Raw genomic sequence first — 54221 nt, forward strand, 5'->3', positions numbered from 1 at the left:
TTATCCCGTGACCTACCAGATCGACCTTTCGGGCCGCGTGGCCCTCATCACCGGCGCTTCCGGCGGCCTGGGCGAACAGTTCGCCAAGACCCTCGCCAAGGCCGGTGCCGCCGTCGTGCTGGCCAGCCGCCGCACCGACCGCCTCATGGCCCTGCGCGCGCACATCGAGGCCGAGGGAGGCGATGCGCATGTGGTGGCGCTGGACGTGACCGACACCGCCTCGATCAGGGCGGCCGTGGCCCACGCCGAGACCGAGGTCGGCCCGATCGACATCCTGGTGAACAACTCGGGCGTGAGCACCACGCAGCGCCTGCAGGATGTGGCCGAAGAGGACTACGACTACGTCTTCAACACCAACACCAAGGGCGCCTTCTTCGTCGCCCAGGAAGTGGCCAAACGCATGCTGGCGCGCGCCAAGGGCGCGGCGCCCGGCACCTTCGTCGGTGGCCGCATCATCAACATCGCGTCGATGGCGGGGCTCAAGGTGCTGCCGCAGATCGGCGTGTACTGCATGAGCAAGGCCGCCGTGGTGCAGATGACCAAGGCCATGGCCGTGGAGTGGGGCAAGTTCGGCATCAACGTGAACGCCATCTGCCCGGGCTACATCGACACCGAGATCAACCACCACCACTGGCAGACCGAACAGGGCCAGAAGCTGATCGGCATGCTGCCGCGCAAGCGCGTGGGTCAGCCGGCCGATCTGGATGCGGTGCTGGTCATGCTGGCGTCTAACGAGAGCCACTTTGTGAACGGTGCAGTGATTGCGGCAGATGACGGCTTCGGTGTCTGATCGTGCGCCGGCGGGCCTGCCGCCCGGCATGGCGGCGGGCATCGCCGCCGGGCTGGGAGCAGGGGCGTTCTGGGGCACGACCTTTGTGGCGCCGCTGGTGGCGCCCGGGTTTTCTTCTGTGGACTACACGGCGGGACGCTTCATCGCCTGCGGCCTGTTCTCGCTGGCCTGGATGTTGTGGCAGACGCTGCGCATGCCATCAGGACAGCGCGCCGGGCAGTGGCCCGATGCGGCCCAGGCCGGCGCAGCGCTGTGGCTCAGCGTGCTGGGCTACACCGGCTACTACCTGCTGCTGGTCTACGGCATTGCCGACGCCGGCGCGGCGCTGCCGGCACTGATCATCGGCACGCTGCCGGTCTGGATGATGCTGCTGGGCAAACCCGCGCACCTGCGCTGGGCGGCGCTGCTGCCAGGGCTGCTGCTCACGGCGGCCGGCATGGTGCTGATGATGGACGCCACCTCGGAAGAAGTGAACGCCTCCGGCGCTGGCAACTTCTGGCGCGGCGTGCTGCTGGCCGCAGGCGCCATGCTCAGCTGGCTGGCCTTCGGCATGCTCAATGCCCGCTGGATCCGCCGCCACCCCGGGGTGAAGTCCACCGCCTGGGCCAACTGGCTGGGTCTGGCCGCCGGGCTCGGCGGGCTGTTGCTGTGGCTGGGCTGGGGCACCGGCTGGGCCGAAGTGACCGGCCGGCCTGGCTTCGGCCGGTTCGTGTTCGTGTGCGCCTTCACCGGCATCGGTTCGGCCTGGATCGCTTCGGTGATGTGGAACGTCGCCAGCCGCCGGCTGAGCACCAGCCTGGCCGGCCAGCTGGTGGTGAGCGAGACCGTGTTTGCGCTGATCTACGCCTTCGCCTGGAGCGGCGACTGGCCGGCCACCGCGCAGCTGCTGGCCTGCGTGCTGTTCGTGGCCGGCATCCTGGCCTCCATCCGCGCCCACCGCTGAACATGACAAGGACAACCCATGAAACTCGAACTGCCTGCCGAGAAACGCCTGGTGCATGAAATCGTGGTGCCTATCCGCTGGGGCGACATGGACGCCATGGGGCACGTCAACAACACGATCTATTTCCGCTACATGGAGATTGCGCGGCTGGACTGGTTCTTTGGCCTGGGCCTGCCGGCCGACCCGCAGGGCGAGGGGCCGGTGATCGTCAACGCCTTCTGCAACTTCATCCGGCAGTTCGAGTTCCCGGGCGACGTGCTGGTGCGCACCTATGTCGGCACGATGGGCAGAACCTCGTTCGACACTTTCCACGAGATGCTGCGCACCGACGACCCGGCCACGGTCTGCGCCAATGGCGGTGCGACGGTGGTGTGGGTGGACTTCCCCAGGCAGAAGTCGGTGCCCATGTCCGACCAAGCCCGCGCCCTGATCGAAGGCGCCGGCCACCCGCCGCTGCTGGGGCGCTGAAGACGGCGGTCCGGCGCCGGGCCGCCCCAAGCCGGATCAGCCCCCGTGGGGGGCAGCGACCCGCGCAGCGGCGGAGCGTGGGGGCACTATTTCTGCTTTGGCGTGCGCCCCATCAGATAGAACTCGGGGTTGGGCATCATGCCGCTGAAGCTGGCCATGCGGTTGGACAGGCCGAAGAAGGCGGTGATGGCGGCGATGTCCCAGGCGTCCTCATCACTGAAACCGTGGGCGGCCAGAGCCTTGAAATCAGCGTCGTCGATCTCGTGCGAGGCCAGGCAGACCTTCATCGCGAAGTCGAGCATGGCGCGCTGGCGCGGCGGAATGTCGGCCTTGCGATGGTTCACCGCCACCTGGTCGGCCACCAGGGGCTTTTTCTCGTAGATGCGTAGGATGGCGCCGTGCGCCACCACGCAGTACAGACAATGGTTGGCGGCGCTGGTGGCAGTGACGATCATCTCCCGGTCGCCCTTGGTGAGCCCGGAGCTGCGTCCCACCGACTCGGGCACCATCAGTGCGTCGTGGTAGGCGAAGAAGGCGCGCCACTCGGCCGGACGGCGGGCCAGGGCCAGGAACACGTTGGGCACGAAGCCTGCTTTCTCCTGCACCTCCAGTATCTTGGCTTTGAGGTCGTCGGGCAGGCTGTTCAGGTCGGGCAGGGGGTAGCGGTCGCTCATGTTTGTCTCCGGTCAGGTTCTGGGCAAAAGGCCAGCTTATCCTCGCGCCTTGAACCGACTCTGACACCTGGGGAACAAATCATGCAAGACGAGCAGTACCACCGAGGCCTCCAGACCCGCCGCGAGGTGATGGGCGACGACTTCGTCGACCGCGCGCTGGCGGGCGCCACGCCCTTCACCCAGCCGATCCAGGACCACATCTCGCGCGCCGCCTGGGGCGATGTCTGGCAGCGGCCCGGCCTAGACCGCAAGACCCGCAGCCTGATCACCGTGGCCATGCTGACCGCACTGGGCAAGCAGCACGAGCTCAAGGGCCATGTGCGCGGCGCGCTGAACAACGGGGCCACGCCGGCAGAGATCCAGGAGGTCCTGCTGCACGCCGCCGTCTACTGCGGCATTCCCACGGCGGTGGAGGCCTTCCGCACAGCGGCCGAGGTGGTCCCGGTGGACGGTCTGTGATGCCTGGCGGCTCAAAAAATCAAACAAATGTCAATTCTTTAAACGTTGTTCAATCAAAAGGAGTTTGTCATGACCTCAAGTCGCCGTTCATGGATGCTGCGCACGTTCGCTGCAATTGCCACTTCATCGGCCCTGCTGTCGCCGTTCACGGCACACGCACAGGCGCCAACCACCCGAATCCTGGTCGGTTTTCCGGCGGGTGGTGGCACCGACGCCATCGCCCGCATCCTGGCCGAGCGCCTGCAGGCCGAGCTGGGCAGCAGCGTGGTGGTGGACAACAAGGCCGGCGCGGGCGGCCAGCTGGCGGCGCAGGCGCTCAAGGCGGCCGCGCCCGATGGCCACACCCTGTTCCTGAGCCACGACCACAGCGTGTCCATCCTGCCGCTGACGATGAAGAATCCGGGCTTCGACCCGGCCAAGGACTTCGTGCCGGTGGCCGGTTTCGCCACCTTCGTCAACGCGGTGGCGCTGTCGGGCGGCACGCCGGCGCGCGACTTCAAGGCCTGGATCGACGGCGTGAAGGCGGCCGGTGGCAAGGCGACCATGGGCATCCCGGCGCCCGCGTCCACGCCGCAGTTCGCGGTGCAGGTGATTGGCAAGCAGTTCGGGCTGGACCTGGTGGCGGCACCCTACCGTGGCAGCGCGCCCATGATGGCCGACATGCTGGGCAACACCATCCCGGCCGGCGTGGGCTCGGTGCCCGACTTCATCGAGAACCACAAGGCCGGCAAGCTGCGCGTGGCCGCCGTCATGGGCACCCAGCGCCAGGCCGCGCTGCCCGAGGTGCCGACCTTCACCGAGCTGGGCATCAAAGGCTTCGAGGAAGTGCCGTACTACGGTCTGTTCGCGCCCGTTGGCACGCCCAAGGCCGAACTTGACAAGCTGGCTGCCGCGCTGCAGAAGGTGATCGCGCAGGCCGACGTGAAGGACCGGCTGACCGCCATGGGCCTGACCGTGGGCTACATGAGCGGTGCCGAGCTCGGCAAGCGCGAGACGGCCTACCGCGAGGTGTGGGCGAGGATCATCAAGGACTCGGGCTACCAGCCCCAGTGAACTGTTGCGGGCTTCAGCTTCCCGCGATCAGTCGATGGACAAGATCGGGCGTGCTGTGCGCCTGGTATTTGCGCATCAGCCGCGCGCGGTGGATTTCCACCGTGCGGTGGCTGATGCCCAGCTGCTTGCCGATTTCCTTGCTGGTCAGGCCGTCCATCAGGCAGGCGGCCACCTCGCGCTCGCGCGGGGTCAGCGCAGCGCCCACCGGCCGGCGCGCGCTCAGGTCTTCAAAGGTCCAGATGCCGGCGGCGTGCGGGTCGGCCGGGTTCAGCGCGCGGCCGGTCACGTGGCACCAGAAGGTCTCGCCCTTGAAGCGGCCGTCCACCCGCTGCATGATGCGTTCGTCCGCGTAGGTGCCGCCGCGGCCCAGGATGGGAACGATGCGCGCGCCGGTGCGCTCGTACTCGTCGGCGCTGGGGTAGAGGATGAGGAAGCTCTGCCCCACGAGCTGTTCGCGCGTGGCGCCGAACATCTCGCACAGGGCCTGGTTGCAGTCCACCATGGTGCGCTGGCGCGAGAGTGCCAGGCCCACCGGGGCCAGGTCGAAGGCGAGGCGGTAGTCGATCTGGTCCATGGGTGTGTGCGGGTTGGTCCTTAGGTCAAACTACGTATGTGGATACGTAGTATCGTTCCGCCACCCGATTTCTCGATCCCTGTTTGTTCAACCACTGGAGTCTTTTCACGTGAACAAGATCTATCCCAGCGCGGCCGAAGCCCTCAAGGGCGTGGTGGCCGACGGCCAGCTGATAGCAGTCGGCGGCTTCGGCCTCTGCGGCATTCCCGAGGCCCTCATCGACGCCCTGCGCGATTCGGGCGTGAAGAACCTGACGGCGATCTCCAACAACGCCGGCGTGGACGACTTCGGTCTGGGCAAGCTGCTGCAAACGCGCCAGATCAAGAAGATGATCTCGTCCTACGTGGGCGAGAACAAGGAGTTCGAGCGCCAGTACCTGGCCGGCGAACTCGAACTGGAATTCACGCCCCAGGGCACGCTGGCCGAGAAGCTGCGCGCCGGCGGTGCCGGCATCCCGGCTTTCTTCACCAAGACCGGCGTCGGCACCATCGTGGCCGAGGGCAAGGAGCTGCGCGAGTTCAACGGCGAGACCTACGTGATGGAACACGCGCTGTTCCCCGAGGTGGCGCTGGTCAAGGCCGACGTGGCCGACCGCTCGGGCAACCTGCGCTTCAACCTGACGGCGCGCAACTTCAACCCGGCCGCGGCCATGGCCGGCAAGGTCTGCATCGTCGAGGTCGAGCGCATCGTCGCCACCGGCGAGATCGCTCCGGACGACGTGCACCTGCCCGGCATCTACGTGCACCGCATCGTGCACAACCCGACGCCCGAGAAGCGCATCGAGAAGCGCACCACCCGCGACCGCAAGTAAGGAGCACGAACATGGCATGGACCCAAGACCAGATGGCCGCACGTGCGGCCCAGGAACTGCAGGACGGTTTCTATGTGAACCTCGGCATCGGCATCCCGACGCTGGTGGCCAACCACGTGCCCGACCACGTCGAGGTGTGGCTGCAGAGCGAGAACGGCATGCTGGGCATCGGCCCCTTCCCCTATGAGGACGAGGTGGACGCCGACCTGATCAACGCCGGCAAGCAGACGGTGACCACCATCAAGGGTTCGTCGATCTTCGGCAGCCACGAGAGCTTCGCCATGATCCGCGGCGGCAAGATCAACCTGTCCATCCTGGGCGCCATGCAGGTCACCGGCACGGGCGACCTGGCCAACTGGATGATCCCCGGCAAGATGGTCAAGGGCATGGGCGGGGCCATGGACCTGGTGGCTGGCGTGCCGCGCGTGATCGTGCTGATGGAGCACGTGGCCAAGAAGAAGGACGGCAGCACCGACCTGAAGATCCTTCCCGAGTGCACCCTGCCGCTGACCGGCAAGGGCGTGGTCGACCGCATCATCACCGACCTGGGCGTGATGGACGTGACGCCCGAGGGTCTGAAGCTGGTGGAGCTGGCCGACGGCGTGACGCGCGAGGAGATCCAGAGCAAGACCGGCGTGCCGCTGATCTGATCCCCTGCTCGGCCCACAAAGCCAAAGGCCCCGCTGCTTGCGCAGCGGGGCCTTTGTCATTCTGGAGCGGGTGAAGGGAATCGAACCCTCGTATGAAGCTTGGGAAGCTGCCGTTCTACCATTGAACTACACCCGCAATGGGTGGCGATTGTAGCGGGGCCAGCCCGGGCCTCGATGGCCGACCGGGCATTTTGCCCGCCGCCGCCCGGGCGGCGTGCCCTGTGTGCCTTCGGCCGCCCACAATCCCTGCGTTCCTTCCTAGCATCGCGCCACTCCCAAGCCCGGGAGCCCACGACACGAAGGAGCCCTCATGCGCAGGTTTGTGACCACCGCCCTGTTTCTCACCGCTCTCGCGGCACCTTCGGCCTGGGCCGCCGACGGCACCTCCGGTGAACAACTGCTGCCCATGCCGCCGGAGCGGGTCTGGCGGGCGGTGCAGCAGGCGCTGGCCGACCGCGGCGCGGACCACGCCGAGGTGCTGGTGCTGGACGGCGCGCGCTACGAAGCCCGCCTGCGGCCGGAAGCCCTGGACGGGTCCGACCTTCACCTGGATGTGGACTGGGACACCCGCACCGGCGGCACGCGCCTGCGCTGGTCCGCCACGGCCGCCGGGGCGCAGGTCCAGGCTGCGGCGTGGGTGCAGCGGCTGGCCGAACGCGCGGGTGGGCTGCGCGCCAGCAATCAGCTCTGCCGCGGCCCCCACCCGACGGCCGAGGAGATCGAGGCGGCGCAGATCGAGATCCCCGCCAGTTGCGAGTACAGCACCGGCCATTTCTCCACCGCGCTGTTCGAACTGGAGAAATGCGGCGATTTCGACACCGCGCTCCAGATCATGGCCGACTGCGTGAAGCGGCGCCATGCGGGCGGGCTGATCCGCCTCTCGCAGTACTTCGACCTCGGCTACGGCGTGCCCAAGCGCCCCGAACGGGTGGTGGAGTTCCTGCGCCTGGCCATGGACAGCGACAACGAGGGCTATGCCCGGCTGGCCCGGCTGCACTACGCGACGGCGCTGCATTTCGGCCTGGGTGTGGCACCCGACCGAACAGCCGCACGCCGCCTGTTTGAAGACCTGGCCCGGGAAGGGCAGGCCGATGCGCAGGAGTTCCTGCGCCTGGGTCACCACGGCGCCTGGCTGCGACCCGACGGCCAGCGCTTCCGGGACACGCCCGCAGCCTCGCCGGCCGCCGCGGTGTCGCGCGACGACTCCGGCAACGACATGAGCTACGGCGCGTTCGTGAACAGCGACAAGCGCATCAAGTGCCTCTACGGCTACGCCGCAGACAAGACTGGCGACCACGCGGCGGCGGTGCGCATCTTCGAGGACTGCATCAGCCGCTGGAACGACCCGTACTCGATCATCTGGCTGGCGCATCTGCTGGAGAACGGTCATGGTGTGCCCAGGGACCTGGCGCGCGCGGCGCAACTGCTGCGCCAGGGCGCCGAGCACCCCGACACCTCGGGCTACGCAACGCTGGCGCGCTACCACTACGGCATGGTGCTGGCGCAGGGTCAGGGCGTGCCGGCCGACCCGGCGCAGGCGCGCCACTGGCTGCAGCGCGCAGCGCAGGAGGGCCTGGACGAGGCGCGCGAGGCCCTCGCCCGGCTGGAGGCCGGGCCCGACAATCGGGCCCATGCCCGCTGAGCACGCTTCTGTCCTGTTCCCCGTCCCCGGCTACCGCCTGCAGCGCCGCCTGGGCGCCTGGCTGCTGGCGGGGGCGGCGCTGCTGCTGCTGGCCTCGGGTGGCTGGAGCCTGTGGCGTGTGGCCTCGGCGGTCGACCCGCAGCTGCAGCGCCTGGCGCGGACCATCGAACGCCTGCGGCTGAACGAACTGGGAGCCGAGCCCGGCGTGTTCCAGGCCACGCTCGCGGGCGAGGAGCTGCAGAACCTGGTCGGGCTGGGCGAGCTGGTGCCGTTCTGCCTGACCGTGCGCAACATCCACGGCCTGGCGGTGGACCAGCGCTGCCTGGGCACGGCGGGGGCGCATCCCGGTGGGGTGGAGTCGCTGCTGCGGGCCACGGCCGGAGAAGAGGTGGGCGCGCTGCTGCCGCTGGTGCGCTACCCCGGCACCCGCGTCGGCGAACTGGCCCTGGCGCCGCACTGGCCGGCGCAATCGGCCCTGCTGTGGCAGCACTGGTGGCAGACCCTGGTGAGCGCGGCGGGCGTGCTGGCGGTGGCGGCACTGGCCTATCTGGCGGCGCGGCGCGCGCTCAGGCCCACCAGGGCCATGCTGGCCACCTTGCAGCGTCTAGAGGCGGGCGACCTGTCGGCCCGCATGCCGCCCGCGGGCCCCCGCGAGCTGCAGCGCATTGGCGCCCAGTTCAACCGCATGGCCGACCGGCTGCAGGACACGGTGGGCGCGCAGCGGCAGCTGGCCGACCGGCTGCTGTCTGTGCGCGAGGAGGAGCGGCGCCACCTCGCGCGCGAGCTGCACGACGAGCTGGGCCAGTCGCTGACCTCGATGCGGGCCGAGGTCGCAATCGTGGACGAGGTGGCGCGCGAGTCGGTGCCTGCGCTGCTGCCCAGCGCCGATGCGCTCACGCGCACCTGCGAGGGCATGGTGACCGCGGTGCGCCACATCGTGCAGCAGCTGCGGCCGCCGGGGCTGGAGACCTTCGGGCTCAAGGCCAGCCTGCAGCAGCTGGTGGACAGCTGGCGTCGACGCGACACCGGGCGCTGCGGGTACAGCCTGCAGATCGACGGCGATGTCGATCGCTGGGACGACACGCTCTCGGTCAGCGTGTTCCGGCTGGTGCAGGAAGGCCTGACCAATGCCGTGCGCCACGGCCAGGCCACGCGCATCGCGGTGGTGTTGAGCGAACGCGCCGACGGCCTGCACCTGCAGGTGCAGGACAATGGCCCGCTGGCTCAGCCGCCTTCGCTGCCGGACAGCGGCGGCCAGGGTCTTCTGGGCATGCGCGAACGGGTGCAGGCGCTCGGCGGCACGCTGGCGCTGGAAGTGGCCGATCCGCACGGCCTGCGCTTGCGCATCCACCTGCCGGTTCATGAGGGACACCATGCTGCGCCTGCTGATCATTGACGACCACGCCATCGTGCGCGAGGGCTACCGCCGCCTGCTGGAGCGGCGCCAGGACCTGCGCATCGTGGCCGAGGCCGGCACGGCCGACGAGGGATACGAGCAGTTCAAGACCCACGAGCCCGAGGTGACCCTGCTGGACCTGAGCCTGGGATCGGGCAGTGGCCTGCGGCTGCTGTCCCAGATGCTGCGCCACAGCCCGGAGGCGGCGGTGCTGGTGTTTTCCATGCACGCCGAGCCGCTGTACGCGGTGCAGGCGCTCAAGGCCGGCGCGCGCGGCTACGTGACCAAGGGCAGTGCGCCACAGGTGCTGGTGGATGCGGTCTACCAGGTGGCGCGCGGCCAGCGCGCGCTCAGCCCCGACATCGCGGGTGAGGTGGCGGGCATGCTGCTGGACGGCGAGGGCGAACACGCCGGACTGACGCCGCGCGAGTTCGACATCCTGCGGCTGCTGATGCAGGGGCTGGACGTGGATGCCATCGGCCTGGCGCTGCACATCAGTCCCAAGACCGTGCGCAACGGCCACTACCAGCTCAAGGCCAAGCTGGGCGCGCGCAGCGACATCGAGCTCACGCGCAAGGCGCTGCAGTTCAAGCTGTTGGGCAGCAGCGACCCGGCCAGCGCCTGACCCGGGACGCTGTCCCGGACGGGGTCGGGCAAAACGCCCGCCGTGTCCGAAGCGGCCGTGGTGCTTCCTAGCATGGGTTCCAGCCCGCCGGCATCCGCTCCGGCGGGCAGCCACCCCTTCAGGAGACCACCGTGACCCTCTCGACAACCGTTCCCGCCGCGCCCCTCGACCACGGTCCACACGACCATTGCTGTGCCCACGACCATGTGGGTGGACACGCCACCCCAGCCATGCCCAGCGCCAGCCGGCGCCAGTGGGTCAAGGGGCTGGCCGCGGCGCCGCTGCTGGCGGGCCCCTGCGCCGTGGCCCATGCCGACAGCCCGAAGCCGGCGCCGGGGGCCATCCGCCCGGCGGCCGAGCTGGCGCAGGACTTCCGGCACCTGGCGCGGGGTGTCGACGCGGTGGTCCGCATCGAACCCTTCACCCTCATGCCGTCGAACCTGCCCTGGAGCCAGTCGCTCGGCGAGCTGCAGGCCGGGCAACAGGTCACGTTCTTCCTCAACGGGCTGTGGTGGTTCAGCAAGGAACACGGCCGCTGGCTGGAGCCGGGTTTCGTGTTTTTCGCCCGCGTCGCGGGCAGCGGCGGCAGCAGCGCCATCCACAACACCATGCAGAACACCGGCACGCTGACGGCCGACCGCACCGGCCGCCTGCAGATCGCGCGTTCGGCGGGCGAGTTCGCCAACCCGCAGGGCGATCTCGCGGTGCCGCTGGCGCAGTACCTGGCGGGGGAGGGCCGCGTCGAAGGCGTGGCCATCGTCTGGAAGGGCAGCGCCGAAGACGGGCTGCTGGCCCTGTCGGCCCGGGGCGATGTGCAGGGCCTGGTGCGCGCCGAGCTGCAGCGCCAGCGCCAGGCGCGGCTTATGCCGGCGGGCTGGCAGCACTTCTTCGCGTTCGGCGACGGCGGCATCTTCACCGAGGGGCCCGACCAGCGCATCGACTGTGAGACGCACAAGAACGTCGGCATCCTGCAGTACCCGCTGGCCGACCAGCCGCTGCGTCCGGGGCTCACGCTGGACTGGCAGTGGGTGGTGGACCGCCTGCCCTCGCACCTGCCCGAGGACCAGATCCTGACCCACGACTACCTGTCCATCGCGGTGGAGTTCGACGACGGCCAGGACATTACGTATATGTGGAGTTCCAGCCTGCCGGTGGGCCAGGTGTTCCGCTGTCCGCTGCCGGGCTGGGACGCGGTGGAGACCCATGTGGTGCAGCGCAGCGGGCTGGCCGACCTGGGCAAGGCCTTCGACGAGCGCCGCGACCTGCACGAGGACTACCGCCGCATCGTCGGCGGCCAGGCCAAGCGGGCGGTGCGGGTCTGGCTGATCGCCAACTCGCTGTTCCTGCGCCAGGTCGGGCGCTGCGCCTACCGGCGCATTGCCATCGGCCAGGCCGGCCAGCAGCAACGCATCCTGTAGGCGGGGGTCAGATCACTTGAGCACGTCGCCGATGCAGACGTACTTGATCTCGACGTAGTCGTCCATGCCGTAGTGCGAGCCCTCGCGGCCCAGGCCGGACTGCTTGACACCGCCGAAGGGCACGTGCTCGGTCGCCAGGATGCCGACGTTCACGCCCACCATGCCGTACTCCAGCGCTTCGCTCACGCGGGTGATGCGGCCGATGTCGCGGCTGTAGAAGTAGCTGGCCAGGCCGAACTCGGTGTTGTTCGCGGCGTCGATGGCTTCCTGCTCGGTCTTGAACTTGAACACCGGCGCGAAGGGGCCGAAGGTCTCTTCGCGGGCGCACAGCATGTCGGCCGTGGCATCGGCCACCACCGTGGGTTCGAAGAACTGGCCGTCCAGGCGCTTGCCACCCACCAGCACACGGCCGCCCTTGGCCTGTGCGTCGGCGACGTGGCGTTCCACCTTCTGCAGCGCGGCTTCCTCGATCAGCGGGCCCTGGTTCACGCCATCTTCAAAGCCATTGCCGACCTTGGCGGTTTTCACCTTGGCGGCGAACTTCTCGACGAACTGCTCGTACACACCTTCCTGCACGTACAGGCGGTTGGAGCAGACGCAGGTCTGGCCGGCGTTGCGGTACTTGCTGGCGAAGGCGCCTTCGACGGCGGAGTCGATATCGGCGTCGTCGAACACGATGAAGGGCGCGTTGCCGCCCAGTTCCAGCGACATCTTCTTGACCGTGGGCGCGCTCTGCGCCATCAGGATGCGGCCGACTTCGGTGGAGCCGGTGAAGCTGATGTGGCGCACCACGTCGGAGGCGCACAGCACCTTGCCCACGGCGATCGAGTTCTGGTCGTCGGCGGTGACGATGTTGAGCACACCGGCCGGGATGCCGGCGCGGATCGCCAGCTCGGCCGCGGCCAGGGCCGTCAGCGGGGTCAGTTCGGCGGGCTTGATGACCACCGGGCAGCCGGCGGCCAGTGCGGGCGCGACCTTGCGGGTGATCATGGCCAGCGGGAAGTTCCAGGGCGTGATGGCGGCGCAGACGCCGATGGGCTGCTTGAGCACCATCAGGCGGCGGTTGTTGTCGAACTGCGGCAGGGTCTCGCCGTTGACGCGCTTGGCCTCTTCGGCGAACCACTCGACGAAGCTGGCGCCATACGCCACTTCGCCCTTGGCTTCGGGCAGCGGCTTGCCCTGTTCGGCCGTCATCAGGCGGCCCAGGTCGTCCTGGTTGGCCATCAGCAGGTCGTACCACTTGCGCAGGATGATGCTGCGCTCCTTGGCGGTCTTGTTCTTCCAGCCGGCCCAGGCGGCGTTGGCGGCGGCGATGGCACGCTCGGCATCAGCCGGGCCGAGGTTGGCGACGTCGGCCAGCTTCAGACCCGTGGCCGGGTCGAGCACGTCGAAGCGGCTGGCGCCCTGGACCCATTCGCCGTTGATCAGGCCGTCGGTCTTGAGCAGGGTCGGGTCCTTGAGCAGGGCCAGGGGGGAGGTTTTCATGTCCATGCGGGTCTCCTTGAATGCAATGGGTGGAATGCTCTATTTCAGCGCGTCGGCGAACCGCTTTTCAAGCTGCGCGCCATTGCCCACCCAGAAGGTCGGGTTGAAGCCCAGCGAGCGGCGCAGGTTTCCGGGCGCCGATGGCAGGTCGCTGGGCGCCATCGACAGGTCGATGAGGTGGGCGTCGTCGATGACCCGTTTGCGGCCGTTGTCGTACTGCAAGATGGCGTTGTAGTGGGTCGGGCCGTAGGCGATTTCGCGCGAGAACGCGAGCTGGGCGGCGTCCGTGGTGGCGAAGTTCACGAAGGCGCGCGCCTGTTCGGCACGCGGCGAACCCTTGACGATGGCCCAGTAGTCGATGTCGTAGATGGCATCGGTCCACACCGTCGACAGAGTGGCGCCATCGGCCACGGCCGCCGAAATGCGGCCGTTGTAGGCGGTGCTCATCACCACCTCGTCGGCAGCCAGCAGCTTGGGTGGCTGCGAGCCGGATTCCCACCAGACGATGTGGGGCTTGAGCTGCTGCAGCTTGGCCAGGGCGCGCTGCAGCCCCGGCTCGGTGGCCAGCAGGCTGTACACGTCGCGGCGGTGCACACCGTCGGCCATCAGCGCGAACTCGAGGTTGTAGCGCGCGCCCTTGCGCATGGCGCGCTTGCCCGGGAATTTCTTCACGTCCCAGAAATCGGCCCAGCTGCGCGGCGCGGTCTTGAGCGTGGCGCCGTTGTAGGCGAGCACGGTGGACCACACGAAAGCGCCGACACCGCACTCCTGCACGCTGCCGGCCAGCAGCATGGAGGTGTGGGGCACCTTGCTCTTGTCGAAGGGCTCGAACAGGCCTTCCTTGCAGCCGGTGGTCAGCTCGGAGGATTCGACTTCCACCACGTCCCATTCGACCTTGCGGGTCTGGACCATCTTGCGCACAGGGCCGAGGTCGCCGTCGTACTCGACGCCCTTGGCCGGCACCTTGCTGGCCTGGGTGAAGGGCTTGAGGAAGGCCACTTCCTGCGCCTTGCCGTTGGCGCCGCCGAAGTTGGCAACCACGAGGGGCTGGGACTGGGCCGAGGCCAGCGCAGGAATTGTCAGGGCCAGCAGCAGGAAGGGTCTGGAAAGTGGCATGGGCGTGGCGTCAGCGCATTTCGATTTCCACGAACACGACCTCGTGTCCGGTGGGGTTGATGACGTTGTGCTCCACACCGACCTGGCGCGTGTACGACTGGCCCGGCACCAGCGGCGAGGTGCGGTTGCCCTCCGGGGTCTCCAGCAGCAGCTCCCCGCCGGTCATCGGGACGACGACATAGTCGTGCGCATGGCGGTGCCAGCCGGTTTCGGCGCCGGGCGGGAAGCGCCATTCGGTGACGATCACGCGGTCGTTGTCGATCTGAACGGTGGGGATGGCCTGGGGACGGCTCATGGACTTTCCTCGGTTTCAGCGGTAGTGAACGCCGGGCAGGACGCACAGCATTTCAAAGAGCAGGTTGGCACCCAGCAGCGCGGTGTTGCCGCTGGTGTCGTAGGCGGGCGAGACCTCGACCAGGTCGCAGCCCACCAGGTTCAGGCCGCGGCAGCCGCGCACGATCTCCAGCGCCTGCGGCACGTTCAGGCCGCCGATTTCGGGTGTGCCGGTGCCGCCCGCGTAGGCGGGGTCGATGCCGTCGATGTCGAAGCTGAGGTAGGTCGGGGTGTCGGGGCCGATCTTGGCGCGAATGTCGGCCATCAGCGGGGCGAGCGACTGCCACCAGACCTCGTGCGCCGGCACGATGGTGAAGCCCTGCTGGCGCGGCCAGTCGAAGTCCTCGGCCGAATAGCCGCTGCCGCGCAGGCCGATCTGCCAGACCTTGTCGCCGATCAGCAGGCCTTCCTCGACGGCGCGGCGGAACGGGGTGCCGTGCGCGATGCGCTCGCCGAACATGTCGGGGTTGACGTCGGCGTGCGCGTCCACGTGGATCAGGGCCACCGGACCGTGCCTGGCCTTCATGGCACGCAGGATCGGCAGGGCGATGGTGTGGTCGCCGCCCAGCGTGAGCGGGATGCAGCCGGCGTCGATGATCGGGCGGTAGTGGCCTTCGATGATGTCGACCGACTTGAGCAGGTTGTAGGTGTTGATGGGCACGTCGCCCAGGTCGGCCACCTGCAGCGCGTCGAACGGCGCGGCCCCTGTCGCCATGTTGTAGGGGCGGATCAGGCAGGACTCGGCGCGGATCTGGCGCGGGCCGAAACGGGCGCCCGGGCGGTGGCTGGTGCCGATGTCCAGCGGGACGCCGATGAAGCCGGCGTTCAGGCCGACGGCGGAGGTCGCGACGGGCAGCCGCATCATGCTGGCGAGGCCGCCGAAGCGCGGCATCTCATTGCCACCGAGGGGCTGGTTGAAGGTGGTGGGTTCGCTCATGTCTTCAGGTGCGGGGCTTGCTCAGCTGAAAGTCCAGGTGGGCCTTCACGCTCGGCCACTCGTGCGCCACGATGCTGTAGACGCAGGTGTCGCGCAGCGCGCCTTGTGCTTCCGGATGTCTGTTGATCTGGTGGCTGCGCAGCACACCGTCGAGCTTGGCACCCAGGCGCTCGATGCCGCGGCGGCTGGCGTGGTTGAACCAGTGGGTGCGGAACTCGACCGCGATGCAGCCCAGCGTCTCGAAAGCGTGGGTCAGCAGCAGGCGCTTGGCCTCGGTGTTGAGCGGCGTGCGCTGCACCGCCTGCCGGTACCAGGTGGAGCCGATCTCGACGCGGCGGTTGGCGGCGTCGATGTTCATGTAGGTGGTCATGCCCACCGCTTGGCCCTCCGGGTTGAGCACCGCGAAGGGCAGCATGCTGCCGGCCTTCTGCAGGCCCAGGCGGCGCTGGATCTCGGCCGCCATGCCCTCGGGCGTGGGGATGGCGGTGTACCAGAGCTTCCAGAGTTCTCCGTCGCGCACCGCCTCGACCAGGTCGTCGTGGTGCTTGGGTCGCAGCGGAACGAGGCGAACGTGGCGGCCGGCGAGGGTGGTGTCGGTGGTGAAGGGCATCCGTTATTTCCTGCGGCCGCGCAGCCACTCCAGCGTCAGCATCAAGGCGGTCGTGAACAGGATCAGCAGCGTGGCGACGGCGGCGATGGTGGGCGAGATGTTCTCGCGGATGCCGGTGAACATCTGGCGCGGCAGCGTGACCTGCTCGGGGCCGGCCAGGAACAGGGTCACCACGACTTCGTCGAACGAGGTGGCGAAGGCGAACAGCGCGCCCGAGATCACGCCCGGGGCGATGACGGGCAGCGTGACGCGGAAGAAGGTCTCCAGCGGGCTGGCGCCCAGGCTCAGGCTGGCCTTGACCAGGTTGTGGTTGAAGCTCTGCAGCGTCGCCAGCACGGTGGTCACGACAAACGGCGCGCCCAGCGCGGCGTGCACGATCACCAGACCGAGGTAGGAGTCGTTCAGGCCCCAGCGCGCGAAGTAGAGGTAGGCGCTGACGCCGACCACGACGATGGGCACGACCATGGGCGAGATCAGCAGGCCGGTGATGAAACCCTTGCCCAGGAACCTGGTGTTGGCCAGGCCCATGGCCGCCAGCGTGCCCAGCGTGGTCGCCAGCAGCGTGGCCAGCGGCGCGACGATGAAGCTGTTCTTGGTGGCGCGGATCCAGTCGTCCGAGTGGAACATCTCCTGGTACCAGCGCAGCGACCAGCCTTCGATGGGGTAGGCGAGGAAGGACGAATCGCTGAAGGACAGCGGGATGATGACGATCACCGGCATCAGCAGGAAGGCCAGCACGGCCAGTCCACCGGCGCGCAGGGCGAGCCAGCCGAGCTTGTCGAACAGGGTGTAGTAGGCGGGGAAGTCGGGCAGTTTGAACATCTTGGACTCCCGCTCAGCCGAGGCTCAGCTCGGCTTTCGAGACCTTGCGGTAGATCGAATACAGGATCAGCGTGGTGGTCAGCAGCACGCCGCCGAGCGCGCAGGCCATGCCCCAGTTGACTTCGACGTTGGTGTACTGCGCGACGTAGTAGCTCAGCATCTGGTCGCCCGCGCCGCCCAGCAGGGCCGGGGTCACGTAGTAGCCGATGCTGGTGATGAAGACCAGCAGGCCGCCGGCGGCGACGCCCGGGTAGGTCTGCGGCAGGTAGACGCGCACGAAGGCGGCAAACGGCGCGCTGCCCAGCGAGATGGCGGCGCGCAGGTAGTTGGGCGGCACCGACTTCATGACGCTGTAGAGCGGCAGGATGGCAAACGGCAGCAGGATGTGCACCATCGCGATGATCACACCCACGCGGTTGAACAGCAGCGGGATCGGCGCGTCGGTCAGGCCGATCCACATGAAGAAGCGGTTGACCAGGCCGTTGTTCTGCAGCAGCACGATCCAGGCCGCGATGCGCACCAGCACCGAGGTCCAGAACGGCAGCAGCACCAGGATCAGCAGGATGTTGGCCTTGCGCTCGGGCAGGGTGGAGAGCCAGTAGGCCAGCGGGTAGGCCAGCAGCAGGCAGAAGAAGGTGACGACCGCGCTCATCTGGAAGGTGCGGCCCAGGATGTCTGAGAAGGCGGCCTCGTCGTCGGACACGCGCACGATGTCGCCCAGCGGCGTGCGCTTGAGGTCGACCGCGGCCAGCAGGTAGTCGGGCGTCCAGCGCGAGCTGTTCTGGGCGATGGCCTGCCAGTAGGGCAGCTCTTCCCAGCGCGCGTCCTGCTCGATCAGTTTGGCTTTGGCCTGTTCGGAGGCGAGGTCCTTGAAGCCCGAGTCTTCGGATTGCACGGCACGGTAGGTGCCCATGACCAGCGAACGTGCACCAGGGACTTCGCTGTTGAGGCGCCGCGCCAGCACGCCGGCCTGCGCGGTGTCCTCGATCGCCGACAGGTCGGCGATCACCGCCGCGAAGGCGGCGGCGTCGGGCGGGCTGTGTCGATCCCAGCCGGCCAGCGCCTGCCCCGTGCGGGGCAGGGCGTCGGCGACCTCGGGGTTCTCCACCGCCCGCACCAGCAGCGATGCCAGCGGAACCAGGAAAAAAACGACCAGAAACGCCAGCAGCGGCAGCGTGAGCGCCACCGCGCGCTGTTTGCGGCGCCGCTCGGCGCGGCGCAGCTGCGTGGCCAGGTCCAGGGTTCCGCCGGCCATCATCATTGCGCTGCCCAGGCCGAGAAGCGCTTCTCCAGGGCTTCACCCTGGTCGGCCCAGAAGCCCACGTTGAACTGCAGCGCGTCCTTGGCATTGGCCGCAGACGTGGGCAGCTGGCTCAGCACCTTGGCGTCGAGTTTGCCCAGGGCCTTGGTGTTGGTCGGGCCGTAGCTGATGTTCTTGGCGTACTCGGCCTGTGTGTCGGCCGAGCTGGCCAGCGCGATGAACTTCAGTGCGGCGTCCTTGTTGGGCGTGCCCTTGGGCATGACCCAGTAGTCCAGGTCGTAGATGCCGCCGGTCCAGGTGATCTTGAGGTTCTTGCCTTCGCGCTGGGCGGCGTCGATGCGGCCGTTGTAGGCGGTGGTCATGGCCACGTCACCGGCGACCAGGAACTGGGGCGGCTGCGCGCCAGCTTCCCACCACTGGATGTTCGGCTTGAGCTCGGTCATCTTCTTGAAGGCGCGGTCGGCACCGTCCTTGGTGGCCAGCACCTTGTAGACGTCGGCGGGCTTGACGCCGTCGGCCATCAGGGCGAATTCGAGATTGTAGCGGGCGCCCTTGCGCATGCCGCGCTTGCCCGGGAATTTCTTGGTGTCCCAGAAATCGGCCCAGGTGACGGGAGCGTCCTTGAGCTTGTCGCCGTTGTAGGCCATCACGGTGGACCACACGAAGGTGCCCACGCCGCACTCGTGCACGGCGGCTTTCTGGAAGTCGGCCTTGTTGCCGATCTTGGCCCAGTCCAGCTTCTCGAACAGGCCTTCATCGCAGCCGCGGCTCAGGTCCGGGCTCTCGACTTCCACCACGTCCCAGGTGACCTTCTTGGCTTCGACCATGGCCTTGATCTTGGCCTGTTCGCCGTTGTATTCGACCATGGTGACCTTGGTGCCGGTCTTCTCGAACGGATCGATGTAGGCCTTCTTCTGCGCGGCGCCGTTGGCACCGCCAAAGTTGACGACCGTCAGGCTCTGGGCCATGGCGGGCAGGGCCACGAGGGCGGCCACGGCAATCAGTACAGGTTTGAGTTTCATCTGGAGGGTCTCCATGGGTTGAGGAACGGGGGAAAGGGCTCAGCGGTACACGCGCAGATGGGTGGGCGGCAGGTGCAGGTGCACCGTCTGCCCGGCCTGCATGTGGCCCAGGTGCTGCAGCGGCACCTTGACGCTCATCTCGGGCTGCTCGGGCACCTGGCAGCGCAGGCGCAGGTGGTCGCCGAAATAGATCACGTCGGAGATCGTCGCGGCCACGCGGTTGCCGGCGCTGTGGCCGGCGTCCACCACGGCGATGCGTTCGGGCCGCACGCTGCACTGCACCGTGTCGCCGACCTGGGCGTGGTTGACGTTGACACCGTGCAGGTGCGTGCCATCGGCCAGCTGCACCTCGCAGGTGTCACCGTTGTTGTGGATCACGCGCGCGTCGAGCACGGAGTTGTCGCCCACGAAGCCGGCGACGAAGCGGTTGGCGGGCGTTTCGTAGAGGCGGTCGACCTGGTCGATCTGCTGGATCACGCCCTCGTTGAACACGGCCACGCGGTCGGACATGGTCAGCGCTTCGCTCTGGTCGTGCGTGACATAGACGAAGGTCACGCCCAGGCTGCGGTGCAGGGCCTTCAGTTCGATCTGCATGTGCTCACGCAGCTGCTTGTCCAGCGCGCCCAGCGGCTCGTCCATCAGCACCAGCTGCGGGTCGAACACCAGGGCGCGCGCCAGGGCCACGCGCTGTTGCTGGCCGCCCGACATCTGCGACGGATAGCGCTGGCCCATGTGGCCCATCTGCACCATGTCCAGCGCGCGCTTGACCTTGGTGTCGATCTCGTTCTTGTCGAGCTTGCGCACCGTCAGCGGGTAGGCGATGTTGTCGGCCACTGTCATGTGCGGGAACAGTGCGTAGTTCTGGAACACCATGCCGAAGTTGCGCTTGTGCGGCGGGGTGCGCGTGATGGGCACGCCGTTGAGTGCGATCTCGCCCGAGGTCGGCGACTCGAAGCCGGCGAGCATCATCAGCGTGGTGGTCTTGCCCGAGCCCGACGGGCCCAGCAGCGAGAGGAACTCCCCCTTCTGGATCTCGAGGTTGAGGTCGCGCACCACCAGGGTGTTGCCGTCGTAGGTTTTCTGCACACCGGTGAAGGTGACGAGTGCGGAGCTGGTGGTCATGAACGCTTGGGTTGTGTGTGGGAGCGGGCCCGGTGGGCGGATCATCAGGAGGTATGCAACCACCGTGCCTGATGCGCGTCCAGTGCGGGCGGCGGCAGGTCGGCGACCGGGCGCTGGCCATCGAACAGCATGGGGTTGGCGACCATGGGTGGGGTCGACGCGTCGCGTGGTTGTAGCGCCATTCCGCGCGCCGCCACATGCGGATGTTCCATGACTTGAGCAATGTCAAGAATCGGTGCGCAGGGCACGCCCGCCTGGTCGAGCAGGGCGACCCATTCGGCCGTGTCTTTCGTCATCGTCCAGCCGGTGATCAGCGGCACCAGCGTGGCGCGGTGTTCGACGCGCGCCGGATTGGTCGAGAAGCGCGCGTCGCGCGAGACCGCGGGCTGCCCGGCGGCGTCGCAGAACTTGGCGAACTGGCCGTCGTTGCCCACCGCCAGCACCATGTGGCCGTCGCGCGTGGGGAACACCTGGTAGGGCACGATGTTCGGGTGCGCGTTGCCCATGCGCGTCGGGGTCTTGTTACCGATGAGCTGGTTGCTGGCCTGGTTGGCCAGCATGGCCACCTGCACGTCGAACAGTGCGGCGTCGATCACCCGGCCCTTGCCCGTGCGTGCGCGCTCGTGCAGCGCGGCGAGGATGGCGGTGGTGGCGTAGACGCCCGTCATCAGGTCCGTCACGGCGACGCCGACCTTCTGCGGCTCTTCGCCCTTGTTTCCGGTGATGCTCATCAGGCCGCCTTCGGCCTGTATGGCGAAGTCATAGCCGGCGCGGTGAGCGAGTGGCCCGGTCTGGCCGTAGCCGGTGATGGAGCAATAGATCAGGCGCGGGTTGATGGCCTGCAGGCTCACCGCGTCGAGGCCGTAGCGCGCCAGCTGGCCGACCTTGTAGTTTTCAATGAGCACGTCCGCCTCGCGCGCCAGCTCGCGCACGGTCTGGATGCCTTCGGGCGAGGCGATGTCGATCGCCACCGAGCGCTTGCCGCGGTTGGCGCAGACGAAGTACGCGGCCACGCGCGCCTCGCCTTCGCCCCACCACGGCGGGCCCCAGGTGCGGGTGTCGTCACCGGCGCCTGGGCGCTCGACCTTGAGCACCTCGGCGCCGTAGTCGGCCAGCATCTGGCCGGCCCAGGGACCGGCCAGCACGCGCGACAGATCGAGCACACGCACACCCTCGAGCGGCCGGGGCGGCTGGGCGCTCATGCGATCCGGCGCCGTCATGCCAGCGCAGCAGCGAGGGACGCAGCCATGATGTCCAGACCCTCGTCGAGCAGGGCGTCGCTGGCCACCAGCGGCACCAGCACGCGGATCACGTTGGCGTACACACCGCAGCTCAGCAGGATCAGGCCACGCTTCTGCGCCTCGGCCACCATGCGCTTGGTCAGTTCGGCGTCGGGCTGGTGCGGGTCGCCGTTCTTGCACAGCTCGATGGCCACCATGGCGCCCAGACCGCGCACCTCGGCGATGCAGTTGTGCTGCGCCTGCAGGGCCTTGAGGCGGCTGGTCAGGCGCTCACCCACGGCGCGGCTGCGCGCCAGCAGGTTTTCCTTTTCGAAGGTCTCGATCACCGCCAGCGCGGACGCGCAGGCCAGCGGGTTGCCGGCGTAGGTGCCGCCCAGGCCGCCCACGGCGGCGGCGTCCATGACCTCGGCCTTGCCGATCACGGCCGACAGCGGCATGCCACCGGCCAGCGACTTGGCCATGGTGATCACGTCGGGCGCCACGCCCCACTGCTCGCAGGCCAGCCAGGTGCCGGTGCGGCCGGCGCCGGTCTGCACTTCGTCGGCGATCAGCAGGATGCCGTGCTGGTCGCACAGGGCGCGCAGGCGCTGGGCGAAGGCGGGCGACGCGGCGTAGAAGCCACCTTCACCCTGCACCGGCTCCAGGATGATGGCGGCCACGCGAGAGGCCTCCACGTCGTACTTGAACAGCGCTTCCACCGAGGCGATGGCGTCGTCTTCGCTCACGCCGTGCAGCGGGTTGGGGAACTTGGCGTGGAAGACTTCAGCCGGGAAGGGGCCGAAACCCGCCTTGTAGGGCGCGACCTTGCCGGTGAGGGCCATGCCCATCAGGGTGCGGCCGTGGAAGCCGCCGCCGAAGGCGATGACGGCCGAGCGCTTGGTGTAGGCGCGGGCCACCTTGACCGCGTTTTCCACCGCTTCGGCGCCGGTGGTCAGGAAGAAGCTCTTCTTGGCGAAGTTGCCCGGCGCCATGGCGTTGAGCTTCTCAGCCAGTTCCACATAGGACTCATAGGCCAGCACCTGGAAGCAGGTGTGCGTGAAGCGCTCGAGCTGCTCGGCCACGGCCTTGACCAGCGCCGGGTGGCGGTGGCCGGTGTTCAGCACCGCGATGCCGCCCGCGAAGTCGATGTAGCGACGGCCTTCGACGTCCCAGACCTCGGCGCCTTCGGCGCGGTCGGCGAAGATTTCGAAGCCCTGGCCCAGCCCGTTGGGCAGAGCGGCGCGGCGGCGGGCCATCAGGGCGGCGTTGGTGAAGTGGGGTTCGCGTTGCATGCTGGGGCTCCGTTCGTGAACAAGTTTCAGACTGGGGCGCACTGTAGGCGCCAAAGCCGGCGGCTAACATATACAGACACTGGCTGTACAGCGATGCACTGTATAGCTCTGTTGTCCTGTACAGACAAACCCCAATTCCCCTCGTCCATGTTTTCCCTTAACCCGAAAGGCGCGACCCCGCTGGTGGTTCAGATCGTCGAGGGTTTCCGCGCCGCCATCCAGGGCGGGGGTCTGCGCCCCGGCTCCAAGGCCCCTTCCATCCGCCAGTTTGCGCACGCGCACGGTGTCAGCACCTATACAGTTGTCGACGCCTACGACCGGCTGGTGGCCCTGGGCTACTTCGTCTCGCGCCCGCATTCGGGTTTTTTCGTGCGCCAGCGCGAAGCCCTGGCCCGGCTGAGCGCCGGCAACGCACCGGCCGAAGCGGCCAACTACAACTTCGATTCGATGTGGTACCTGCGCCGCGTGTTCGAGGCGCGGGCTCTGAAGATGAAGCCCGGCTGCGGCTGGCTGCCCGGCGACTGGCTGTTCGAGGAAGGCATGCGGCGCAGCCTGCGCACGCTGGCGGCCGAGAACGTGGACCTGGGAGGCTATGGCGAACCCAAGGGCTTCATGCCGCTGCGCCAGCTGGTGCGCGACCTGCTGGCCGAGCAGGAGATCGCCGTCAGCGCCGACCAGGTGCTGCTGACCCAGGGCTCCAGCCAGGCCATGGACCTGGTCGCACGCCGCCTGGTGCGTCCGGGCGACGCGGTGCTGGTGGACGACCCCGGCTACCCGAACATGCTGTTCTCGCTGCGCTTCCTGGGCGCGCGCCTGATCGGCGTGCCGCGCACGCCCGACGGCTACGACCTGGCGGCGCTGGAAGCGCTGGTCAAGGAGCACCAGCCCAAGGTGTTCTTCACCCAGCCGCGCCTGCAGAGCCCCACCGGCTCGGTCGCCAACCTGGCCCACCTGCACCGCGTGGTGCTGCTGGCCGAGCAGCACCAGTTCACGGTGGTCGAAAACGACATCTACGCCGACCTGGACCCCGAGCCGCGCCCCTCGCTGGCCAGCCTGGACCAGCTGCAGCGCGTGGTCTACATCAGCAGCTTTTCCAAGACCATCTCACCCAACATCCGGGTGGGCTTCATGGCGGCGCCGCCGGATCTGCTGGAGGACTTCGCCCAGCTCAAGATGATCTCGGGCCTGACCTCGTCCGAGTTCAGCGAGCGGCTGGCCTACGGCGCCCTGGTGGACGGCCGCTGGCGCAAGCACCTGCGCGGCCTGCGCGAGCGGCTGGCGCAGGCGCACCAGCGGGTGGGCCAGGCGCTGGAGAGTCTGGGCTTCGATCTGTTCTGCGAACCCAAGGCCGGCATGTTTCTCTGGGCGCGCCACCCCGACATCCAGAACGCCACCGAGCTGGCCTACCAGGCGGCCGAACAGGACATCCTGCTCGGCCCCGGCCACCTGTTCGACCCGGAGCTGCAGCCCAGCCCCTGGTTCCGTTTCAACGTCGCCTTCACCGACGATCCGCGCGTGCTGAGCTTCCTCAGCGACCACCGCCACGCCGGGTGACCCCGCAGTTTGCGAAAATGGCGGGCTTCGCGCCCGCAAAATACCGGGTTTCGCGTCTGCGTCAGCCGGCGCCACCCACCGATAACCCCCAAAGACAGGCCACCATGACCGCCCCCGCCGTTGCTTCCGTCGCCGACATCCGCAAGACCTTCCTGGATTTCTTCGCCTCCAAGGGCCACACCGTGGTGGCGTCCAGCCCGCTGGTGCCGGGCAACGACCCGACGCTGATGTTCACCAATTCGGGCATGGTCCAGTTCAAGGACGTGTTCCTGGGCACCGACAAGCGCAACTACGTGCGCGCCGCGTCCGTGCAGGCCTGCCTGCGCGCCGGCGGCAAGCACAACGACCTGGAAAACGTGGGTTACACCGCCCGCCACCACACCTTCTTCGAGATGCTGGGCAATTGGTCCTTCGGTGACTACTTCAAGCGCGAATCGCTGATGTGGGCCTGGGAATTGCTGACCGAGGTCTACAAGCTGCCGCCCGAGCGCCTGCTGGCGACCGTGTACGCCGAGGACGACGAGGCCTACGACATCTGGACCAAGGAAATCGGTCTGCCGCCCGAGCGCGTGATCCGCATCGGCGACAACAAGGGCGGCCGCTACAAGAGCGACAACTTCTGGATGATGGCCGACACCGGTCCTTGCGGCCCCTGCTCGGAGATCTTCTACGACCACGGTCCCGAGATCCCCGGCGGCCCCCCGGGCAGCCCGGACGAAGACGGCGACCGCTTCATCGAGATCTGGAACAACGTGTTCATGCAGTTCGACATGAAGGAGGACGGCTCGGTCACGCCGCTGCCCGCGCCCTGCGTGGACACCGGCATGGGCCTGGAGCGCCTGGCCGCCATCCTGCAGCACGTGCACAGCAACTACGAGATCGACATCTTCGACGTGCTGATCAAGGCCGCCGCGCGCGAGACTGGCACCGCTGACCTGAGCAATCCCTCGCTGAAGGTGATCGCCGACCACATCCGCGCGACCTCGTTCCTGATCAGCGACGGCGTGATCCCCAGCAACGAAGGCCGTGGCTATGTGCAGCGCCGCATCATCCGCCGCGCCATCCGGCACGGTTACAAGCTGGGCCAGAAGACCCCGTTCTTCCACAAGCTGGTGCCCGATCTGGTGAAGATGATGGGCGAGGCCTACCCCAACATGGCCTCGCAGGCGCAGCGCATCACCGAGGTGCTCAAGGCCGAGGAAGAGCGCTTCTACGAGACCCTGGCCAACGGCATGGAGATCCTCGATGCCGCCCTGGCCGACGGCGCCAAGGTGCTGCCGGGTGAGGTGGCCTTCAAGCTGCACGATACCTACGGCTTTCCGCTGGACCTGTCGGGCGACGTCTGCCGCGAGCGCGGCCTGACGGTGGACGAGGCTGGTTTCCACGCCGCCATGGAAGCGCAGAAGGCCAAGGGCCGCGCGGCCGGCAAGTTCAAGATGGACAAGGCGCTGGAGTACAGCGGCGCCGGCAACACCTTCGTTGGCTACGAGCAGCTCGAAGCCCCCGCCAAGGTGGTGGCGCTGTACCTGGACGGCACGCCGGTGGCCGAACTCAAGAGCGGCCAGCAGGGCGTCGTGGTGCTGGACACCACGCCCTTCTACGCCGAGAGCGGTGGCCAGGTGGGTGACGAAGGCCTCATCACCAGCGGTTCCGCCAGCTTCGCGGTGGGCGACACGCAGAAGATCAAGGCCGACGTGTTCGGCCACCATGGGGCGGTGGAGCAGGGCACGCTGGCCGTGGGCGACAGCGTCACCGCCTCGGTCAACCTCGACCAGCGCGCCGCGACCATGCGCAACCACAGCGTCACCCACCTGATGCACAAGGCCCTGCGCGAGGTGCTGGGCGCCCACGTGCAGCAGAAGGGCTCGCTGGTCGATGCCGAGAAGACGCGCTTCGACTTCACCCACAACGCGCCGGTCACCGACGAGCAGATCCGCGAGATCGAGCGCCGCGTGAACATGGAGATCGTCGCCAACGCGCCGACCCAGGCGCGGGTGATGGACATCGAATCGGCCAAGTCCACCGGCGCCATGATGCTGTTCGGCGAGAAGTACGGCGACACCGTGCGCGTGCTGGACATCGGCAGCAGCCGCGAACTCTGCGGCGGCACGCACGTCAAGGCCACCGGCGACATCGGTTTCTTCACCATCACCGCCGAGGGTGGCGTGGCCGCCGGCGTGCGCCGCGTCGAGGCCACCACCGGCCTGAACGCACTGCGCTATGTGCAGGGCATGGAAGACACGCTGGGCGGCGTGGCCGGCACGCTCAAGGTGGCGCCGGGCGAGGTGCCGGCCCGCGTGGGCGCGCTGCTGGAGCAGATGCGCGAGCTGGAAAAGGAAATGAACGCGCTCAAGAGCCGCCTGGCGTCGGCCCAGGGCGACGAGCTGGTGAATCAGGCGGTGGACGTCAAGGGCATCAAGGTCCTGGCGGCCACGCTGGCCGGCGCCGACGCCAAGGCCCTGCGCGAGACCATGGACAAGCTCAAGGACAAGCTCAAGACCGCCGCCATCGTGCTGGCCGCCGTGGACGGCGGCAAGGTGCAGCTGGCCGCAGGTGTGACGGCCGACAGCGTGGGCAAGGTCAAGGCAGGTGAACTGGTCAACTTTGTCGCCCAGCAGGTGGGCGGCAAGGGCGGCGGCAAGCCCGACATGGCCATGGCCGGCGGCACCGATGCATCGGGTCTGCCAAAGGCGCTGGCGTCGGTGCAGGCCTGGGTTTCTGAAAAACTGTAGATCTCAGCCCGGGCTGGGCCATTTGAGGTCCAGCCCGCTTTCAAAGCTCCGTTGCTCGCCCGTCACCGGGTCCGTGAAGGCGATGGCACGCGCCAGCAGGCGCAGCGGGTCGGCATAGTCTTCGGCCTCCCCAGGCCCGCGCCGCACGCGCGGGTAGAACTGGTCGCCCGCCAGCGGCAGGCCCAGCGCGGCCATGTGCACGCGCAGTTGGTGGCGCTTGCCAGTGACAGGCTCCAGGCGGTAGCGGCCCCAGGCGCCGCGACACTCCAGCAGGGCGATGGCGGTTTCGCTGTTGGGTTCGCCGTCCACTTCGGTCATGCGGTAGAACGCTTCGGGGTCTTCGGCCATGCGGCTGCGGTGCACCCGGGGCAGCGCCAGCGCAGGGTCGAGCGGCGCCATCGCTTCGTAGACCTTGTCCACCGAGCGCTCGCGGAACAGCGCCTGGTAGGCACCGCGGTCCTGCGGGCGCAGGCTGAACACCACCAGTCCGGCGGTCTCGCGGTCGATGCGGTGGATCGGGCTGAGCGTGTCGATGCCGGTGGCCTGCTTGAGCCGCACCAGCAGGCTCTGGCGCACGAAGCGGCCGGTGGGGGTGACCGGCAGGAAGTGCGGCTTGTCGACCACCAGCAGGTGCGCGTCCTGGAACCGCACCGTGGCCTCGAACGGGATCTCGGGCTCGTCGTCCAGCGCACGCCAGTAGTAGAGCCGGCCGCCGCCCCGGTAGGCATTGTCCGCGCGCACCGGCTGGCCGTGTTCGTCCAGCACCTGGCCGTCGGACAGGCGCTGTTGCCAGGCGCCGCGGTCCACCGCCGGCAGGCGCTCGGCCAGAAAGTCGAGCAGGGTCGGCCAGCGACTGTCGCCCGCAGGCAGCAGCGGCAGCGCCACGCAACTGGGCGAAACGCCGTCGCGGGTCGGGATCAGGGGGTTTTTCGGCGGACGGGCCATGGTGGAAGCGGGTATTCTCTGCGCCTTCTCACCCAGACCCCGCCGCGATGATTGCTGTGCTGCCCCTGTGTTCTGAACGTTCCGCCCGCCGCTGGCGCGTGCTGGGCGCGCTGCTGCTGTCGGTGCCCCTGCTGGGTGGCTGCGCGGTGATCGCGGTGGCCGATGTCGCGGCCTCGGCGGTGGTGGGCGTGGCCGGCCTCGCGGTCGATGCCGCCGTGGGCACGGCCCGCATCGGCGGCAAGATCATCGGCGCCGGGGCCGACGCGGTGCTCGACGACGACGAAGACGAAGCAACGGACGACTGAGCCTTGCGGCGGGCTCAGACCCGCCGGAACACCAGGTCCCAGACGCCGTGGCCGAGCTTGAGGCCGCGGTTCTCGAACTTGGTCAGCGGGCGGTAGTCGGGCTTGGGCGCGTAGCCGTCACCGTCGGCCGGCGCGGTGTTTTGCAGCAACGGTTCGGCGCTCAGCACCGCCAGCATCTGCTCGGCGTAGGGCTGCCAGTCGGTGGCCAGGTGCAGGTAACCCCCGGGCCTGAGGTGGCGCGCGAGCCGGTTCACAAACGGCCCCTGGATCAGACGGCGCTTGTGGTGGCGGCTCTTGTGCCAGGGGTCGGGGAAGAAGATGTGCACGCCGTCCAGGCTCTGCTCGGGCAGCATGTGGTCCAGCACCTCGACCGCGTCGTGGCGGAAGATGCGGATGTTCTCGATGCCCTGTTCGCCACAAAGCTTGAGCAGGGCGCCCACGCCCGGCTCGTGCACCTCGCAGCACAGGAAGTTGTCGCCCGGCCGCACCTGGGCGATCTGCGCCGTGGCGCCGCCCATGCCGAAGCCGATTTCCATGATCAGCGGTGCCTGCCGGCCAAAGGCCGCGACCGGGTCCAGCAGGGTGGACGCGTCGTAGTTCAGCAGGAAACGCGGACCGAACTGCTCGTAGGCACGCTGCTGGCCGGGGCCTACGCGGCCCGTGCGCAGCACGTAGCTCTTGACCACGCGCATGAAGGGCTTGGACGGGGTGCCCGGCTGGGCGGCATCTGGGGTGTGGGGCGTGGAATCGTCGGACATGTGAGGCTGCCGCAGGCCATGGATCGCCCGGGGTGCGTGATTGTAGGTGCGGTGCTGTACTGAAAAAGAATGTGCCTTGCCGGACTGCGCGATGGGCGGTCCCATCGGGCGTATGAAAGTTGCTTCACAAGGTGTGAGCCATGGTTAGCATTCGCGGCATCTTCGTTGGGAATTCATGACACACCACACCTCTTCCATCCGCCGCGGCCTGACCCGCCGAGCCTTTGCCGGTGGCATCGCCGGAGCCGCCGCCCTGGCGGTGCCCGCGCTGCGGGCGCAGTCGTCCAATCGCATCGTGCTGGGCCAGTCGGCCGCCTTCACCGGCGCGGCCGCCCAGTTGGGCATCCAGTTCCACGCAGGCGCCAAGCTGTTCTTTGACCAGTACAACGCCCAGGGCTCGGGCCGGGCCCGGGTCGAGATCGAGCAGATGGACGACGGTTACGAGCCGGACCGCTGCGCAGAGAACACCCAGAAGCTGCTGGACAAGGACGTGTTCGCGCTGTTCGGCTATATCGGCACGCCCACCAGCGTGGCGGCGCTGCCGCTGGCGACCAAGGCCGACATGCCGTTCATCGCCCCGTTCACCGGCGCCATGTCGCTGCGCCAGCCGTTCAACCGCATGGCCTTTCACCTGCGGGCCTCGTACAACGACGAGACCGAGCTGATCGTCAAGAACCTGGTCAACCTCGGGCTGACCCGGGTCGCGGTGTTCCACCAGAACGATGCCTATGGCAAGGCCGGTCTGGACGGCACCGTGCTGGCGTTGGCCAGCCGCGGCCTCAAGCCGGTGGCGACCGGCACGGTCGAGCGCAACAGCGTGGACGTGGCGGCGGCGGTGGCCACCATCAACGCCGCCAACCCGCAGGCCGTGGTGCAGATCAGCGCCTACAAATCCTGCGCCGCGTACATCCGCGCGGCACGCAAGGCCGGCTTCGGCGGCAGCTTCTACAACGTGTCTTTCGTGGGCACGCAGGCGCTGGCCGATGAGCTGGGCAAGGACGGGGCCGGCGTGGTGGTGTCGCAGGTGGTGCCCAACCCGTTCAGCACCGCCAAACCCATCACCCGCGAGTTCAGGGACGCCATCGCCCAGGGCGGCAACAAGGTGCAGGCCAACTTCTCCAGCCTGGAAGGCTATCTCGCCGCCAGGCTGGTGGCCGAAGGCCTGCGGCGCGCGGGCGGCCGTTCGGGCCGCGACGGTCTGATCAGCGGGCTGGAGGCAATTGGCGACACCTCGTTCGAGGGCTATGCGATCTCCCTCGGCCCGAAAGACCACGTCGCGTCGTCGTTTGTCGAGCTCTCGATGCTGACCGGCGACGGCAAGGTCCGGACCTGATCCCGCGTCAGCCGGTGATCGGTTCGCGCCAGGGCCAGGCGCGGGTCCAGCGGGCCAGCGCCTCGTGCAGTGGGCCGGCCGCACCCGGCAGGCCCAGCACCGCGGCCGCGGTCTGAAGCGCCGCCAGCGGATCGCGCAGGTCCAGGGCCTTGGCCCCGTTCTGCTTGCTCAGCTTTTCTCCGCTGGCGTCCCGCACCAGGGGTGTGTGCAGGTACGAGGGCGTGGGCAGGCCCAGGGCACGCTGCAGCAGGATCTGGCGCGGCGTGTTGTCGGCCAGATCCTCGCCGCGCACCACATGGGTGATGCCCTGTGCGGCGTCGTCGACCACGACCGCCAGCTGGTAGGCCCAGAGGCCATCGGCGCGGCGCAGCACGAAGTCGCCCACCTCGGCGGCCACATCCTGCTGCTGAGCCCCGAGGCGCCGGTCCTGCCAGTGCATCTCACCGGGGTCGACCTGCAGCCGCCAGGCGCGAGCCGCCTTGCCCTGCAGGCCGCCGCGCTCGGGCCGGCAGGTGCCGGGGTAGACGGCGGCGTGGTGGCGTTCGCGGTGTCGGCCGGCGGCGTGCAGGGCGGCTTCGATGTCCTTGCGCGAGCAGGCGCAGGGGTAGGCATCGCCTTGTGCGATCAATCGGTCCAGCGCCGCCTGGTAGTGGGCGCCGCGCGTGGATTGCCAGCACACGGGCTCGTCGGACACCAGGCCGCAGGCGGCCAGCTGTTCAAGGATGAGCCGGTCGGCCCCGGGCACGCAGCGAGGCGTGTCCACGTCTTCGATGCGCACCAGCCACGCCCCGCCGTGTGCCCGCGCATCCAGCCAGCTGGCCAGCGCCGCGACCAGGGAACCCGCGTGCAGCGGGCCGGTAGGAGAGGGGGCGAAACGTCCGCGGTAGCCGGATGCCACGGTTGTGTCAGATCACCGCAAGCGCCAGTTCGAGCCCGGACACGAAGGCGTCCTCGACCCGGTGGCCCAGGCACCAGTCGCCACACAGGCCGATGCCCAGCGCCGGGTCGAACAGGTGCGATCGGCCCAGCGGGGTCTGGGTCTGCGCGTAGCGCCAGCGGTGCACGACGGCGTGGGGTGGCGTGGCGCGGATGCCCGTGATCTCGGCGAAGCCCTTGAGCAGCTTGGCCTTGACGCGCTCGGCATCGTCTTCCAGGTGTTTGGTGGACCAGGCCGGGCTGGCCTGCACGGTCCAGCGCTCGATGCGCTCGCGCCCGGGCTTGCTGTTCTCGCGGGCGAGCCAGCTGATGCGGTGGTGGGTGCTGCGCGCGGCGTTCCACTGCGGGCCCAGGTGCGCCAGGCCCGGCTGCATCGCGTTGGGATAGGCCACCATCAGCGTCCAGCAGGGCGCCACCTGCACCTCGGTGAGCGCCTGGCGCAGGTCGGGGGCCAGGCCGGAGGACTGCAGCAGGTCGTGCGCCTGCATGTGCGGCACGGCCAGCAGCACGCGGTCGAAGCCGCCGATCACCATCTGGCCACCATCGGCGTCTTCGGCCCGCAGCTGCCACTGCTCGGGGTGCAGCGCGTCGCGCTCGATGTGGTGGACACGGGTGCCGGTAAAGGTGCGGGCCGGCAGGTGACCGTGCAGTTCGGGCTGGGCCAGGGGCTGGGCCCAGTGGTTCACCAGGCCGCTCATGCCCGGCACGGCGACGAAGTGGGGTTCGGTGGGCGGCGGGGCGCTGGCCAGCACATGGCCGAAGGCGTCGAGCACGCGCACCGTGCTCACGCTCCAGGGGCGCACCTGGGCCTGGGCGGTCAGCAGCACGCGGGCAAAGCGGCTGTCCCGCACCGTGAAGTACTGGGCGCCGTGGTCGAAGCCGCCGAACTCGGTGCTGCGGGTCGCCATGCGGCCGCCAAAGCCGCGGCTCTTTTCGAACACCGAGACGCGGTGGCCTGCCTGCAGCAGTGTTCGCGCGCACGCCACGCCGGCCATGCCTGCGCCGATCACTGCAAAGTGCAGCGGCTCGGTCACCTTGGGAGCCCGGGCAGAGGTCGTGCGTTTGCTGGGAGCCTTCTTGTTGTTCATGGTGTGGCGCAGTGGGTTGGGATGAGAGCACTGTAGCAGTGCAGATGCGGTTGCAGGCTTGCGACGCCTCAACCCACGTGATGGTTTTCCAGCAGGGCGCTGCGGGTGGTCGGGTGCTGCAGGCGTTCCAGCCACCAGCGCATGGCCTGGCCGGCCTCGCCGCTGTGCGGCCGGCGCCAGGCATAGCCGACGCGGAAGACGTGGTTGGGGCGCTGGACCGCCTTGACCACCAGGTGGCCAGCCGAGATGTAGGGCTGGGCCAGTGGCAAGGGCAGGAAGCCACAGCCCAGGCCGCGCAGCTGGGCTTCGAGCTTGTGCTGCATGGTCGGCACGGTGAGCACGTCTTGCCCGGGCAGGATGTTGAACGACTGCCCGTTGCCGCGCTGGGTGCTGTCGGCCACCGCCACCGCCCGGTGCGGGCGGATTTCGTCGTCCCCGATGCTGTGCTCGATGTCCGCCAGCGGGTGGTGCGGCGCCACCGCGAACACGAAGCGCAGCTGGCCCATCGGCGCGGTCTGGATGTCCGGCAGCGAGGCGTCGGCCGACACCCCGAGCGCCAGGTCGGCCAGGCCACCCCGCAGCGCCTCCAGCGTGCCCGAGAGGGTTTCGGCCCGGATCTTCAGCCGGGTCGGGGCGCCCGTGGCGTAGAAGGCTTCGCACAGTTCAAACAGCGTGCTGCGTGCCATGACCGCGTCGGTGGCGATGGTCAGCTGCGGCTCCCAGCCGGTGGCGACCCGCTTGACGCGCTGGGCCACCGCATCGAGCTCGTCCAGCAGGTACTGGCCCGAACGCAGCAGCTCGGCCCCGGCGGGGGTGAGCTGGGCGCGGCGCGCGCTGCGGTCGAACAGCAGCACGTCCAGCGCGTCCTCGACCTGCCGCACGCGGTAGGTCAGGGCGCTGGGCACCATGCCCAGCTCACGGGCCGCGGCGGCCATGCTGCCCAGTCGCGCGACCGCTTCGAGCAGGCCCAGGTTTTCCGGAGACAGGGCAGACCGGGGGGCGGTGGAGGCCATGGAATCACCATCGGGAAAGTGGTTGTGGAGACATTTTCATTCAACTGGATTGAATGGTGCCAACAATTTCCTGCGACCTCCCAGGTGGGCGCCGTGCCCACAATGACTCCCATGCCGGCACTCTGCCGGCGCCAGCAGGAGACCCACATGATGAAAATCCGCCGCTCCCAGGACCGTGGTTATGCCGACCACGGCTGGCTCAAGAGCCACCACTCCTTTTCGTTCGCGGGCTACCACGACCCGGCCTGGATGGGCTGGGGCAACCTGCGCGTGATCAACGAAGACCGGATCGCCCCGGGCACCGGTTTCGGCACGCATGGTCACCGCGACATGGAAATCATCAGCTACGTGCTGCAGGGCAACCTGGCGCACAAGGACAGCATGGGCAATGTCAAGGGCATCCCGCCGGGGGAGGTGCAGCGCATGAGCGCCGGCACCGGCGTGATGCACAGCGAGTTCAATCATGCGCCGAACAGCGTGACGCACTTCCTGCAGATCTGGATCGAGCCGTCCCGGCGCGGCATCGAGCCCGGCTACGAGCAGAAGGCCTTCGACTCGGCGGAGAAGACCGGCCGGCTGCGCCTGGTGGCGTCACCCGATGGTGCGCAGGGCTCGGTCACCATCCACGCCGACGCCTCGCTGCACGCCGGGTTGTTCGACGGTGAGCAGCGCGCCGAGCTGGCCATCGACCCGGCGCGCAAGGCCTATGTGCACCTCGTCCGTGGCGCGCTCGATGTCAACGGCCAGCGCCTGCAGGGTGGCGACGCCGCACTGCTGGCCCAGGAGGAGCGCATCGTGCTCGAACACGGCGACAGCGCCGAGGTGCTGGTGTTCGAATTGTCCCAGTGAGCGGGGCCTGGCCCTCTGTCTCTTTTCACCATCCCGCGCTCCGGCGCATTCACTCAGGAGTCACAAATGGCAAAAGTTGTCGTGGTCTATCACTCGGGTTACGGTCACACCCAGCGCATGGCGCAGTCGGTGGCCCAGGGCGCTGACTCGGAGCTGCTGGCGATCGACGCCGATGGCAACCTGCCCGAAGGTGGCTGGGAAACGCTGGATGCGGCCGACGCGATCATCTTCGGCTCGCCGACCTACATGGGCTCGGTGAGCTGGCAGTTCAAGAAGTTCGCCGACGCTTCCAGCAAGCCCTGGTTTGCCCAGAAATGGAAAGACAAGGTGGCCGCAGGCTTCACCAACAGCGCTGGCATGAACGGCGACAAGTTGCAGACGCTGAACACCCTGTTCACCCTGGCCATGCAGCACGGGATGATCTGGGTCAGCCAGGGCCTGATGCCCAGCAACACCAAGGGCGCGCAGCGCAACGACGTGAACTACCTGGTGAGCTACAGCGGCGCCATCGCCCAGTCGCCATCCGATGCCGGCGCCGCCGACATGCTGCCGGGCGATCTGGAGACGGCCCGCCTGTTCGGTGAGCGGGTGGCGTCTGTGGCTGCGAAATTCAAGGGCTGACCACGGGTCGGCACCTGTGTCCGTGGCCGGGATGGGCCTTACCATCCCGGCCATGAAAATCTTCTCGATCCTCCCCTGGGCAGACTGGCTGGCGCTGGTCTGCTTTTTTGCCTTGTGGGTGGGCTACGCCTGGTTCGCCAAGGTGCTCGGGCAGCGCCGGTCCTCGCTGCTGATCACCACCAACCGCTACCGGGGCTACTGGATGAAGCAGGCGGCGATGCGCGACCCGCGCATGCTCGATGGTCTGATTACGCAGACCCTTTCCAACACGCCGGCGTTCTTTTCTTCCACGTCCATTCTGGTCATCGGTGGTCTGTTCGCCCTGCTGGGCACCACCGACAAGGCGACCGAGCTGATGAGCGAGATCCCGTTCGCCCAGGCGACGCCGCTGATCGTCTTCGAGTTCAAGATCCTCGTGCTCGTGAGCATCTTCGTCTACGCCTTCTTCCGCTTTTCCTGGTGCATGCGGCAGTACACGTTTGTGGCGCTGGTGATCGGATCCATGCCGCCGCCGTCCGATTTCCAGTCCGGCAAGTTCGATGCCCAGGAGTACGCCCACCGGGCGGCGGCCATGGTGGGCGCCGCCGCCGAAACCTTCAACGACGGCCTGCGCGCCTACTACTTCTCGTTCGCGGCGCTGGCGTGGTTCATCTCGCCGCTGGCGATGGTGCTGGGCACCATGGCCGTGGTGGCCATTCTCTACAGCCGCGAGTTTCACTCCGAAGTGCTCAAAGTCTTGCGGGACTGAGGGGGCGCGGGGTCGTGTCCCGGATGTGGGCCAGGGACGCGGCCGAAAACAGCAACCCCAGCGCGGCGCCGCCCAGCACGTCCAGCGCTACGTGCTGCAGGGTGGCCATGGTCGACCAGGCGATGGCCACGCAATGCAGCGCGGACAGCCACAGCACCCAGACCGGCGTCCGGAGCTGGCGCAGGAGGCGGTGCAGCCAGCAGGCGCTGAAGACCGCCGAGGCCACGTGCAGCGACGGGCAGGCGTTGCCCGCGGCGTCCACGCCCTTGATCAGGGCCAGGCCCGGGTAGAGCGCCCAGTCGACGTCGAACACCGGCGTCTGCGTGGGCCAAGCCCAGAAAATGGCCAGTCCGGTCAGGCACAGCGCGCCGACCCACACGCCGAACCAGATCAGGGCCCGGAGGTTGCCGATCAGGGCGGGTGCGAGCGACACATAGACCCAGAGCGACAGGTAGACCGGAAACGCTGAGGGGGTGAACTGCACCCAGTGGTCCAGCCAGATTTCGGGCATGACCGTGGGATCGGCCTGCGGGTTCTCCAGCAGCGCGAAATAGGCGCGGAAGAACAGGAACATGAAGGCGCTGGTGCCGATGGCCTTGAGCCAGGTCTGGAAACAGATGCGTTGCCATACCCGCGACCACCAGCCCTCGGCGGCCGGCGCCAGGGTCTCCATCGAGGGGATCATGTCAGGGCGAGGGGACCGGGTCCCCGAAGGTGCGGGCTGTACAATCGAAAGCTTCCAAAAATGAGATGTTCGGCGGTCTGCGCCGGGCTTCGTGCTGGCCCTGCGGTCCATCTGGGTTCCGCGTCCGGCGCCGGTGTCAGGCCACTGGCCAGCCATGAAATGTATGTCATGCAATCGACCGAACTGATCCGTCAATTCCTTCACGAGCGACTGGGCGCCGATCCGCAACTGGTCGTCCATGAGGCGCGCCTGGCGGACATCGGCGTGGACTCGCTGATGCTGGCAGAACTGATGTTCGAGGCGGAAGACCGCCTGGGCATCTCGATCGATTCCAATGTGCCGCCCCCCAAGACGGTCGGCGACATGGTGACCCTGATCGATTCGCTGCAGGCTGCCAAGACCGGCCGACCATGACCCGCCGCCGAGTCGCCATCACGGGCCTTGGCATGGTCAGCCCGTACGGAGACGGCGTCGATGCCTTCTTCGCACACCTGCTGGCAGGCCGATCGGCTGTGCGCCTGCTGCAGACCGAGGACAAGCCCCGTCCTCTGAACATGCCTTTTGTCACCTGCAGCGGCTTCGATGCGGGCGCTGCCCTGGGCAAGCCCCTGGCCGGCATGATGGAGCGGTTTGCTCACCTCGGTGTGGCCTCCGCGTTCGACGCCTGGCGGGATGCCGGTCTGGAGCGCCAGGCCGCCGATCCGGCCGAGCGTGAGAACTGGGCTTGCATCTGGGGCACCGCCCTCGGCGGCATCCTGGCCTTCGAGAAGGGTTACCGCGACCTGTGGCAGAACGGACGCGAGCGCCTGTCGCCCCTGTCGGTGGTCATGGGCATGAACAACGCCGTCAACGCCCACCTGTCGATCCAGCTCGGGCTCGGTGGCATCAGCATGAGCCACACGGTGGCCTGTGCGTCCTCAACGGTGGCCATCGGCGAGGCCTTTCGCCGCGTGCGCGACGGCGATGCCACGGTGGCCATCACCGGTGGTTCCGATGCCACGCAGGCCTACGGTGTGGCCAAGGCCTGGGAAGCCATGCGCCTGGTGGCGCCGGGCAACGAGGACACCGCCTTCATGGCCTGCCGGCCCTTTTCCTCCGACCGCGCCGGACTGGTGTTGGGCGAGGGGGGCGCCGCCATGGTGCTGGAAGACTGGGACCATGCGGTGGCCCGGGGCGCCCGCATCCACGCCGAGATCGTCGGTTACGGGGCCAGCTGCGACCGCAGCCACCTGGTGCGCCCCGAGGCCGATGGCCAGGCGCGGGCCCTGCGCGCAGCGCTGGCCGACAGCGGGCTCGGGGTGGACGAGATTGGCTACGTCAACGCCCACGGCACCGCGACGGTCGAGGGCGATCCGGTTGAAATCACGGCCCTGCGCCAGGTGTTCGGCGACCGGGCCCCGCGCCTGGCGGTCAGCGCCACCAAGTCCATGCATGGCCACCTGCTCGGTGCCGCCGGCGCGATTGAGGCCCTGGCAACTGTACTGGCCCTGCGCGAAGGAGCCATTCCCCCGACGGCCCACCTCCAGGGGCGGCTGGATCCCGCCTGCGAAGGGGTGGACCACGTGTTCGAAGGGCGCGAAGGCGTGCCGCTAAGGGCCGCGCTGTCCAACTCCTTTGCCTTCGGCGGGAGCAACGCCGTGCTGGCATTCCGCGCCGCGCCCGCCCCCTGATTCACCGAGACCGACCATGTCCCAAGCCCCACAGACTCCCCTGAACGACCTCATGGCCGAGGTCGCCGCCCTGATCGTCGAGGCGCTCAACCTCGACGTGACGCCCGAAGACATCCGGCCCGACGATCCGCTCTATGGCGAAGGCCTGGGGCTGGACTCGATCGACATGCTGGAGATCTCGCTGGTCATTTCCAAGCAGTACGGCTTCCAGCTCAAGTCGGACAACGAGAACAACGTCAAGATCTTCGCCTCGCTGCGCTCCCTCTCGGAACACATCGCGAGCCAGCGCACCAAGTGAAGCCGATCACCGGTCACGGGCTGGACGATGTCCTGGCCTGGCGTCCTTCCGGGCCGGTCCGGGTGCGCGAGTTCCTGGCCGATGCCCTATCCGTGGCGGCGCTGCTGCCAGCAGGCTCCGGTGTGCTCAACCTCTGCGAAGACCGCTACCACTTCGCGGTGCTGTTCGCGGCCTGCCTGCTGACGGGCAAGGTCAGCCTGCAGCCATCGTCCCATTCGGCCGAGACGCTACAGCGCCTGGAGCAGGAACATCCCGGCTGTTTCGCCGTGGTCGACGGGCCGTTCGACGTGGCGGGGCTGCCGAGCCTGCCGTTTCCGGATCTCGCTGCCTTGAACCGCGTGTCGGTGGACCGTGTCCCCGAGATCGACGAGGGCCGTGTGGTCGCGATCCTGTTCACCTCCGGGTCCACCGGCCTGCCGCAGCCGCACGCCAAGACCTGGGGCCGCCTGGTGCAGAACGGCCGCGCCGAAGCGGTGGCGCTCGGGCTGGACCGACGGCCGCATGTGCTGGTCGGCACAGTGCCGGTGCAGCACAGCTACGGTTTCGAGTCCACCTTCCTGCTGGCGCTGCATGGCGGGTGCAGCTTCTGGAGCGGCAAGCCGTTCTTTCCGCAGGACGTGGTCGACGCGCTGGCCGCCGTGCCGCAGCCGCGCATGCTGGTGACGACGCCCTACCACCTGGGTACCTTGCTGGGCTCCGGTCTGGACTGGCCGGCCCTGGACATCTGCCTGTCGGCGACCGCGCCGCTGGGCACCGAACTGGCGACCCGTGTCGAATCGCACAGCGGCGCGCCGGTGCACGAGATCTACGGATCGACCGAGTCGGGCCAGCTGGCCACCCGCCGCACCACCGCTGGCGCCGTCTGGCAGCTCCTGCCCGGCGTGCGCCTGGTGCAGCACGCCGACACCACCAGCGCCTGCGAGGGGCATGTGGAAGGCGTCGTGCCTCTGTCGGACATCATCGAGCTGCAGGACGGTGGGCGCTTCCTGCTGCACGGACGCCACGCCGACCTGGTCAACATCGCGGGCAAGCGCAGCTCGCTGGCCTACCTCAACCACCAGCTGTGCGCCATCGAGGGGGTGCAGGAGGGGGCTTTCTTCCTGCCCGACGAGGCCGACCAGTCGGCCGATGGCATCACCCGGCTCACCGCCTTCGTCGTCGCGCCCGGCGTGCCGCCGCGGTCGCTGCAGGCGGCGCTGCGCCAGCGCATCGACCGCGTGTTCCTGCCGCGCCCGCTGGTGTTTGTCGAGGCCCTGCCGCGCAACAGCACTGGCAAGCTCATGCGCTCGACGCTGCAGGAGCTGTACCGCCTGCATGTCGGGCCGGGGAGTCACCATGGTCCTGCTTGATCAGACCTGGCGCGTGCCCGCCGACCACCCGGCGTTCGCTGGGCATTTCCCCGGCCATCCCATCGTGCCGGGGGTGGTGCTGCTCGACCGCGCGGTGCAGATGGCCCAGCGGCTGCGGGGTGGTCCGCTGGCCGGTTGGCAGGTCACGCAGGTGAAGTTCCTCAGCCCCTGTGGCCCGGACGATGAGCTGGTCTTCGTGCTGCGCGAGGGCACGCGGGGCGGGCTGGCGTTTTCGGTGCACTGTGGCGACCGCGAGGTGGCGTCCGGCGGTTTGCTGCCACCTGCGCCATGAGCCTTCCCGACCCCACGGACAGCGCCCAGCCCGAGTGGATGCGGCGCCAGGAGCGCAGCAACCTGGCGATCCTGCGCCTGATGGTCTGGATTTCGCTGACCTTCGGCCGGGGCATCGGCCGCGTCGTTCTGCACGCCATTGCGGCGTACTTCGTGCTGTTCGCGCCGGCCGCGCGCCGGGCCAGCCGGGCCTATCTGCGCCGGGTGCTGGGCCGCTGGGCGCTCTGGCGCGACGGCTTCCGGCATGTGTTCAGTTTCGCCAGCACCATCCACGACCGCATTTACCTGCTCAACGACCGCTTCGACGTGTTCGACATCCAGGTCCACGGTGGCGAGGCGCTGATCGAGTCGGTGCGCAGCCAGCCCGGGGCGCTGCTGGTCGGCGCCCACCTGGGCAGTTTCGAGGTACTGCGCGCGATGGGGCGGGGCAAGGAGGGGCTCAAGGTCGCGATGATGATGTACGAGCAGAACGCCCGAAAGATCAACGCCACGCTGGCAGCGATCAACCCCAAGGCGATGCAAGATATCATTTCCCTGGGGCAGATGGAGTCGATGCTGGAGGCGCGCGACAAACTCGACCAGGGCTATCTGGTGGGCATGCTGGCCGACCGTTCGCTGGGCGATGACGCCACGCACGAGGTGGAGTTCCTGGGCTCTCCCGCTGCATTCCCGCTGGGGCCTTGGCGCATGGCGGCGATGCTGCGCCGGCCGGTGTTCCTGATGGCCGGTCTCTATCTGGGCGGCAACCGCTACGAGCTGCATTTCGTCGAACTGGCCGACTTTTCCAAGGTCGAACGCAGTGGCCGCGACGCCGCGATCCGCGAGGCGGTGCAGCGCTACGCCGACAGCCTGGCCGATCTGTGCCACAAGGCCCCCTACAACTGGTTCAATTTCTTCGATTTCTGGCAAAAAAAATGATGCGACGTTTTGTGCTGGCCCTGCTGGGCCTGGGCCTCTGGACCAGTGCCCAGGCCGCCTTCGACATCGACCAGCTGATGAGCGAACTGGCGACGCAGAAGGGCGGTCGCGCTCGTTTCGTCGAGACGCGCCATGTGGCGCTGCTGGACAAGCCGGTGCGGGCCAGCGGCGAGATGTTGTTCAGCCCGCCGGACCGGCTGGAAAAACGCACCCTGCTGCCCAAACCCGAAACCATGGTGCTGGACAAGGACACCCTGAGCCTGGAGCGCGACAAGCGCAAGTTCACCATCCACCTGGCCAACCGCCCGGAGGCGCAGGCTTTCGTCGAGAGCATCCGCAGCACCCTATCGGGCAACCGCAAGGCGCTGGAGCAGGACTACGCGCTCGCGCTGGAAGGTGAAAGCCAGCGCTGGGTGCTGACCCTGGTGCCCAGGGACGACACCATCCTGGCGCTGCTCAAGCGCATCACGGTCAGCGGCAGCCGGAACCAGGTGCGGCACATCGAGTACCTCCAGGCTGACGGCGACCGTTCGGAAATCAGCATCGACCCGATCGAGGCCCAGTGAAGTCCGCGGCGGTCCGAGTCTTCCTGGTCTGGCTGGCGCTGATGCTGGCCGGTCTGGCCGTGGTCTGGAACAGCCGGTTCACGGCCGACATGTCGTTCTTCCTGCCGTCCAATCCCAGCGCCGAGCAGCGCGCCCTGGTGGAGCAGTTGCAGGACGGGTCCGTCTCGCGCCTGCTGATGGTGGCGGTCGAGGGCGGCGACGAGAAGCAGCGGGCGGCGGTGTCGCGGGCGTTGCGCCAGGCGCTGGCGGCCGACCCGGACTTTCTCTCGGTCCAGAACGGTGAGGCCGGTGGCCTGGAGGGCGAGCGCGACCGCCTGCTGGCGCACCGCTACGCGCTCAGCCCGTCCGTCTCGCCCGAGCGCTTCACCGAGGACGGCCTGCGCGCGGCAGTGACCGACACCATCGACCTGCTGTCCTCGCCCGCGGGCATGCTGCTCAAGCCCTACCTGGCGCGCGATCCGACCGGCGAGGTGCTGTCCATCCTGGGCCAGCTCAACCCCGGCGCCCAGCCCCAGATGCGGGCCGGCGTCTGGGCCTCACGCGATGGCGAGCGCGCCATGCTGCTGCTGCAGACGCGGGTGCTTGGCTCGGACACCGATGGCCAGGCGCTGGCCATCGACAAGGTGCACGCCGCCTTCGAGCAGGCGCGCGCGTCGACCGGCCACTCCGCGCTGACGATGGTCCTGTCCGGACCGGGCCAGTTCGCGGTGCAGGCACGCGAGACCATCAAGAGCGAGGCCAAGCGCCTGTCGCTGATGAGTTCGATCGCCATCTGGCTGGTGCTGTTCTGGGTCTACCGTTCGTTCAAGCTGCTGGCCCTGGGCCTGATCCCGGTGCTCAGCGGCACGCTGGCCGGCATCGCCATGGTCAGCCTGGTGCACGGCACGGTGTTCGGGGTCACGGTGGGCTTCGGTTCGGCGCTGATCGGCGAGGCGGTGGACTACGCCATCTACTACTTTGTTCAGGCCGGCCACCAGGGCGTGGACCAGTGGCGCCGGGTGTTCTGGCCGACGATCCGGCTGGGCGTGATGACGACCGCTATCGGCTTCGGCGCGCTGCTGTTCTCGGGCTTCCCGGGGCTGGCCCAGCTGGGTCTGTACGCGCTCTCGGGCGTCGTCACGGCGGCGCTGGTCACGCGCTTCGTGCTGCCTTCGCTGACCGGGCCCGGCCTGCGCGTGCCGGCACACGAGGTCTGGGTGCGGCGCTGGATGGCGCTGCTCGGCCGGGCGCACCACCTGCGCTGGGCGATGGTGGGGCTGGCGGTGGTCGTGGCGGCCTACCTATGGGTCCAGCGCGATTCGCTCTGGAGCGCCAACCTGTCCGCGCTGTCCTCGGTCACCGCGGACGAGGCGAACGCCGACGCGCGCATGCGCGCCGACCTCGCGGCGCCCGACGCGCGCTACCTGGTGACGGTCAGCGCCGACAGCCAGGAAGCCGCCCTGCAGGCGGCCGAGAAGGCCGGTCAGCGGCTGGACGCGCTGGTGGAGCAGGGCGTCATCGGCGGCTACGACTCGCCCGCCCGCTTCCTGCCCAGCGCAGAGCTGCAGCAGCAGCGCCTGGCCAGCCTGCCGCCGGCCGAGGTGCTGCGCGAGCGCCTGCAGCGGGCGCTGGTGGACGCCCCGCTGTCCGCTGCGCGGCTCGAACCCTTCATCAGTGACACCGAGGCGGCGCGCGCCGCCGGGCCGATGACCCGTGCCGACCTCGACGGCAGCGCCCTTGCCCTTGCGGTGGACTCCCTGCTGATCCACGGCAAGGACGGGCACTGGACGGTGATGCTGCCGCTGCGCCCGGCGCCTGGCGTCCCCGATGCCGCCATCCCGGCCCAGCCGGTGGAGCAGGTGCTGGATGGCAGCGGCGCCCTGTTCGTGGACCTCAAGACCGAGTTCGAGGGCCTGTATTCCACCTATGTCGAGGAGGCGGTCGAGTTGTCCCTGCTGGGTGTGCTGGCCATCGCACTGCTGCTCGCGGTCTCGCTGCGCTCGGTGCTGCGGCTGGCCCGGGTGCTGTTCACGCTGGCGCTCGCCGTGGGCCTGGTGATGGTGATGCTGAATCTCGCGGGTGTCAGGCTGCACCTGCTGCACCTGGTGGGCCTGCTGCTGATCTTTGCGGTCGGCTCCAACTACGCCCTGTTCCTCGACCACCCCGGAGACGGCGAACCGCTGGACCCGGCCACCCTGCTGTCGATGGGGGTGGCGGTGCTGACCACGGTGATCGGCTTCGGCACGCTCGCCAGTTCGAGCGTGCCGGTGCTGCAGGCGGTGGGCATCACCGTCGGTCCGGGGGCGCTGCTGGCGCTGGTGCTGTCGGCCGTGCTGGTGTACCCGAAGCCGGCTCACCCGCCGAGCGGGGTCGCGGCGTGAACCCGACCGAGCGCCTGCTCCAGGGGGCAGACACCCTGCTGCTGATGCTGCCCGGGGCGCTGATGACGCCGCAGCACATGGTGCAGGCCGGCCTGTTCGACGAGCTGGCGAAGCGCCGGCTGGCGCTGGACCTGGTGGCGCCCGACCTGCACGCGGAGGGGGCCGACAACCGGATCGCGCTGCGGCGGCTTGAGGACGAGTGGCTGGCCCCTGCGCGCAAGCACTACCGGCGCGTGTGGCTGGGTGGCATCTCCCGTGGCGGGCAACTGGCGCTGTCCTGTTGGGCGGGGCAGGTGGGCGCGGTGAACGGTCTGTGCCTGCTCGCGCCCTATGCGGGCGGGCGCCTCACCACCAACGCCATCGTGCGCGCCGGTGGCCTGGCGAGCTGGATCGCGACCGACGACCAGATGAGCGACCCGGACGTGCGCCTGTGGCACTGGCTGCAGTCCCCCCCGCCGGCTGTGCCGATGTTCATGGGCTATGGCGACCGGGACCGGTTCGCCGACGGCATGTCGCTGCTCGCGCAGCACCTGCCGCTGCCGCGCTGCGAAGTGCTGCCGGGCGACCACGACTGGTCCGCCTGGCTGCCGCTGTGGCAGCGCTTTCTGGACGCCGGCCATTTCGACGCCCAGGCATGAGCAGACCCTGGTCGCCGTCCCCCTTTCTCAAGGCCTCGGCCGTGCTGCACGCCGGTGCGGCGGTGGGGGCGGCGGTCGACCCGTCCACCTGGCCCCTGGCGCTGGGCGCGGTGGTGGCCAACCACGCGGTGATCACCACCGCCGGACTGCTGCCGCGGACCACCCTGCTCGGGCCCAACCTCACCCGCCTGCCGGCCGCCGCCCAGGCGCGCGGCGAGGTCGCGCTGACCATCGACGACGGGCCCGATCCGAAGGTGACGCCGCAGGTGCTGGACCTGCTGGATGCCGCGGAGGCCAGAGCCACCTTTTTCTGCATCGGCTGGCGCGCCCGTCTGCACCCGGCGCTGTGCCGCGAGATCGTGGCGCGCGGCCACAGGGTGGAGAACCACGGCGATTCGCACTCCAACGCGTTCTCGCTGTTCGGCCCGGGCCGCATGCGCGCCGACATCGCCGCCGCCCAGGCCACGCTGGCCGACATCACCGGCCAGGCGCCGCTGTTCTTCCGGCCCACCGCCGGCCTGCGCAACCCGTTTCTGGACCCGGTGCTGGCGGCGCTGGACCTGCGGCTGGCGGCCTGGACCCGGCGCCCCTACGACACGCGCGACGGCCGGCCGGAGCAGGTGCTGGCGCGGCTGACCCGCGGCCTGGGTGCCGGCGACATCCTCCTGATGCACGACGGCCACGCCGCGCTCACGCCCGATGGTCTGCCCGTCATCCTCTCGACCCTGCCGGTACTCCTGCAGACCCTGAGGGCACAGCGGCTGCGGCCGGTGACCCTGCAACAATCCCTGCAATGAGCCAGACCTTCTTTCCTCTGCTGCTGGATGAGGCCACCAAGGGCTTCCGTTCCGGGGGGCCGTTCGCCCACCACTACGCCCGCGGCAAGCTGGGCACCGACCCGATCTTTCGCGAGATGCTGCGGCGCGGGCTGCTGCCGGCCGGTGGCCGCCTGCTGGACCTCGGCTGCGGCCAGGGCAGCCTCTTTGCGTGGCTGCTGGCGGCCCGCCGGCTCCACGAACAGGGGCAGTGGCAGGCCGACTGGCCGGCGCCGCCCCGGTTCCGCAGCATGCGGGGCGTCGAGCTGATGCAGAACGACGTCGACCGCGCGGCCCATACCTTCGGCCGCGACCACCCGGTGGTGCGGGTGGAGCAGGGCGACATGAACGCGGTCGACTTCGGCCAGGTCGACGCGGTCACGATTCTCGATGCGCTGCACTACTTCGACCATGCCCAGCAGACCAAGGTGCTCCAGCGCATCCACGCCGCACTGCCCGAAGGTGGCCTGTTCCTGACCCGCATCGGCGACGCCAGCGCCGGCCTGCCGTTCCACATCTCCAACTGGGTCGACCACGTGGTCACCTTTGCCCGCGGCCACCGGCTGCCGCAGCTGTACTGCCGCTCGCTGGCCGACTGGACCGCGCTGCTGACGGACCTCGGCTTCGACGTGGAGTCGGCCCCGATGAGCGAGGGCAAGCCCTTCGCCAATGTCATGCTGGTCTGCCGCAAGCACGGCTGACGGCGGTTTTCCTACACTGCGCCCCATGACCCCGCTCGCGCTTTCCGCCTACACCCTCACCACCTGCCTCGGCCGCGGGATCGACGCCACCCGCGAGGCCCTGCGCGCCGAACGCTCGGCGCTGGCGCCGTGCACCTTCGAGACGGTGCGGCTCGACACCTGGATCGGCGAGGTCGCCGGCGTCGACGAGCAGCGCCTGCCCGAGGCGCTGGCCCGCTACGACTGCCGCAACAACCGCCTGACCCTGATGGGACTGGAGACCGACGGCTTCGGCGACCGCGTGCGCGAGGCCACCGCGCGGTACGGCGCCGATCGCGTCGGTGTGTTCCTGGGCACCAGCACCGCCGGCATCCTGCAGACCGAGCTGGCCTACCGCCGCCGCGACCCCGCCACCGGCGCGCTGCCCGACGACTTCCACTACCGCACCACGCACAACGCGTTCTCGCTGGCCGAGTTCACGCGCGACCACTTCGGCCTCACCGGCATGGCGATGGCGATCTCCACCGCCTGCTCGTCCAGCGCCAAGGTGTTTGCCGCCGCCGCGCGCCAGCTCGCGCTGGGCACGATCGACGCGGCTGTCGTCGGCGGTGTCGACACGCTGTGCCTGACCACGCTCTACGGCTTCGCCTCGCTGCAGCTCACGTCGAAGAACCCCTGCCGGCCCTACGACGCATCGCGCGACGGCATCTCCATCGGCGAGGGCGCTGCCTTCGCCCTGCTGGAGCGAAACGCTTCGCCGGCTCCGGGCACAGTGATGCTGCTGGGCGTGGGCGAATCGAGCGACGCGTACCACATGTCCTCGCCGCACCCCGAGGGCCTGGGCGCGCGGCTGGCGATGGAGGCGGCGCTGCGCTCGGCCGGTCTTGTGGCCTCCGACATCGACTACATCAACTTGCACGGCACCGCCACGCCGGCCAACGACGCCGCCGAGGGCAAGGCCGTGACCGCGCTGTTCGGCGACTCCGTGCCGGGCAACTCCACCAAGGGCTACATGGGACACACCCTTGGCGCCGCTGGCGCCATCGAGGCCCTGGTCTGCGCGATGGCGCTGACCGACGGCCGTCTGCCCGGCAGCCCGGGCACCGGCGCGCTCGACCCGTCGATCCCGATCCGCTACCAGTTGCGGGGCGAGGACCGGGCGTTGCGCCACGCGCTGAGCAACTCGTTCGGTTTTGGCGGCAGCAACTGCAGCCTGGTGCTGGGAGTCGCAGCATGAACCGCACGACCATGCAACCACTGCAAGCTTTCGTCACCGGCATCGGCCTGATCGCCCCCGGGTTGACCGACTGGGCCAGCGCCGCCGCCGTGCTGCGCGGTGAGCAGCCCCACACGCCGGCCCCCACCGTGCTGCCCGTGCCCGAGCTGCTGCCGCCGGCAGAGCGCCGCCGCGCCAGCCGCGTCATCAAGCTCTCGCTGGGCGCGGGCCTGGAGGCGGTGAAGCAGGCCGGCGCCGACGCGTCGACGCTGGCGACGGTGTTTTCCGCCTCGGGCGCCGACGGCCACAACTGCCACGCGCTGTGCGAACAGCTGGCGGGCGAGGACCGCCAGATCTCGCCCACGCGCTTCCACAACTCGGTGCACAACGCGGCCGCCGGCTACTGGGGCATTGCCACCCGCGCGATGGCGCCGTGCCAGGTGATCGGCGCCTACGACGCCAGCTTCGGCGCGGGCCTGCTGGACGCGCTGGCGCAGGTGGCGGTGGATGGCCAGCCGGTGCTGCTGATCGCCTACGACAGCGAGTACCCCGAGCCGCTGCGCGCCAAGCGCGACACGCCCGACTGCGGCGCCGTGGCGCTGCTGCTCTCGCCAGAGGCCGAGGGCGCGCTGGGCGTGCTCACCGTGGCGCCGACCACCGAGGCCGCCGAGCCGATGCCCGGGGCCTCGCTGGAGGCGCTGCGCACGTCCATCCCCGCGATGCGCGCGCTGCCGCTGCTGCGCCGCGTGGCGGCTGGGCAGGGCGGCGAGGTGGTCCTGGACTACCTCGCGCCCATGCAGCTGCGGGTGGGGTGGCGGCCGTGCTGAGCGCGCCGCTGGACCACGGCTGGATCGCGGCCCACATCCCGCACCAGGGCAGCATGTGCCTGCTGGACCGCGTGCTCGAATGGAGCGAACAGCGCATTGTCTGCGAGGCGGTCAGCCACACCGATCCGGCGAATCCGCTGCGCGATGCGGGCCGCCTGGGCGCGGCTATCGGCGTCGAGTACGCGGCGCAGGCCATGGCGGTGCACGGCGCGCTGCTGGCACCGAGCGACGCGGCCCCCACACAGGGCTACCTCACCAGCGTGCGCGGTCTGAGCCTGCACACCGACCGTCTCGACGACGTGGGTGGCCCGCTCACCATCACGGCCGAGCGCCTGTCGGGTGACGCGCGCCTGATCCTCTACCAGTTCACCCTCCACTGCGGCGAGCGCTGCCTGCTCGACGGCCGCGCCTCCGTGGTGCTCGATGCCCAGTCCCTATGAACACAGACAGCAAACGCCGCCGCGCCCTCGTCACCGGTGGCAGTGGCGGTATCGGCGCCGCCATCTGCGAGCGCCTCGCGGCCGACGGCCACCACGTCATCGTGCACGCCAACCGCGGTCTTGAAAAAGCCCAGGCCCTGGCTGAAAAGATCAACGCGGCCGGCGGCAGCGCCGAGGCCGTGGCCTTCGACATCACCGACCGCGCCGCCACCGCCGCGGTGCTGGAGGCGCTGGTCGAGGTCGCGCCGATCCAGATCCTGGTCAACAACGCCGGCATCCACGACGACGCGGTGTTCCCCGGCATGACCGGCGAACAGTGGGACCGGGTGCTGGACGTGTCCCTCAACGGCTTCTTCAACGTCACCCAGCCGTTGACCATGCCGATGATGCGCACCCGCTGGGGCCGCATCGTCAGCGTGTCCTCGGTGGCGGCGGTGGCCGGCAACCGCGGGCAGGTCAACTACTCGGCCGCCAAGGGCGCGCTGCACGCGGCGAGCAAGTCGCTGGCGCTGGAGCTGGCCAGTCGCGGCGTGACGGTCAACGTGGTCGCACCCGGCCTGATCGCCACCGGCATGATCGAAGGCAGCTTCGACGCCGACGCCGTCAAGCGCATGGTGCCGATGCAGCGCGTCGGCCAGCCGGCCGAGGTGGCGCACCTGGTGGCCTTCCTCGCCTCGGACCAGGCTGGCTACATTTCGGGACAGGTGATTTCGATCAATGGCGCGATGATCTGAAGCATCCAAGGAGTGTCCGAGCCATGAAGCAGCGTTTCCTGTCCTTGCCTGTCACAGCCTGTGTGCTGGCCCTGTCGGCATGGGTGTCGGCCACCTCGGCCCACGCCCAGGAGACGGACACCGTGCAGAGTGCCGCCCAGGCCTGTATGCGGGCCTGGGGCAGCCAGCACCCGTTCACCGACACGCCGCCGCTGCGCACGGTGTCGGGCGCGGTGCGGGTGCTGGGGCGCGGCTCGTCGGTGGCCGACCGCGAGGTCACCGACTTTCCCGTCCTCGTGGTCGTGCAGCCGGGCGTGAACGTGCTGGGCGAGAGCGAGATGGAACTGCTCAACCCCAACGGCTGGTACTGCCTGCGCGCGGCGGTCAACGTGGGCGGCGGGCTGCGCATCAAGCTGCACTGCGACGCCCGCCTCGCGTCGGCCACCTCGGGCACTTCGGTGCTGGGCGACAACGCCGGGCGCGGCGTGTCGGTCATGGGCGCGATCAGCGTCGAGCGCGTGGGCTGCGCGCGCAGCTGATCGGGCCCGCGTTCAGCGGTGCGCCGACATCCTCGGCGCCACCACCGGCACCGTCAGCATGGTGCTGGCCACGGCCATCAGCAGCAGGGCGGTGAAGGTCTCGCTGGTGATGACCTGCTTGTCCAGCAGGATGTTGGCGAAGATGATCATGATCAGCGCCTTGGTCTGCAGCAGCCAGCCGATGACGCTGGCCTCGCCCGGGCCCCAGCCCAGTACGCGGCCGGCGATGCGCACGCCGATCAGCTTGCCCGCCACCGACACGAACAGCAGCAGCGCCGCCGCGGCGAACACCTCGGCACCGCCGACGGCCCAGTTGGTGCGCAGGCCGGTGGAGAGGAAGAACACCGGCATCATCACCAGCAGCACGTGGTGGCGCAGCTGGTCGAGCCTGTCCTGATCGAACCAGTGCGCGTCCATGATGGCGCCGGCCAGGAAGGCGCCCACCATGTAGTGCAGGCCGGCCCAGTCGGCGCCGAAACCGCAGGCCGCGAGCCAGATCAGCGCCACGTACCAGCGGTCGCGCTCCTGCAGCCAGGCCATCAGGCGCCGGAAGCCCCAGCCCAGCAGCACAAAGGCGATCAGGAAGACCACCTGCTTGCCGATGCGGCTCCAGTCCATCAGGATCAGCGCCAGCACGCCCCAGATGGCGATGTCGTCCAGGCTGGCGTAGCGCAGGATGCGCTGGCCCAGCGGGTGGCGCAGGATCTCCAGCTTCTCCATCAGCAGGATCAGGATCGGCAGCGCGGTGACCGCGCAGGCCATGCCGATGCCCAGAACGAACTGCCAGTGCTGCGCCAGCGGTCCCATCCACCCGGGAAACTGCAGCAGCACCAGCGCGGCGCCGCAGCCCAGCAGCAGCGGCGAGCCCAGCGCCAGTCCGGCGGTGATGCCGCTCTCGCGCCGGTGCTTCCAGGCCTGGGCCAGGTCCAGCTCGACGCCCGCGATCATCACGAACAGCATCACCGCCCACCAGGCGATGCCGTTGAGCGACTGCACCACCGCTGGCGTGAACACGAACTGGTAGTACTCGGGTGACCACTTGCCCAGCACCCCGGGCCCGAGCAGGATGCCCATGATGATCTGCACCACCACCAGCGGCGCGAAGTAGTCGGTGTTGAAGACTCTCCAGACCAGCCAGGGCAGGCTGAAGATGATCAGCATCGCGATCAGGAAGATCTCGGTGGTGTTCATGCCGGGCGCACCCCGGTGTACTCGCGGAAGATGCCCAGCGACACCGAGCAGCCCACATCGGCAAAGCCGGCGTGCCGCAGCGCATCCATGATGGTCTCGGGGTCCAGCGCCGCCTCAATGGTGTCGCCGTAGTAGGCCCAGAGCTTCTGCACGTCGGCGTGCCGGCCGGTGAGCCGCGCCATCAGCGGCACCAGCACCGAGATGTGGAAGCGCAGCAGGCCCCGCAGCAGGCGGCCGCGCGGGCGGCTGATTTCCATGATGCAGACCTTGCCGCCCGGTTTGAGCACGCGCAGGTACTCGGACAGCACCTTGTTCAGGTCGTCCACGTGGCGCAGGGCATAGCCCATGGACACGAAGTCGGCCTGCGCGTCGGGCAGGGGAATGGCCTCGCCGAACGCCTCGATGGTCTCCACCGACACCTTCTTGCGCAGCTCGGCCAGCATGCCGGGCGAGGGGTCGACCGCGATCACCCGGCCCGTCGGGCCGACCAGCTCGACCCCGGCCACCGTCACCAGGCCGGTGCCGGCCGCCACGTCCACCAGCGTCATGCCGGCGGACAGGCCGTTGCGCTTGAGCACGTCGCGCCGGTACCAGGCGCCGCTGCCCAGGGCGGTCAGGCTCTCGGCGCTGTCGTAGCCGCCGGCCGCCTGGTTGAACATGGTCTGGGTGAGCGCGCGGCGCTCGCCTTCGCTCTTGAAATAGGGACGCAGGCGCGGGTCGTCCTTGAGGGCGCCTTTGCCCTGGCTGGGGTTGTTCATGTCAGTGATCCGATCCAAAAAGACGCCGCCAGACCAGCAGGGGCAGCCGCAGCACGAAGCCGATGAAGAGGCGGGTGTGCATCCAGGTCAGCAGGGTGTTGTCGCGCAGGTATTTGAAATGGGAGACGCCGCCTTCTTCGGCGCTGAGGTAGCGCACCGGCGCATCGATGTTGACCGGCCGCACGCCGGCCCAGCACAGCCGCACCACGGCCTCGGGGTCGAAGTCGAAGCGGCGCATGAAGCGGTTGCCGCGCATGATCTTCGCCAGTGGCGCGATGGGGTAGACGCGAAAGCCGTAGAGCGAATCGCCCACGCCCATCCACAGCGTCTCCAGGTTGGCCCAGCCGTTGGAGACCTTGCGGCCGTTGACGCGCAGGGCCGGCGCCTCGGGACCGAACACCGGCTTGCCGAGCACCATCGCGCCCGGGTCGCGCTGCGAGGCGGCCATGAAGGTGGGGATCAGGTCGGCCGGGTGCTGGCCGTCGGAGTCCATGGTCAGTGCGTGGGTGAAGCCCTCACGCGCGGCCTGTTCGATGCCGGCGAGCACGGCCGAACCCTTGCCCTGGTTGTGGGGTAGCACGATGACGCGCAGCCCGGGGTCGCGGGCGGCTTCGGCCTGCAGCAGCCGGTCGGTGCCGTCGGTGCTGCCGTCGACGACGACCCACACGGGTGTCCATTGCGCGCGGGCCTGGCGCACGGTGTCCAGCACGCCCGGGCCGGGGTTGTAGCTGGGGATCAGGACCAGGTGGGTGCTCGAAGGAGAAGCGGTCATGCGGTTGGGGCGGCGGGCGCTTGGACCTCGCGGCGGAAATAGGCCTCCAGCTCGGTGGTGAAGGCCATGTGGTCGGTGGGGGCGTCGAAGCGCCGGCCCAGGCGGGCCTTCACGGTCAGCGGCAGCACCGGCGGGCGCAGCAGCGGCCAGGCCTTGCCCAGATAGGCGGTGGAAAAGTCCAGCAGCACGGTCTGCACCGGGACACCGGCGCGGCGGGCGATCATGCCCGTGGTGGGCTGCAGCGGGTCGACCGGGAAGTGCACGGTGCGGCTGCCCTCGGGGAACAGCACCAGGTGGGTGCCCTGCTGCAGCGCTTCGCACCCCCCCGCGATGATCTGCAGGATGCCGTCGTTGCGCACATAGCGCGCCAGCCGGGCGGCCGAGCCGAACAGCGGGTTGTCCATCAGGCTGGCCTTCATCACGCAGATCGCATCAGGCAGCTGCGAGACGATGATCACCGCGTCGAGCAGGGAGGGGTGGTTGGCGGCGATGACCAGTCCGCGCTCATGGCGCAGGCCCTCGATCTCGGACAGGTCGAAGCGGCAGGCGCACAGCCGCTGCAGCAGGCCCAGGTAGAAGCGGAAACCCGCCGCGATCACGCGCCGGCCCAGCCGCTGGCCCACGGGCCGCGGCAGCAGCGGGTGCAGCAGCATGGCAAAGGGCAGCCAGGTCAGGCAGAGCAGCGCCAGGGCCCCCAGGCCGAGGTGCATGGCCAGGTGCTCGTACAGGGTCCAGAGCGGACCGCGTGGCCGCAGCGTGTCATTCATCGACCGGTACGCGCTCGCTCGATTCGCCCAGCACCCAGGACACCGCCACACCGCCGGCCACGTAGTTTCGCGTGCGCACCAGCGGGCTGGCCTCGAACGCCGCGCCGCGCAGGCTGTCGTAGCGCAGGAAGGCGCCCACCCACTGGTTGCCGAAGCGCTTGGACACGCCCACCAGGTACTGCATGCCGGCGAAGCCGGCGCTGGCCCGGTAGGCCGCGCGGTCGGCGGTGGCGTAGGCGGCATCGACGCCGTAGAAGTACTGGTGTTGCTTGCGGTCGCCGAACAGCGGGCCGGCCTGCAGGCCGACGTTCCAGCCCGGCAGACCGGACAGGTCGGTGAGATCCAGGTTGAGCTTGGGGTGCAGCACCCAGCCCAGGCTCTTCGGGTTGCGTTCCAGCGTGTAGGCGGCGCGCAGCGGCAGCAGCAGCTTGAGCTGGCGCGCCTTGCCCTCGGTCTGCCACAGGGTCAGGTTCAGCTGCGGGCCGACCTCGAAGTTGGCGCGCAGGTCGGGCATGCCGGCTCGTGCCCGGATGTCCTCGCTCGACGCCGGCGGCGACAACGCGGCCGAGACCGTCAGCTCGGCGCGGTCGGAATCGAACAGCTCGGCGCGCACGCCGTCGCGGTCGGCCTTGAGGAACTCGCCGCGGTAGACGAAGTAGGGGGTGGGCAGCACGAAGGCCTGGCGCTGGTCCGAGCCGCGGTAGGCCGGAAAGCTCACCGCCGCCACACCGGCGCCGGCTTCCCACAGCGGCTTGTCTTCCGCGCCCTGCGCCGGGGCGGCGGCACCCAGGCCCAGGAGCAGGCCGGCCATGCCCGGTGCGGACGCGAGGCGGAGCAGGGTCTTCATGCGTTGTACATGGCGGGGTCGTCCACCTTGCGGATGTTGAAGCGGCGCCGCTGCCAGGCCCTGAACGCGCGTCGGGGTTGGGTGATGTTGGCGATGTAGTACATCGCCTTGAATATGAGGATCGAGCGCCAGATCGGGGTCTTGCCGAACACATCGCCCGCCAGCACCGACAGGATGGCTTCCTTGACGCGGAACACGTTCTTGGGACCCATCAGGAAGTCGCGCATGATCGGGTTGGTGACGCGGTAGATGAACCAGGAGAACTCCTTGGGCCCG

General features: G+C 69.0%; 59 protein-coding genes and 1 tRNA gene (1 of these 60 running past the window's edge). 34 read left to right on the forward strand and 26 right to left on the reverse strand.

The genetic code is table 11. From position 1 onward, the window contains the following. Positions 1-7: 7 nt before the first annotated feature. From BC358_RS19835 to BC358_RS19845, 3 genes are read left to right on the forward strand one after another with little or no spacing between them, the layout of a single operon-like run. Positions 8-790: an SDR family oxidoreductase gene (locus BC358_RS19835; RefSeq protein WP_066158281.1), complete on the forward strand. Its 783-nt coding sequence runs from the start codon at positions 8-10 to the stop codon at positions 788-790. Beyond that, a complete protein-coding gene (locus BC358_RS19840; protein WP_255284228.1) occupies positions 771-1733 on the forward strand; it encodes a DMT family transporter in 963 nt (320 codons plus the stop codon). Before BC358_RS19835 ends, BC358_RS19840 begins: the two co-directional genes overlap by 20 nt. 18 nt (positions 1734-1751) lie before the next feature. Beyond that, on the forward strand, positions 1752-2201 hold the full coding sequence (locus BC358_RS19845) for a thioesterase family protein (RefSeq protein ID WP_066158284.1): 450 nt from the start codon (positions 1752-1754) through the stop codon (positions 2199-2201). Positions 2202-2287: 86 nt separating this feature from the next. Here the strand turns inward: BC358_RS19845 and BC358_RS19850 are convergent, their stop codons facing one another. Further along, a complete protein-coding gene (locus BC358_RS19850) occupies positions 2288-2875 on the reverse strand; it encodes a peroxidase-related enzyme (RefSeq protein ID WP_079367176.1) in 588 nt (195 codons plus the stop codon). An 81-nt stretch (positions 2876-2956) separates the two neighbouring features. Here BC358_RS19850 and pcaC point away from each other — a divergent pair, with 81 nt between their 5' ends. Together pcaC and BC358_RS19860 are read left to right on the forward strand one after the other, a co-directional pair. Then, positions 2957-3334: a 4-carboxymuconolactone decarboxylase gene (gene pcaC / locus BC358_RS19855; RefSeq protein ID WP_066158287.1), complete on the forward strand. Its 378-nt coding sequence runs from the start codon at positions 2957-2959 to the stop codon at positions 3332-3334. 69 nt (positions 3335-3403) lie between these two features. Further along, on the forward strand, positions 3404-4387 hold the full coding sequence (locus tag BC358_RS19860) for a Bug family tripartite tricarboxylate transporter substrate binding protein (RefSeq protein WP_066158288.1): 984 nt from the start codon (positions 3404-3406) through the stop codon (positions 4385-4387). 13 nt (positions 4388-4400) lie between these two features. Here BC358_RS19860 and BC358_RS19865 read toward each other — a convergent pair whose 3' ends face one another. Next, positions 4401-4961 (reverse strand): LuxR C-terminal-related transcriptional regulator, encoded by a 561-nt coding sequence (locus BC358_RS19865; protein ID WP_079367177.1) that lies wholly within the window; start codon positions 4959-4961, stop codon positions 4401-4403. A 109-nt stretch (positions 4962-5070) separates the two neighbouring features. On the opposite strand from BC358_RS19865, the gene BC358_RS19870 reads away from it, so the two are divergent. Both BC358_RS19870 and BC358_RS19875 read left to right on the forward strand, forming a co-directional pair. Next, positions 5071-5772: a CoA transferase subunit A gene (locus tag BC358_RS19870; protein WP_066158291.1), complete on the forward strand. Its 702-nt coding sequence runs from the start codon at positions 5071-5073 to the stop codon at positions 5770-5772. Between the two features lie 11 nt (positions 5773-5783). Continuing rightward, positions 5784-6422: a 3-oxoacid CoA-transferase subunit B gene (locus BC358_RS19875; RefSeq protein ID WP_079367178.1), complete on the forward strand. Its 639-nt coding sequence runs from the start codon at positions 5784-5786 to the stop codon at positions 6420-6422. Between the two features lie 62 nt (positions 6423-6484). On the opposite strand, the gene BC358_RS19880 is transcribed toward BC358_RS19875, so the two are convergent. Continuing rightward, positions 6485-6558 (reverse strand) — tRNA-Gly (locus BC358_RS19880). Positions 6559-6732: 174 nt separating this feature from the next. Here BC358_RS19880 and BC358_RS22395 point away from each other — a divergent pair. The 4 genes from BC358_RS22395 to BC358_RS19900 all read left to right on the forward strand — a co-directional run bounded on the left by BC358_RS22395 (position 6733) and on the right by BC358_RS19900 (position 11503). Next, positions 6733-8064, forward strand: a complete 1332-nt coding sequence (locus BC358_RS22395) for a tetratricopeptide repeat protein (protein ID WP_241559727.1) — start codon at positions 6733-6735, stop codon at positions 8062-8064. Next, the gene (locus tag BC358_RS19890; RefSeq protein WP_079367179.1) at positions 8054-9460 is read left to right on the forward strand and encodes a sensor histidine kinase; all 1407 of its coding nucleotides are present in this window, start codon (positions 8054-8056) and stop codon (positions 9458-9460) included. The genes BC358_RS22395 and BC358_RS19890 overlap by 11 nt, the downstream gene beginning before the upstream one ends. Beyond that, the gene (locus BC358_RS19895) at positions 9438-10085 is read left to right on the forward strand and encodes a response regulator transcription factor (protein ID WP_066158298.1); all 648 of its coding nucleotides are present in this window, start codon (positions 9438-9440) and stop codon (positions 10083-10085) included. Before BC358_RS19890 ends, BC358_RS19895 begins: the two co-directional genes overlap by 23 nt. Positions 10086-10216: 131 nt before the next feature. Next, entirely contained in the window at positions 10217-11503 is a 1287-nt protein-coding gene (locus BC358_RS19900; protein ID WP_218669511.1) for a DUF3047 domain-containing protein, read from the forward strand. Positions 11504-11515: 12 nt separating this feature from the next. Here BC358_RS19900 and BC358_RS19905 read toward each other — a convergent pair whose 3' ends face one another. Genes BC358_RS19905 through gabT form a run of 11 tightly spaced genes read right to left on the reverse strand, consistent with a single transcriptional unit; the run spans position 11516 to position 22723 of the window. Then, the gene (locus BC358_RS19905) at positions 11516-12994 is read right to left on the reverse strand and encodes an NAD-dependent succinate-semialdehyde dehydrogenase (protein WP_079367181.1); all 1479 of its coding nucleotides are present in this window, start codon (positions 12992-12994) and stop codon (positions 11516-11518) included. 33 nt (positions 12995-13027) lie between these two features. Next, positions 13028-14104, reverse strand: a complete 1077-nt coding sequence (locus BC358_RS19910) for an ABC transporter substrate-binding protein (protein WP_079367182.1) — start codon at positions 14102-14104, stop codon at positions 13028-13030. A 10-nt stretch (positions 14105-14114) separates the two neighbouring features. Continuing rightward, positions 14115-14399 (reverse strand): cupin domain-containing protein, encoded by a 285-nt coding sequence (locus tag BC358_RS19915; RefSeq protein WP_066158306.1) that lies wholly within the window; start codon positions 14397-14399, stop codon positions 14115-14117. A gap of 15 nt (positions 14400-14414) precedes the next feature. After that, positions 14415-15374, reverse strand: a complete 960-nt coding sequence (gene speB, locus BC358_RS19920) for an agmatinase (protein WP_066158308.1) — start codon at positions 15372-15374, stop codon at positions 14415-14417. A 4-nt stretch (positions 15375-15378) separates the two neighbouring features. Beyond that, a complete protein-coding gene (locus BC358_RS19925) occupies positions 15379-15984 on the reverse strand; it encodes a GNAT family N-acetyltransferase (protein WP_079367183.1) in 606 nt (201 codons plus the stop codon). 3 nt (positions 15985-15987) lie between these two features. After that, positions 15988-16806, reverse strand: coding sequence for an ABC transporter permease (locus BC358_RS19930; protein ID WP_066158312.1), 819 nt, complete (start codon positions 16804-16806; stop codon positions 15988-15990). Between the two features lie 13 nt (positions 16807-16819). Next, positions 16820-18064 (reverse strand): ABC transporter permease, encoded by a 1245-nt coding sequence (locus BC358_RS19935; RefSeq protein ID WP_066158465.1) that lies wholly within the window; start codon positions 18062-18064, stop codon positions 16820-16822. After that, positions 18064-19089 (reverse strand): ABC transporter substrate-binding protein, encoded by a 1026-nt coding sequence (locus tag BC358_RS19940; RefSeq protein ID WP_066158314.1) that lies wholly within the window; start codon positions 19087-19089, stop codon positions 18064-18066. Before BC358_RS19940 ends, BC358_RS19935 begins: the two co-directional genes overlap by 1 nt. A 39-nt stretch (positions 19090-19128) precedes the next feature. Continuing rightward, positions 19129-20211 (reverse strand): ABC transporter ATP-binding protein, encoded by a 1083-nt coding sequence (locus tag BC358_RS19945; protein ID WP_066158316.1) that lies wholly within the window; start codon positions 20209-20211, stop codon positions 19129-19131. A 44-nt stretch (positions 20212-20255) separates the two neighbouring features. After that, complete coding sequence (locus BC358_RS19950) at positions 20256-21431, reverse strand: CaiB/BaiF CoA-transferase family protein (protein WP_127805015.1); 1176 nt, start codon at positions 21429-21431, stop codon at positions 20256-20258. Then, entirely contained in the window at positions 21428-22723 is a 1296-nt protein-coding gene (gene gabT, locus BC358_RS19955) for a 4-aminobutyrate--2-oxoglutarate transaminase (RefSeq protein ID WP_066158318.1), read from the reverse strand. The genes BC358_RS19950 and gabT overlap by 4 nt, the downstream gene beginning before the upstream one ends. Before the next feature lie 147 nt (positions 22724-22870). On the opposite strand from gabT, the gene BC358_RS19960 reads away from it, so the two are divergent. Together BC358_RS19960 and alaS are read left to right on the forward strand one after the other, a co-directional pair. Then, positions 22871-24277 (forward strand): PLP-dependent aminotransferase family protein, encoded by a 1407-nt coding sequence (locus BC358_RS19960; RefSeq protein ID WP_066158321.1) that lies wholly within the window; start codon positions 22871-22873, stop codon positions 24275-24277. Positions 24278-24381: 104 nt separating this feature from the next. Beyond that, positions 24382-27009: an alanine--tRNA ligase gene (gene alaS, locus BC358_RS19965; RefSeq protein WP_079367184.1), complete on the forward strand. Its 2628-nt coding sequence runs from the start codon at positions 24382-24384 to the stop codon at positions 27007-27009. 3 nt (positions 27010-27012) lie between these two features. Here alaS and BC358_RS19970 read toward each other — a convergent pair whose 3' ends face one another. Continuing rightward, a complete protein-coding gene (locus BC358_RS19970; RefSeq protein WP_079367185.1) occupies positions 27013-27954 on the reverse strand; it encodes a pseudouridine synthase in 942 nt (313 codons plus the stop codon). 47 nt (positions 27955-28001) lie between these two features. Here BC358_RS19970 and BC358_RS19975 point away from each other — a divergent pair, with 47 nt between their 5' ends. Further along, the gene (locus tag BC358_RS19975) at positions 28002-28259 is read left to right on the forward strand and encodes a hypothetical protein (RefSeq protein WP_066158327.1); all 258 of its coding nucleotides are present in this window, start codon (positions 28002-28004) and stop codon (positions 28257-28259) included. A gap of 14 nt (positions 28260-28273) precedes the next feature. Here BC358_RS19975 and trmB read toward each other — a convergent pair whose 3' ends face one another. Next, positions 28274-29017: a tRNA (guanosine(46)-N7)-methyltransferase TrmB gene (trmB, locus tag BC358_RS19980; protein WP_079367186.1), complete on the reverse strand. Its 744-nt coding sequence runs from the start codon at positions 29015-29017 to the stop codon at positions 28274-28276. Between the two features lie 175 nt (positions 29018-29192). On the opposite strand from trmB, the gene BC358_RS19985 reads away from it, so the two are divergent. Then, the gene (locus BC358_RS19985; RefSeq protein ID WP_066158331.1) at positions 29193-30350 is read left to right on the forward strand and encodes an ABC transporter substrate-binding protein; all 1158 of its coding nucleotides are present in this window, start codon (positions 29193-29195) and stop codon (positions 30348-30350) included. A 7-nt stretch (positions 30351-30357) separates the two neighbouring features. Here the strand turns inward: BC358_RS19985 and gluQRS are convergent, their stop codons facing one another. The 3 genes from gluQRS to BC358_RS20000 form a co-directional block, all read right to left on the reverse strand. Continuing rightward, positions 30358-31248, reverse strand: a complete 891-nt coding sequence (gene gluQRS, locus BC358_RS19990) for a tRNA glutamyl-Q(34) synthetase GluQRS (protein ID WP_066158333.1) — start codon at positions 31246-31248, stop codon at positions 30358-30360. Positions 31249-31255: 7 nt separating this feature from the next. Then, positions 31256-32374: an NAD(P)/FAD-dependent oxidoreductase gene (locus BC358_RS19995; protein ID WP_143434379.1), complete on the reverse strand. Its 1119-nt coding sequence runs from the start codon at positions 32372-32374 to the stop codon at positions 31256-31258. A gap of 68 nt (positions 32375-32442) precedes the next feature. Next, positions 32443-33387 carry a LysR family transcriptional regulator gene (locus tag BC358_RS20000; protein WP_066158335.1) on the reverse strand — a complete coding sequence of 315 codons (945 nt, stop codon included), beginning with the start codon at positions 33385-33387 and terminating at the stop codon, positions 32443-32445. Positions 33388-33534: 147 nt separating this feature from the next. Here BC358_RS20000 and BC358_RS20005 point away from each other — a divergent pair, with 147 nt between their 5' ends. The 3 genes from BC358_RS20005 (at position 33535) to BC358_RS20015 (ending at position 35605) form a co-directional block, all read left to right on the forward strand. Next, on the forward strand, positions 33535-34236 hold the full coding sequence (locus BC358_RS20005; RefSeq protein ID WP_079367187.1) for a pirin family protein: 702 nt from the start codon (positions 33535-33537) through the stop codon (positions 34234-34236). A 66-nt stretch (positions 34237-34302) separates the two neighbouring features. Then, positions 34303-34857 carry a flavodoxin family protein gene (locus tag BC358_RS20010; RefSeq protein ID WP_079367188.1) on the forward strand — a complete coding sequence of 185 codons (555 nt, stop codon included), beginning with the start codon at positions 34303-34305 and terminating at the stop codon, positions 34855-34857. Between the two features lie 52 nt (positions 34858-34909). Continuing rightward, positions 34910-35605, forward strand: coding sequence for a DUF599 domain-containing protein (locus BC358_RS20015; RefSeq protein ID WP_066158472.1), 696 nt, complete (start codon positions 34910-34912; stop codon positions 35603-35605). Here the strand turns inward: BC358_RS20015 and BC358_RS20020 are convergent. Continuing rightward, the gene (locus tag BC358_RS20020) at positions 35586-36290 is read right to left on the reverse strand and encodes a phosphatase PAP2 family protein (protein WP_241559724.1); all 705 of its coding nucleotides are present in this window, start codon (positions 36288-36290) and stop codon (positions 35586-35588) included. The two genes, BC358_RS20015 and BC358_RS20020, sit on opposite strands and share 20 nt — an antisense overlap. Positions 36291-36458: 168 nt before the next feature. Here BC358_RS20020 and BC358_RS20025 point away from each other — a divergent pair, with 168 nt between their 5' ends. Genes BC358_RS20025 through BC358_RS20100 form a run of 16 tightly spaced genes read left to right on the forward strand, consistent with a single transcriptional unit; the run spans position 36459 to position 49610 of the window. After that, positions 36459-36704 (forward strand): phosphopantetheine-binding protein, encoded by a 246-nt coding sequence (locus BC358_RS20025; protein ID WP_066158342.1) that lies wholly within the window; start codon positions 36459-36461, stop codon positions 36702-36704. Continuing rightward, positions 36701-37960 (forward strand): beta-ketoacyl synthase, encoded by a 1260-nt coding sequence (locus tag BC358_RS20030; protein ID WP_079367189.1) that lies wholly within the window; start codon positions 36701-36703, stop codon positions 37958-37960. Before BC358_RS20025 ends, BC358_RS20030 begins: the two co-directional genes overlap by 4 nt. A gap of 16 nt (positions 37961-37976) precedes the next feature. Further along, positions 37977-38258, forward strand: coding sequence for a phosphopantetheine-binding protein (locus BC358_RS20035; RefSeq protein ID WP_079367190.1), 282 nt, complete (start codon positions 37977-37979; stop codon positions 38256-38258). After that, positions 38255-39607: an AMP-binding protein gene (locus BC358_RS20040; RefSeq protein ID WP_079367191.1), complete on the forward strand. Its 1353-nt coding sequence runs from the start codon at positions 38255-38257 to the stop codon at positions 39605-39607. Before BC358_RS20035 ends, BC358_RS20040 begins: the two co-directional genes overlap by 4 nt. Continuing rightward, positions 39594-39899 carry a hypothetical protein gene (locus BC358_RS22460; RefSeq protein ID WP_079367192.1) on the forward strand — a complete coding sequence of 102 codons (306 nt, stop codon included), beginning with the start codon at positions 39594-39596 and terminating at the stop codon, positions 39897-39899. Before BC358_RS20040 ends, BC358_RS22460 begins: the two co-directional genes overlap by 14 nt. Next, positions 39896-40816 carry an acyl-CoA synthetase gene (locus BC358_RS20050; RefSeq protein WP_206610781.1) on the forward strand — a complete coding sequence of 307 codons (921 nt, stop codon included), beginning with the start codon at positions 39896-39898 and terminating at the stop codon, positions 40814-40816. The genes BC358_RS22460 and BC358_RS20050 overlap by 4 nt, the downstream gene beginning before the upstream one ends. Further along, positions 40813-41382, forward strand: coding sequence for an outer membrane lipoprotein carrier protein LolA (locus BC358_RS20055; protein ID WP_079367193.1), 570 nt, complete (start codon positions 40813-40815; stop codon positions 41380-41382). The genes BC358_RS20050 and BC358_RS20055 overlap by 4 nt, the downstream gene beginning before the upstream one ends. Continuing rightward, positions 41379-43742: an MMPL family transporter gene (locus BC358_RS20060; RefSeq protein ID WP_218669512.1), complete on the forward strand. Its 2364-nt coding sequence runs from the start codon at positions 41379-41381 to the stop codon at positions 43740-43742. Before BC358_RS20055 ends, BC358_RS20060 begins: the two co-directional genes overlap by 4 nt. Next, on the forward strand, positions 43739-44380 hold the full coding sequence (locus BC358_RS20065) for a hypothetical protein (protein ID WP_218669513.1): 642 nt from the start codon (positions 43739-43741) through the stop codon (positions 44378-44380). The genes BC358_RS20060 and BC358_RS20065 overlap by 4 nt, the downstream gene beginning before the upstream one ends. Further along, positions 44377-45177, forward strand: a complete 801-nt coding sequence (locus tag BC358_RS20070) for a polysaccharide deacetylase family protein (protein ID WP_066158353.1) — start codon at positions 44377-44379, stop codon at positions 45175-45177. Before BC358_RS20065 ends, BC358_RS20070 begins: the two co-directional genes overlap by 4 nt. Continuing rightward, positions 45174-45896: a cyclopropane-fatty-acyl-phospholipid synthase family protein gene (locus tag BC358_RS20075; RefSeq protein ID WP_066158355.1), complete on the forward strand. Its 723-nt coding sequence runs from the start codon at positions 45174-45176 to the stop codon at positions 45894-45896. Before BC358_RS20070 ends, BC358_RS20075 begins: the two co-directional genes overlap by 4 nt. A 25-nt stretch (positions 45897-45921) precedes the next feature. Continuing rightward, positions 45922-47112: a beta-ketoacyl-[acyl-carrier-protein] synthase family protein gene (locus BC358_RS20080; RefSeq protein ID WP_079367194.1), complete on the forward strand. Its 1191-nt coding sequence runs from the start codon at positions 45922-45924 to the stop codon at positions 47110-47112. A gap of 11 nt (positions 47113-47123) precedes the next feature. After that, on the forward strand, positions 47124-47918 hold the full coding sequence (locus tag BC358_RS20085) for a beta-ketoacyl synthase chain length factor (RefSeq protein WP_127807327.1): 795 nt from the start codon (positions 47124-47126) through the stop codon (positions 47916-47918). A gap of 53 nt (positions 47919-47971) precedes the next feature. Further along, entirely contained in the window at positions 47972-48358 is a 387-nt protein-coding gene (locus tag BC358_RS20090) for a 3-hydroxylacyl-ACP dehydratase (protein WP_256861598.1), read from the forward strand. Next, a complete protein-coding gene (gene fabG / locus BC358_RS20095) occupies positions 48355-49092 on the forward strand; it encodes a 3-oxoacyl-ACP reductase FabG (RefSeq protein WP_079367197.1) in 738 nt (245 codons plus the stop codon). The genes BC358_RS20090 and fabG overlap by 4 nt, the downstream gene beginning before the upstream one ends. 23 nt (positions 49093-49115) lie before the next feature. Then, complete coding sequence (locus BC358_RS20100) at positions 49116-49610, forward strand: hypothetical protein (protein ID WP_079367198.1); 495 nt, start codon at positions 49116-49118, stop codon at positions 49608-49610. A 12-nt stretch (positions 49611-49622) separates the two neighbouring features. Here the strand turns inward: BC358_RS20100 and BC358_RS20105 are convergent, their stop codons facing one another. The 6 genes in view from BC358_RS20105 to BC358_RS20130 are tightly spaced (at most 1 nt apart) and all read right to left on the reverse strand, a layout consistent with a single transcriptional unit that may run on beyond the window. Then, positions 49623-50801 carry a cation:proton antiporter gene (locus BC358_RS20105; RefSeq protein ID WP_079367199.1) on the reverse strand — a complete coding sequence of 393 codons (1179 nt, stop codon included), beginning with the start codon at positions 50799-50801 and terminating at the stop codon, positions 49623-49625. Further along, entirely contained in the window at positions 50798-51559 is a 762-nt protein-coding gene (locus BC358_RS20110) for a class I SAM-dependent methyltransferase (protein ID WP_079367200.1), read from the reverse strand. Before BC358_RS20110 ends, BC358_RS20105 begins: the two co-directional genes overlap by 4 nt. 1 nt (position 51560) lies before the next feature. Further along, positions 51561-52331: a glycosyltransferase family 2 protein gene (locus tag BC358_RS20115; protein ID WP_079367201.1), complete on the reverse strand. Its 771-nt coding sequence runs from the start codon at positions 52329-52331 to the stop codon at positions 51561-51563. Next, the gene (locus BC358_RS20120) at positions 52328-53098 is read right to left on the reverse strand and encodes a 1-acyl-sn-glycerol-3-phosphate acyltransferase (protein WP_079367202.1); all 771 of its coding nucleotides are present in this window, start codon (positions 53096-53098) and stop codon (positions 52328-52330) included. Before BC358_RS20120 ends, BC358_RS20115 begins: the two co-directional genes overlap by 4 nt. Continuing rightward, the gene (locus tag BC358_RS20125; RefSeq protein ID WP_079367203.1) at positions 53091-53945 is read right to left on the reverse strand and encodes a MipA/OmpV family protein; all 855 of its coding nucleotides are present in this window, start codon (positions 53943-53945) and stop codon (positions 53091-53093) included. Before BC358_RS20125 ends, BC358_RS20120 begins: the two co-directional genes overlap by 8 nt. Further along, positions 53942-54221: the 3' portion of an NAD(P)/FAD-dependent oxidoreductase gene (locus BC358_RS20130; RefSeq protein ID WP_079367204.1), read on the reverse strand. Its footprint extends 1058 nt past the window's final position; the window shows 280 of its 1338 coding nt (coding positions 1059-1338); its start codon lies off the right edge, out of view; it ends in the stop codon at positions 53942-53944. The genes BC358_RS20125 and BC358_RS20130 overlap by 4 nt, the downstream gene beginning before the upstream one ends.

This window comes from Hydrogenophaga sp. H7, assembly GCF_002025745.1.
Lineage (GTDB): Bacteria > Pseudomonadota > Gammaproteobacteria > Burkholderiales > Burkholderiaceae_C > Hydrogenophaga > Hydrogenophaga pseudoflava.

Bases quoted from the DNA above. Each gene is read 5' to 3' on its own strand.
- BC358_RS19840 (WP_255284228.1), top strand. From the start codon at position 771: ATGACGGCTTCGGTGTCTGATCGTGCGCCGGCGGGCCTGCCGCCCGGC.
- BC358_RS19845 (WP_066158284.1), top strand. From the start codon at position 1,752: ATGAAACTCGAACTGCCTGCCGAGAAACGCCTGGTGCATGAAATCGTG.
- BC358_RS19850 (WP_079367176.1), bottom strand. From the start codon at position 2,875: ATGAGCGACCGCTACCCCCTGCCCGACCTGAACAGCCTGCCCGACGAC.
- pcaC (WP_066158287.1), top strand. From the start codon at position 2,957: ATGCAAGACGAGCAGTACCACCGAGGCCTCCAGACCCGCCGCGAGGTG.
- BC358_RS19860 (WP_066158288.1), top strand. From the start codon at position 3,404: ATGACCTCAAGTCGCCGTTCATGGATGCTGCGCACGTTCGCTGCAATT.
- BC358_RS19865 (WP_079367177.1), bottom strand. From the start codon at position 4,961: ATGGACCAGATCGACTACCGCCTCGCCTTCGACCTGGCCCCGGTGGGC.
- BC358_RS19875 (WP_079367178.1), top strand. From the start codon at position 5,784: ATGGCATGGACCCAAGACCAGATGGCCGCACGTGCGGCCCAGGAACTG.
- BC358_RS22395 (WP_241559727.1), top strand. From the start codon at position 6,733: ATGCGCAGGTTTGTGACCACCGCCCTGTTTCTCACCGCTCTCGCGGCA.
- BC358_RS19890 (WP_079367179.1), top strand. From the start codon at position 8,054: ATGCCCGCTGAGCACGCTTCTGTCCTGTTCCCCGTCCCCGGCTACCGC.
- BC358_RS19895 (WP_066158298.1), top strand. From the start codon at position 9,438: ATGCTGCGCCTGCTGATCATTGACGACCACGCCATCGTGCGCGAGGGC.
- BC358_RS19905 (WP_079367181.1), bottom strand. From the start codon at position 12,994: ATGGACATGAAAACCTCCCCCCTGGCCCTGCTCAAGGACCCGACCCTG.
- BC358_RS19910 (WP_079367182.1), bottom strand. From the start codon at position 14,104: ATGCCACTTTCCAGACCCTTCCTGCTGCTGGCCCTGACAATTCCTGCG.
- BC358_RS19915 (WP_066158306.1), bottom strand. From the start codon at position 14,399: ATGAGCCGTCCCCAGGCCATCCCCACCGTTCAGATCGACAACGACCGC.
- speB (WP_066158308.1), bottom strand. From the start codon at position 15,374: ATGAGCGAACCCACCACCTTCAACCAGCCCCTCGGTGGCAATGAGATG.
- BC358_RS19925 (WP_079367183.1), bottom strand. From the start codon at position 15,984: ATGCCCTTCACCACCGACACCACCCTCGCCGGCCGCCACGTTCGCCTC.
- BC358_RS19930 (WP_066158312.1), bottom strand. From the start codon at position 16,806: ATGTTCAAACTGCCCGACTTCCCCGCCTACTACACCCTGTTCGACAAG.
- BC358_RS19935 (WP_066158465.1), bottom strand. From the start codon at position 18,064: ATGATGGCCGGCGGAACCCTGGACCTGGCCACGCAGCTGCGCCGCGCC.
- BC358_RS19940 (WP_066158314.1), bottom strand. From the start codon at position 19,089: ATGAAACTCAAACCTGTACTGATTGCCGTGGCCGCCCTCGTGGCCCTG.
- BC358_RS19945 (WP_066158316.1), bottom strand. From the start codon at position 20,211: ATGACCACCAGCTCCGCACTCGTCACCTTCACCGGTGTGCAGAAAACC.
- BC358_RS19950 (WP_127805015.1), bottom strand. From the start codon at position 21,431: ATGACGGCGCCGGATCGCATGAGCGCCCAGCCGCCCCGGCCGCTCGAG.
- gabT (WP_066158318.1), bottom strand. From the start codon at position 22,723: ATGCAACGCGAACCCCACTTCACCAACGCCGCCCTGATGGCCCGCCGC.
- BC358_RS19960 (WP_066158321.1), top strand. From the start codon at position 22,871: ATGTTTTCCCTTAACCCGAAAGGCGCGACCCCGCTGGTGGTTCAGATC.
- alaS (WP_079367184.1), top strand. From the start codon at position 24,382: ATGACCGCCCCCGCCGTTGCTTCCGTCGCCGACATCCGCAAGACCTTC.
- BC358_RS19970 (WP_079367185.1), bottom strand. From the start codon at position 27,954: ATGGCCCGTCCGCCGAAAAACCCCCTGATCCCGACCCGCGACGGCGTT.
- BC358_RS19975 (WP_066158327.1), top strand. From the start codon at position 28,002: ATGATTGCTGTGCTGCCCCTGTGTTCTGAACGTTCCGCCCGCCGCTGG.
- trmB (WP_079367186.1), bottom strand. From the start codon at position 29,017: ATGTCCGACGATTCCACGCCCCACACCCCAGATGCCGCCCAGCCGGGC.
- BC358_RS19985 (WP_066158331.1), top strand. From the start codon at position 29,193: ATGACACACCACACCTCTTCCATCCGCCGCGGCCTGACCCGCCGAGCC.
- BC358_RS19995 (WP_143434379.1), bottom strand. From the start codon at position 32,374: ATGAACAACAAGAAGGCTCCCAGCAAACGCACGACCTCTGCCCGGGCT.
- BC358_RS20000 (WP_066158335.1), bottom strand. From the start codon at position 33,387: ATGGCCTCCACCGCCCCCCGGTCTGCCCTGTCTCCGGAAAACCTGGGC.
- BC358_RS20005 (WP_079367187.1), top strand. From the start codon at position 33,535: ATGATGAAAATCCGCCGCTCCCAGGACCGTGGTTATGCCGACCACGGC.
- BC358_RS20010 (WP_079367188.1), top strand. From the start codon at position 34,303: ATGGCAAAAGTTGTCGTGGTCTATCACTCGGGTTACGGTCACACCCAG.
- BC358_RS20015 (WP_066158472.1), top strand. From the start codon at position 34,910: ATGAAAATCTTCTCGATCCTCCCCTGGGCAGACTGGCTGGCGCTGGTC.
- BC358_RS20020 (WP_241559724.1), bottom strand. From the start codon at position 36,290: ATGATCCCCTCGATGGAGACCCTGGCGCCGGCCGCCGAGGGCTGGTGG.
- BC358_RS20025 (WP_066158342.1), top strand. From the start codon at position 36,459: ATGCAATCGACCGAACTGATCCGTCAATTCCTTCACGAGCGACTGGGC.
- BC358_RS20030 (WP_079367189.1), top strand. From the start codon at position 36,701: ATGACCCGCCGCCGAGTCGCCATCACGGGCCTTGGCATGGTCAGCCCG.
- BC358_RS20035 (WP_079367190.1), top strand. From the start codon at position 37,977: ATGTCCCAAGCCCCACAGACTCCCCTGAACGACCTCATGGCCGAGGTC.
- BC358_RS22460 (WP_079367192.1), top strand. From the start codon at position 39,594: ATGGTCCTGCTTGATCAGACCTGGCGCGTGCCCGCCGACCACCCGGCG.
- BC358_RS20050 (WP_206610781.1), top strand. From the start codon at position 39,896: ATGAGCCTTCCCGACCCCACGGACAGCGCCCAGCCCGAGTGGATGCGG.
- BC358_RS20055 (WP_079367193.1), top strand. From the start codon at position 40,813: ATGATGCGACGTTTTGTGCTGGCCCTGCTGGGCCTGGGCCTCTGGACC.
- BC358_RS20070 (WP_066158353.1), top strand. From the start codon at position 44,377: ATGAGCAGACCCTGGTCGCCGTCCCCCTTTCTCAAGGCCTCGGCCGTG.
- BC358_RS20075 (WP_066158355.1), top strand. From the start codon at position 45,174: ATGAGCCAGACCTTCTTTCCTCTGCTGCTGGATGAGGCCACCAAGGGC.
- BC358_RS20080 (WP_079367194.1), top strand. From the start codon at position 45,922: ATGACCCCGCTCGCGCTTTCCGCCTACACCCTCACCACCTGCCTCGGC.
- BC358_RS20085 (WP_127807327.1), top strand. From the start codon at position 47,124: ATGCAACCACTGCAAGCTTTCGTCACCGGCATCGGCCTGATCGCCCCC.
- BC358_RS20090 (WP_256861598.1), top strand. From the start codon at position 47,972: ATGTGCCTGCTGGACCGCGTGCTCGAATGGAGCGAACAGCGCATTGTC.
- fabG (WP_079367197.1), top strand. From the start codon at position 48,355: ATGAACACAGACAGCAAACGCCGCCGCGCCCTCGTCACCGGTGGCAGT.
- BC358_RS20100 (WP_079367198.1), top strand. From the start codon at position 49,116: ATGAAGCAGCGTTTCCTGTCCTTGCCTGTCACAGCCTGTGTGCTGGCC.
- BC358_RS20105 (WP_079367199.1), bottom strand. From the start codon at position 50,801: ATGAACACCACCGAGATCTTCCTGATCGCGATGCTGATCATCTTCAGC.
- BC358_RS20110 (WP_079367200.1), bottom strand. From the start codon at position 51,559: ATGAACAACCCCAGCCAGGGCAAAGGCGCCCTCAAGGACGACCCGCGC.
- BC358_RS20115 (WP_079367201.1), bottom strand. From the start codon at position 52,331: ATGACCGCTTCTCCTTCGAGCACCCACCTGGTCCTGATCCCCAGCTAC.
- BC358_RS20120 (WP_079367202.1), bottom strand. From the start codon at position 53,098: ATGAATGACACGCTGCGGCCACGCGGTCCGCTCTGGACCCTGTACGAG.
- BC358_RS20125 (WP_079367203.1), bottom strand. From the start codon at position 53,945: ATGAAGACCCTGCTCCGCCTCGCGTCCGCACCGGGCATGGCCGGCCTG.